This is a genomic window from Paenibacillus sp. Soil724D2 (assembly GCF_001427935.1).
GTDB lineage: Bacteria > Bacillota > Bacilli > Paenibacillales > NBRC-103111 > Paenibacillus_E.
In genome coordinates, this window is record NZ_LMRY01000045.1 from 115,343 (window position 1) to 173,013 (window position 57,671).

Below are 57,671 nucleotides of genomic sequence, written 5' to 3' on the forward strand. Positions count from 1 at the left end.
CCGCCGAAAAACATGGTGATGACAAACAGGATCGTAAAAAACTTTTTACCTACGAAACCAGCAACCGATAAAGGGTAGCCGGCAAAAATGGAGACAACGACGGTAACAAAAGAAAACGCGACGGAGTAAAAAAGAGCATTTACAAATCCCCGAATCATCGCATGATTCGATAAAATGACTTTATACCCTTGAACACTATAATCAGCAAGATGGAAGGAGATCCCTTTATTTAATAGTGCAGTCGGCTCCATAAACGACGCCACAACTACATAAATTAAGGGAACTACAACGATCAATACAGCAAAGAACAATAGAATGTAATTGATGGTCAGAATAAAACGGTCCAATCTAGTAGGCTTAAAATTCATACGGCATCTCCTTCTCTTTTAATAGAGGCCTTCACCTTCATTTAATTTCTTCACGACAATATTAACGAGGATAAGCAAAACGACATTAATAACGGAGTTAAATAGACCAACCGCAGAGGAATAAGCGTAATTTCCTGCTTGCAAACCAATTTTATACACATAGGTTGGAATGATCTCTGAAGTTGGAACATTCATTGCCGTTTGCATCAAATAGGCTTTCTCAAATCCAATTGCCATAATGCCGCCGGCAGCTAAGATGAATACGATTGCCATAACCGGTTTAATCGTAGGCAAGTCGATGTGTTTGATTCTTTGCAGCAGGTTAGCTCCATCAATGGTTGCAGCATTATGGAGCTCGGGGTCAACGCCGGCTAATGCAGCTACATAAATAATCGATGACCAGCCCGCTCCCTGCCAAATGCCAGATAAGATATAAAGCGTCCGAAAATAATCCGGGTCTGACATAAAATTAATAGGATGGCCAGTAATCAGGGTTAGAATCTTATTAATCGGCCCTACCGGCGATAGGAATACGAATAGCATCCCGACAACAACGACAACCGATATAAAGTTTGGCGCATATAAGACCAATTGAATCCTTTTTTTAACACCAGCTTTCCGTAATTGATTCAGCATGAGCGCTAATAAGATGGGAACCGGGAAACCAAGTATGAGTCCATAAGCACTAAGTTTCAGCGTGCTCATGAAAATAACTTCAAAATTGGGTGAGGTTAAAAACTTCGTAAAATGCTTTAATCCAACCCATTCACTGCCGAAAATCCCTTTGCTCGGACTAAAGTCTTTAAAAGCAATGACCGCCCCGTACATGGGTACGTACTTAAATATGATCGTCAGGATGAAGGCTGGTGCCATCAGTAGGTACAGAAAAGGATTTTTCCTCATATAATCGATTTTACTTATAAATGTATGACTTCTTTGTTTAACAGCTCTCATGTCAACCTTCGCAACTTCTTGCAAGATTGTCCCCCCCTAACTAAATATCCATAAAATTTTTCAATTGCACAAATCACTTCAAACGTTTGTGCTTTTTCACATGTAGATCCCATAAAAGTAAGGGCTTACATTCTTCGTCTCTTCTCTTGACCACAATTTCAATTTACACAAAATAATTAATTTAGTCAACATAATTTTTATATAATTTGTTCATTTGCAAACAAAATAAGATGCATATTCTCACTAAAAATCGAATAATTCGTTCGTTTTTATTGGTTTTCTCTTCTTTTGAACAATAAAACATAATGTACGGAGGATATAATTTCAATTTACAGATTCATTTGCACAACTTAATTTGTGCATTTGTTTACATTAATTTGCACAATTAGCGAATTTTCATCAATTTGCAAATGCACTAATTTCTGAGTTGATATTTGTTCAATTGTAACATTTTGAATTGACACTTTAATTATAATATTATACATTTACTTTAAACTAATCATCCATTGATCTGCGAACTGTAGTTGTTCGTTAAAGGAGTAAGCACATGAGTAAAGAAAAAATCACCATACAGTATATCGCGGACTCCTTAGGGCTATCCAGGAATACTGTTTCTAAAGCTCTAAATGGCAGTGAAAGTATTCCTGCAGAAACAAGAAATAAGGTATTAAAACGTGCGATTGAGTTAAATTATAAACAGTTTGCTCTTATTGATACGGACACGTTAACCACCAAAAATACGGGCAACATTGCACTCTTAACGTCAAATATGCCGAGCAATAGTCATTTTGGGGCTTCATCGCTAAGCGGACTTGAGAAAAAAATCAGTTCCGATGGTTTTAATCTCTCCATTCACATTGTTCGAGAATCGGACATTTCTTCATTAGTACTGCCTAATAATTTCGACACTAAAAAAGTGGACGGAATCGTTTGTATTGAGTTATTTGACAAGAAATACACCCAATTAATCAATTCCTTGGGGATCCCAACCATTTTTATAGATTCCACAGCGGATATCTTTTATCCCGAACTTCATGCAGATATCATTCTAATGGAAAACGAACATAGTACTTATTTAATGACAAAGAAATTAATCGATAATGGTTATTCAAATATTGGCTTTATTGGCGACTATAATCATTGTAAAAGCTTTAATGAAAGATGGTCTGGATTTAATCGGGCGTTACTAGAATCTCATTTGCAGCTTAACCACCTATTTTGCATAGTTGAAGAAGATCGATATATTGCGGATCCTAAATGGTTTGAGAACCGGTTGGATAACATGAACAACCTTCCGTCTGCCTTTGTTTGTGCGAATGATTTTATTGCCATTAACGTGATGAGGATTTTAAAAAACAAAAATGTACGAATACCGGAGGATATGGTTATCTGCGGTTTTGATAACTCTCCTGAGTCGCAGATCGTAGAACCTCATTTATCAACCGTCCATATATTCAGAGAAGAAATAGGAATTCTGGCTGCTGAAATATTGTTGTCCAGGGTTGAGAACCCTCTCAAGCCACCTCAAATTACTCATGTTCAAACGAAGCCGATATTCCGTGAATCTACGGGGAATTTAAACGAATCTAATTTATGAAACTATTAAACAATAAACCGCTGCACCCTATGAATGGTGCAGCGGTTTAAATTATTACTTCAGCTTGCTTTAGAACATTTAAAGTTGGCCGCAGATTGCAGATTCACAACAGCATTTATCGTGACAGCGTCGGATTTATACATCAATTCTTTTAATCACTCTCGCTGGATTACCACCAACAATCATGTTGTCCGGAATATCCTTGGTTACCACGGCTCCAGAAGCAATAACGACATTATTGCCAATAGTTACACCTGGATTAATAACCGCTCTTCCGCCGACCCATACATTGTTGCCAATCGTTACCGGCTTTCCATATTCCGGTCCCTTGATCCTTTCGTACGGATCTACAGGATGTGTAGCCGTATACACGTGAACTCCTGGCCCGAACATACAGTTATCGCCAATCCGAACCTCGCACACATCCAGGATAGTACAGTCAAAGTTTGTATAGAAGTTCTCGCCAACATAAATATTGTAGCCATAGTCAAATCGGATGTTTGGCTCCAAACCCAAGTTATTCCCAGTCGATCCTAACAGCTCTTTAAGTATCCGTACTCGCAGCTCTCCATCCATTTCGGTAGTCTGGTTGTACATGCGCGTCATCCGTCTGGCATATTCCCGCTCACGCGTAAGTTCAGGATCCCAAGCCATATATAGTTCGCCATCCAGCATTTTTTGTTTTTCTGTTTTCATGTTATACACCCTATCCTCTCTCATCATGAAGTGAAGTATTTTGAATTTGTAATGGTCTGGCAGATCTGGTCAGAGATCCTGAGATGATAATACCAATAAGTACAGCAATCAGTGCACGCAATAACCCAAAATGCTCTCCCAGAAAGCCCAGCGCAGGCGGACCCGCCAGAGCTGCGATATAGCCCGTCGTAGCTAAGGCTCCGACTCTTACAGCAGCACCTTGAGGTTCATCTCCTGCCGCCGACAGCCCCACCGGAAAACCAAGCGAGGCTCCAAGCCCCCATAAAACGACACCTACCGAGGCTACAAAATAATGCTGGCCCCAGATCACTAACGTTAATCCCAGAAAGGCCGCAATGGCGCATCCCGATAAGACCCACACCCTTCCATAACGATCCAGAATCCATCCGCCAGTAAATCGTCCCAGGGTCATAGCTGCTACAAACAAGCCATAGATAAAGGAAGCTGCCAGCGAGTTAACCCCATAACCATCCACCATAACCAACGGCAACCAATCATTAGCGGAACCCTCGGCAAATGCCATGCCCAAAACAATAATACCAATAAACAATGTCCGTTTTTCTTTCCATACCGTTAACTGCTGTTTAAAAGCCGAACTCTTTAGAGTTGAAGTATCCACATGCTCCTTTCCTGTATCCTCTGGCAAGTAACGATAGCAATAACATACAGCTGCGGCCATCAACAGAGCGATGATCGAGAAATGGGCCACGATCGGGAGATGAATGGCCACAGCCCCGGCGCCGGTAGCCGCTCCAACGAGTGTCCCTACACTAAAAAAACCATGAAAGGCCGGTAAAAGTGTTCGATTCAATGCCTTCTCGACAGCAGAACCTTCCACATTTAGTGCGACCTCCGCAGAACCGTAACCGCAACCAAAAATGATCAAGCCCCCTATAACGATAGGCAAATTCGTTAGGGCCGTACCGATTCCGCTAGTTACAAATCCAATCACAATCATTAAAGAGCTACCCATTATGACAGGTCGTGCACCTATTCGTGCGACAACTGAACCCGCCGCAAGCAGACCAATTAGGGCTCCCGCTGCAGCCATGAATATTATGATACCCATCTCGGCAGTAGAGATATGAAGCAAATCCCGAACAGCAGGTGTACGGGAGATCCAAGAAGCAAAGGACAGTCCCGGCAGGGCAAATAGCAGAAACAAGATATTACGGGCTAGTCTGGGATTCTTGTAGAAAAGAGATGTCATATATTTCGCTTCACTTCCGTTTCTCTACAAGTTTCAGTGAATAGTCCAGGCTTTCCAGTGTCATTGTAATCAATCCATACATGTAATCCTCCTCCGGATACTCAAGCAGCTTCAGTTGCGGCATATGCATCTCTGGAATATACTTCAGACATTCATGCCGGATCATCTCCACATCAGCTGGCTGGACTAGACTCCCGGTCAAAGCAATCGTCTCCGGGTTCATGACTGCGATCAGACTGGATACGGCACGGCCAGCTAGAGAATGAAAAGTAGTCCTATCGTGTAATTGCCGGAACTATGGACTGAACGTCGCTGATGAACAAAAAAATACTCCCCAAGACAGTGTCGCCTTAAGGGAGTCTGTAATTGTTACTTGGCAAATTCCAATATCTTCAAAAAATTCTCCAGACACTTATTTCTTATTTATTAAAGCTTGAGCATCTCGGAGCAGGTACGTTGCAGCTTCACTTGAGACATGTTTACCTGCTTGCGCCTGCACCTCGCTCACGAAACTCTCCACATTGCCTTTATCCAATTTCTTTTGCAAGCTACTCACAATTCCGGCATTATCAATCCAGTTATTCTTGGCAAAGCGAGTGATCAGTGCCTTTAAAGCGTCAATGCTTGTCGTTGTCTGAAACGTCACTGTTACGCTAGCCGCGTTCCCAGCCAAGTCGCTCGAAGTCACCATAAATGTATGCGAGCCAAGCGGCAGTGTATAAAGCGGGATGGGCGTTCCTGTCTGGAAAGAATAAGTATCCAGCGTTACAGTAGTCCTACTGCTGTCAACCCCCGACATCCCGTCGTTCACTAAAAACATAGGCGAGATATCCCCATTATCGCTAAGGTCTCTATTTCCCACTAATCCAGAAATGCTGATTGTTGGTGCAGTTACGTCCAGGTTAAAGCTGACTGTCTTCACGACTTCTACGTTGCCGGCATTGTCTGATGAACGGTAGCTCACATTATACTTACCGTCCCGATTCGTGGTAATGGGGCCAGTATATGTTTGCCATGTTCCCCCACCATCTAGATTGTACTCCGTCAGTATTGCACCTGAACTTGACTGATTGTCGGCAATCAGGTTTACCGTAACCGGATGTAAGTACCATCCGTTCCGTCCATCTGGCTCAGACGGCGCTAGAACAGCTCTCGTTGCCGGTATGAGGCTAGTGACCGTTATATTCGCTACGGCTTTAATTGATGTTCCATCCACTTTTCCATACACCTGAAATACACCACTCTGTGCATATTGCAATGGATCAATCGCATCCCAACTAACAACTGCCGTACCTTGACTCGTGTTTTCGTAGATGACCGAAACCGTATCAGGCAGCACCGGAGCTTTGCTGATTGAGGTTGAAACAGCAACAGGCTGAACGCTTTGCACATCTTTACCGTCATAAAGGGCCTTTACTTGTTTCGCCGTCATGGCACCATCATAAATCCGGAAATCGTCTACTGTTGCGTTCAGTTGCGCTCCATTACCATATCCGGATACACCGATTTTCTTAATATCGGATGTAGCCGTTATCGAATTAAGATCCCCATCCGTATCAATCTGTTGGGAGATACCGTTCTTGTAAATCGCCGCTGACTTGGTCTCTGAATCGAAGGTGAACACTACATTTGTCCATTCGTTTAGAGGGAGGAAATCATCCGGCCTCACTTTCACAAAGAAATTACCCGTTCCATCGACCATAACCAAGCTGGAGACATCGCCGTTATAAGTGACGAAAAATCCATTAGCCGCATAATCGTTCTCCGGCTTGAACCACAGTAGTATGTTCTCATTAGCATTCATGCTTGTCGTCCGCTTGATCCAATAAGAGAGTGTAATCTTCTTCGGCTGCAAATCTCCGCTCCTGCCTAAGTCTATGTAATTTCCGCTAGTGCCGCTAAAGGTTAAAGCACCATTCTGATGTCCACTGGGTTCCCAAGCAAGCGATCCTTTCGTCGTTCCATCATGTCCGTTACCCGAAGCGTCGGTAATGCTGGTGCCATTTGCTTCATCAAATTTGTACCGTGCAACTAATGAAGGGAACGGATCCAACATGACACCCGTTACAACAATATTCGCTTTTGTTTTCAAAGTCGTAGATCCAACCACAGTACCCGCTACAGTGAAAGAATTGCCTTCTGAAGCATACCGGGCAGGATCGATAGCATCCCAAGTTACCGGAACATCAATGATGCTGGCATTTTTCAAATGAGCTGTTACGGTTTGCGGTAATTTCGGCGCCACTTTCACCTGTGTAGCAAGATTGACTTCATCTAAAGATACAATATCATCAAAAGGCGGAGCCGCGAGTGAAGCGATTTCCGCCGCACTAAGAGCACTGCTGTAAATTCGGAAGTCATCCACAATGCCATCCAAATAAGGATCGGCGAACTGAGACTTTCCAATGTAATTATTGATCGTTTTCCCTAAGCTCGATGGATTCAGAGTAATGTTCGCGTTGATTCCAACCTGTACTCCGTCGACATAGAGAATCCCGGTTGTTCCGGAAAGGGTAAACGCCACATGTTTCCATACGCCCGTAGGTAAAACCGGTGCATTGATAACCTGTTCTTGTCCCGACCCATTCCCGGTCGTTGTGATGCCAAACTTCATGCCCCCTCCGCCTACTTTCGGCGACAGATGCATATACGTATTCGTTCCGCTTCCGAAGTCGAATATTCTTGAATAATTACCCAACTTATTTGCCTTCACCCAAGTCGAAATCGTAATATCATGTACGCGACTTAGGATGCTCGCAGGCATTTTCACGTAACTATCCGTGCCGTTTAATTGCAATCCGTTGTCTTGCTTACCTTGAACCCATGTTGCCGAGCCCTTTAAAGTTCCATCCATACCATTGCCTGTTGTATCGGAGGCTGTTGTTCCACTTGTCTCGTTAAACAAATATTGTAAGATGACCGGAGGCAAAGGCGGCGCAGGCGCTACCGTAACTGTAACTGTATCTTCGGAAGATAACTCCGAGTCGTTTACTTGCAGCTTGAATACATAATCCCCAGCAGCAGATACGGTTACATTCGTATTCAGTGCAGAAGCGTCAGCAAACGTTGCTGTACCTGGTCCGTTCACTAAGCTCCATGCAGCTGTTAACGTGCCGCCAGGAAGATCATCGTCACTAGCGGTTCCTTTTAAGCTAATATCATCCGGCAAAGTAATTGAACTATCAGCACCAGCATTCGCGATCGGAGCTGTATTCGCATCCTTTATTCCTTCTTGCAGCTCAACTGTATAAGCTGCCGCCGCTCCAGCATTAATCGTAAGCGTTGCTTTAGAGCCATAAGCATTCAATTTTCCTTGATGCACACCATCAACTAAGATATCATAGGTCGCTTTTTTAAGTCCCGTGAATGTGATTCTTGTTTGATGCTGCGTTGTACCGGGCGTTACGTTTTTCATACTCAGCTGAACATAGTTCTTGCTCTTCGCGATTGTGGCATTCATAAACTGATCTCGATCCAACTCTAAGTTAAGCTTTTCGGTGATCAGATTTATACGCTTGAACACACCGTCTTTTGGCGTAATGACGTAGTTCGAGCCGCTTTCCGTTACATCTGCGCCATATCCCGTTAATCCGAAAATCGGATCAATGGCTACATCGCTGCTCAGAATCTTGATCGCTCCGAATAACCCTAAATCGGACTCACCCGTCATCCCTCTCCATCCGTTAAAAAGAGGTCCTCCATCTAGACCCATTGCGCCGTAGTTTCCTTTTTCCGCTTGATACGTCCATGAAGACGCACCGATATTTGCGGGGTCTGAGCTAATTTGTCCAGAGTTAATAGCACCGATATTGGCAATTTTGGCAGCGTAAGATAAGCGCTGTTCAACCTCAGGCGCTGCGGAATGATTGCGAATCCAGTCATCCATCGTATAGCCAGCGAGTGAAGTCGAGTACTGAAAGTTCCACCAGTTCTCACCCGTAATCGTCACCGGATCCGCATAATAATACCAGATCGGCATTTGCCCGCGATCGGCTCTTGTTTTTGCAATAATTTTGCTCATCATCGTCGTATTGTTGTTCATTTTGGCTAACGTATACACCGCTTCTTCGCCGGTATTGTCATAGCTGTACTCAGAGCCATACGGATACGTCGTGTTTTTAAAATTGTTATACTTGGTAGCCATCTTAGCGATGAGATCATTCGCCTCAGCCGTGAACCCCTCGTCCTGCAGGGCTTTGATAATGTCAGGTGTCGTCAACTCTCCCATAAGACCTGTCTCCCAGTTGTACGCAACCGGACCATCATATAAGGCTTTGAAAATATTATATGTCCGCAGAAGATACTCTTCTTTCGTGTGCTTATATGCGACAAGATCAGGATACATCTTGGCAATCTTATACATGCTGAAGTACGTATTATAAATATGAGGGTAAGCGTAGCCACGATACGTCGGCGTTGTGTTTGGCTGATTCATTAAGAAATCCGGAACCAGATAATCCTCATGATGTCCGTTCATTAGATTGGTCCAAATGGCCGTCTCCAGATAGTCATCGACCGCTTTTACTTCCGAGGCAATCGGGACCTGCGAGTTCTTTTCGGCCAAAAATTGTCCATGCGTTAATCCCCAGTCATCGCCCCATCCCCAATAACCATTGAATCGGTTTCTAGTCGTTTTATTTTGCATCATCCAATCGTCAAAAACCTTATCTCTAATGGTTCCCGGATCATTGTATTGCGTCTTTTCTACCATAAAAGTGGAATGTCTCTGCAGTGCGGCATCAATAGGCTCAATCGCATAAAATTGCAGGACGGTTTTTTCCCCGTTTCCATATTCAACGGTAAGATCATTCTGTCCCAGATGACCCAGTGTGAGCTCGTAAATCTTATGATTGGCAGGGGCCGTATTCAGAAAAGTGATCGTTGACTCAGAAGGATATTGTGCGGTAACGGAAGTGATGTCTTTGAACGTATGCAAATCGATCTTGGCCTTCATATTGGTTGCAAAAATCATCCCTGGCACCACGGTGACATCAACGAGGCCCTCGTCGTAGAGCTTGGCTTTCACATCGTTATCGTCAACTGTTTTAAAAAACTTAAAAGCATAAGATTTACTCTCACTCGGAGCAAGAATCAGGCTTGTATTCGGGAGGTACCCCTTGTTGGTACTCTTGATCACGTTAGAATGGATATAGTAGACATTCAGTCCTTCCACCCAGCCTGCCGAATCATTCGTCCAGTTGCTGCCCGGATGCTCCTCACGCTTCCAGCGGTCTTGATATTCAAAGCCGGCGCCGGTCGCTGCATCAGGAACCAAAAGCACGGAAGGACCGATGCCGCTTGGCCTTTGAATCGTGATATACGAGCTGTTATTACCAACAAACGAATGATTCAAAACTCTAGTTTCATAAATACGGTCATTCGGCGCCTGCCATAGTTCATTAAACGGCAAAGGGAGGCCAAGGTCCCCAATCTCTAGAGTCTGGTTGCTCGTATTTTCAATAGCAATCGTCCATTTGACATAGTCATCCACTAAAGCATACTTTTCAATAACCTTAAAATTCCGGATCCCCTCAGGGTTTGAAGCGTTCTCATACGTAACTGTAATTTCATTCCCACTCTTCGATATCGTTCTACCGTCATCTGACTTGCTTGTCCAAGCCTTCGTCCATTCCCCGTTTCCAAGCTTGTATGTAAACATCAGTTCCCCGAGCCATTGATGGTCGGGCGTATTCTGGTTTGGAGCATTCGTTGGATTCATCACATATTCCGTAGGGAATACATCCCCTTTTAGCTGCAATGAGGTGATTTCACCATGGGTTCCTGTCTGTATGTCAAAAATATCATTGGATAGACTGTCCGCGAGAGATTCAGAAGAAGCCACTGAAGATAGGAGACACAACAACATGATGGTAAAACAAAGAGATATCGGCAGCACTAGTAGCTTCTTTAATCCAACCCTATACCTATCCGACCTCCGAGATTCCGTTACTTCCATCCTTGTTACCTCCAATTTACATGTAGTTGTGTTTTTAACCTTTTATCCCTGTAGTAGCAATCCCTTGATAAAATACCGCTGGTTACGTCAACACCTCCCACTGGTAAGAAACGACAACATCCCGAACCAATCGAATATATGCAGACCAAAAGGGCATCCGTGATGCGTACATCCCTCAAAGGAAATGGTCTGGAGATTGATCGTCATGTACTCGGTCCCCTTTTTTATAAATATCATCATTATGGTAAGCGCTTTAATAGTTATTCTACATGGTGTAATATGGGAATTATATAGGGATTTACAACCACATTTTTAAAAATTACAACCTTTGCCATGGAGCGTGAATGAATGAATACATCCCAATTTTCTCGCTCCCCGTGCCTTATTTTATCGATTGCGGACGCACTTTTTTCCATGTTGACAAGCAGCATATTAGTAGAAACCAGGTCGGTGTATTTGATTTAATGGTAGTGACCAAAGGGACTTTACATATTGGGGAAGGTGTAACGCCAATGGACTATTTGCTCCAATTTCGTATAGACTAAGAAAAACCCGAGGCTGTGACTCAGGTCCTTGTCTAAACCAATACGTATCAATTTTATTAATACCATCATTTCCGGAAGCTGCATTAATAAGAATATCGGTTGTGGTGCAAAGATCTAATTCATGATAACGTAATTGATAACGAAGTCATGGGATGGAGTAACTTATTTTGAGATATAGTCGAAATGATGAGCGAGCGAGGATTAAAGATTTCTCATACGACGATCATGAGATGGGCCCATGAATTTGGACCATCGTGAAATATTTTCTAAAAAAAAGAAACCGTTCCTTCCGCAAATGGTAGATCGTACTCCCATTTTAGTTAAGAACGGTCTCTTATAATTATTTCGCTACTCAACCTTTACAATTTGCCATTGCTGATAATATCCGGGGCCTGCTGTTCAATCCATGATCTCTAAAGTGATCTTATAAACATAGATGCCCTTTTCGATTTTATATTCATCGTGAATATTTTTGGTCCAACCGTTGTCTCCGCCAAGACCTGCATGTTTGTAATCGATATGAAGGAAAACGGAATCGGATGTGCCAAGCTCATCTTCATAGGCGGCATTGTCGTATTGTCCGATTCTGCATGGATGAATATCAAAATGGAAGTAACCCGCCGAGGTAACTTTTACCTTGCGGTCATCCGCGGATACATATAAATAACGGACATCTTCCTTGCCCCCGCATTCAACCGGCACGGGAACATTGAATTTCATGATGAGAGTCCGCCCCCTTCCGTGCAAAGGGATACTTGTTATTGGTGTACACTGGTTTACCGTATCCGGAAAGCTCCCAGTTGGAAGGAACCAGGATATCATTCCAACGGGACACGTCATATTCAGGATTTTGGTTGCACCATATTCCTATAATATAAGGAGAAAGTCCCCCTATTTATGAGCAATTTTTATTTTCATTCCGGAAGCAATGATAAAACAGCAGGCTGATCATAAAAATTCCGTGAGCCAGTTATGCTCACGGAATTTAGATTTCACAAAACTTAATCGTTTTTGTTGATTACTTTTTCAACGCCGCACCGACCGTTTTTTCGTATTGGTCAACTTGCCACTTGACAACTTCGTCGTAGCCCAAACCTTTAGCTTTCTTAATCAATTGCTGTTTCAGGCTGTTAAACTCGTTATCATCCTTCGCGAACATCAACTTCCAGGAGTATTCCTTGACGACTTTGCCCACTTCGCTATCCTTCTGCTTGATGTCAGCCGGTCGATCCGCCGCCGCTACGTCGCTGGAGTACGCAGGTGCCACGGCAACATTGTTGTGCTTGACGACATAATCTTTCACCGTCAGCGCACCCATAGCGTCCCGCCAACTCTTCGTGACCGGATCCGGATTATGATTTAAATACGAGGTCCACATCGTGTAATCATACGGTTCCCCAGTTTCCGGATTGTTCATAGACTTGGAGAGCGTCGAGTTATTGATTTGGTTAGTTCCGTCCTTGTACAGCCCGCCGCCGTATTCATCAGGCATATTGACGGTGTTCACGATCGCTTTGTATCCGAAATCGGTCAGGGTCGGCTTTCCATCCTTGATATCCCAAATCAAGCCCTTCGGTCCATAATTGGATTCCATGATCCCCTCCGGCGTATATAGCCAGTCAAGGAATTGCATCACACGCTCCGGATACTTCGTTTTCGCGCCAATGGTCCAATAGTACTTGGCGCCCTCTGGTTTAAACCCGGCGGATGACTGTTTCTCATCGCCGAATGGTACGAATCCGAAACCTTTTCCTGCGGACGTGTGGTCCGGGATGTTAAAACCGCTGCTTACCCAAGGAAATTGAGCGAAAAGAATTTGCCCGTCCTTGTACTTATTGGACACATCGGCGAACTTCTGCGTCAAAGAGTCTGGATCAAGCAGTCCCATCTTATTGGCATCAAAGAAGAATTTCACGCCTTTCATGTAATAACCGTTGTCATCGAGAATGCCTTGCCATTTCGCTTCATCGGCCTTCGTCAGGATCAAATCAGTTTCGTTGAATCCGTCCGATACCCCATAGCCGTATAATGCGGCTATAGAACCCACGTTCATTGAACCGGACCCGTCCCAGTCCGACCACAGCGAAAATCCGTACGTAGGCTTGCCGGTATCGCTCTTCGGACTGAGCTGCTGCATTTGCTTGAGGACGGGCAGATAGTCGTCCAACGTTTTGATTTGCGGACTGCCCAGCTTCTGGTACAAGTCCCAGCGGATCTGGGGACCGAACGTCATATCGGCGCCTTCGCTCGGGCCGCTGCCGTTGCCCACCTCATTCGCGACCGAGTAGATCGCCGTGCCGCCGCCGAATTGCTTGCTGTGGGCTTCAAGCGATTGACCGGCATATTTTTGAATGTCTTGGCCGTATTTATCAAGCAGCCCGTTTTTCTTCCAATCCAACAGCAGGCCAGCTTTGATCGCATCTTTGGTGTTGATTGCGACCTGGATATCGCCTACATCGCCCGAGGCCAACAACGTAGCCTCTTTTCCCTGGCCGCCGCCGATAATGTTTAATTTGATATTAAATTTGTCCTTGATCACCTTCGCAAACCAACCCGGTTGATCCCCGGAAAAGTTAGCCACGTTCGAGAATACCTTTAGTGTGACTTCCGGCTGCTTCGAAGGATCGGTGCTTGCGCTCGATTGCGTCGATGAATCACTATTTACCGCGGTTTTGCCGCTGCCGCCGCTACATGCGGACAATAATACAAGCACGGCGCTCATCGAGACCGCGGCCGCTATCCATTTTCTTCCTCTAATCATTTATTTGTTAACCTCCTTGTCATGTACCTGCATAGTCGTACTTTTTCATTGCGATTAAGAAATGGATCCTGAAGTCCCCTTGACAAATACAATACGAGCAAACACTGTCCCGCCTCACCTCCTTTGCAGAGTTCCAAATTCAGCCCTTTACGGCTCCGATCAAGATGCCTTTGACAAAGTATCGTTGGAAGAAAGGATAGACGAGCAATATCGGGATGACGACAACCATAGAAACCGTCGTCCGAATCGAAGTGGCCGTCTGCATATTGGCCAGATCCGCATTGATAGCACCGCTGGATTTTATCAGATTTGCCAGCGATGTCGCTGCGTTTAAATAGCGATACAGGAGAAATTGCAGCGTAAACAGCTTCGGGTCCGTGACCAGGAACAACGTGTCCTGGAACGAGTTCCACTGACCGATGGCCGTGAAGATGGCGATCGTGGCAAGAATCGGTGTGATCAAAGGCATGACGATCTTCAAGAAGATCGTGAAATAGCCGGCTCCGTCGATTTGCGCCGATTCCTGCAGGGAGATCGGCGTCGACTCGATGAACGTTTTGACAAGGATGATATTGAACGGAGCAACGATCCCCGGTATGATATAGACCAGGAAATTGTTTACCAGGCCAAGCTTGAGCATGATAAGGAACCATGGAATCAACCCGGCATTAAAATACATGGTCACGATAAGGAACCTGTACCAGAATTTACGTCCCCACATTACGTTTTTCGTAAACAAGTATCCGAGAAATCCCGATACAACCACGGTCAACAATGTGCCAATCAAAGTGCGTCCTATAGATACGAGCGCGGCTGTACCCAGTCCGGGAATCTTGAATACTTCAATATAGTTGTTTATATGAATCCCTCGCGGGTAAAACATCACGAGGCCTCTGCTGCTCAAGTCGTTGTTGCTAATCGTATTGATGAACAAATAATAGAACGGAAAAAAACAAGCCAGAGTGAAAAGCGCAAACCCCGTATAATTCAGGATGTCAAATATCGTAATCTTTCCCATCTTTCCCATGTCGACACTCCTCTCTTCTCACAATGACTTAGATGACGCCTTCGCCGCGAACCAGCTTCGACAGGCCATTGGCTACAAACAGCAAGAACAAGCTAATAACCGATTTCAGAATGCTGACCGCCGTCGCGAACCCGAAGTTGGAATTCACCACCCCGATGTTGTATACGTACAGATCAAGCACCTCGATATGATTCATGTTTATCGCGTTCGAGAACACAAAATATTGCTCAAGCCCATTATTGATAAAGTTCGCGATTCCCAATATGAGAAGCACGAAGAATGTCGGTATAATCCCGGGAACCGTCACGTGCCATATCAACTGGAAACGGCTTGCTCCATCCACTCTCGCCGCCTCATACAATTCCGGATCAATCCCAGTAATCGCAGCAATGTACAAGATCGCTCCCCAACCGAGTCCCTTCCATATGCCCCACAAGGTCATGGCCAACCAGGTATGACTGTCCGATGCCAGCAAGCTCAGCGGCCGTTCTATTAGATCCATTCTCATCAGCAAATTGTTCAAGAAGCCGTTGTCGACAGAAAACAACATAAATGCGAAGGAGTACACCAATACCCAACTGATAAAGTTCGGCAGCGTCGTAAGCGTCTGCACGATTTTCTTAAACGGCGCGTTCTTTATTTCCGTCAGGAGAATCGCGAAGATGACCGGCAGAACCGAAGTCAGAATGCCAAGCGAGCTGAACACCAACGTGTTTCGCAGGACCCTGAGGATTTCCTGGACCTGAGCCGGATTCGACACCAACTTGGTAAACCAGCTCAAGCCTACAAACTCGGTCTGGGACAGCGGAATTCCGGGCCTGTAGTCGTAAAATGCATAGACCCAGCCGTACAGCGGCAAATATGAGAACAAAAAGACAAGAACAAGAAAAGGAAGAGCCATAAGAAATAATTTATACTTATCTTTAAATTGGAAGCGCTTTCTCGGAACTGGTGCATAGGCGTGTTCGGACAAGTTTGCGTTCATGTTTCTCCCCCCGCTATTAAATAATGTTTTCTTTCATTTGCTCACTTTTACTTAGATTTTCAAATCGGCTATCTTAGGAGGTCTAGAACTCCTATTGGTATGACATTTCCTCATCAACTCCCTCTCAGCGATGGAACCTGCTTCAGTTTTTGCTCCACAGATTCATTATGCGGGCACACTCTCAACCTCTTTGTTTTCGATTATAACGAAATCGCTTTCATCATAATACCTAATAAATTCCACTTAAAATCCAGCCATAATTAGTGTTTTTCCGTGCGTGAAAATATTGAATCATGCCGATAGAGTTTTTCTCAAATATCCTTACCGTTTGGCTAACAAACTCTTGTATTAGAATCTGTAAACGACCTTCCTCCATCTTTTGTTTGAAGTTGAATGAACCGTCAATGGTTAATCACTTTTCCTAATTGCGGCAAAAAAGCGTTCCAACAGGAACGTAAATCCCCCGCCGGAACGCCTTGCCATATTACTGGGCCGTACCTGTGACGCTCGTGCCGCTTTTTACAATTGTGTACTTAACGATTGCGCCGCTCCAGAAGTGGAACGTCAAAGTCACCGTTCCATCAGTCGTTTCATTGAAGAAATTCGAGGTCAGCGTGATTTGATGCCGCAGCGGCCAGCTTCTCCGCTTCGCTTAACCTGCCTTCCGCAATCATACGGCGAATGTCCGGAAGATAGGCCAGCGCATCCGGATTGTTCCGGTCCATGGGCCCTCCGTACCAGACGGAATCTTCGTTCAACTGCACGCGCTCGCGGACGGTATCTCCGAACACCATCCCGCCAAGACGGCCATTGCCAATTGGGAGCGCCTCATTCCAATCGGAAGCTGGCTTCCGGTACCACAAGCTCATCGCGTTCATTCCGATGTCTCCTCTCGTATCACTGAACCCCGGTCTGCGGAAGGAAACGGAAGCGGCTCAAGCCGATATCCCCGCCCAAACACAGATAAACAGTGCGAACTCCCGACGCTTCGTCCGCCTTGCAGGCAATCGTCTCCCACAATGGCCGCCATCCCGTCTCAGGAACGGTGCACGTTCCGATAAGCGGGCCATCCAACCCATCCAGTCTAAGCTCAATGCTACCGCCTCCCTCACCGGTCGTACAACGGGCTTCGAAGCCGCCGATCCCTCCGCGGAAATCGGCATCGTCAAAGCGCAGCCAGCCTGCCTCGCCCGATAACCGGATGCAGCTCCCGCCTTCCCGGCATTCGTCTAGGTAGACACCTTCGTACTCGTCGTAGTTCACTGCCGGAGTCTCCTTGGTCAAATCGCGCGGAGGCACGGTATCTCCGTCTACCGCCAGCTTCTTCTGCACACGGATTTCTCCCGACGAGCCCCCGATCATGAGCATATAAGTACCAGACTCGATGCAATAAGCGTCTCTGGTCACATCCCAGAACGCCAGCTCGGAAACCGGCACCGTAAAGCGGACGGTCTGTTTCTCTCCGGGAGCCAGTTGGATGCGCCGGAAGCCCTTCAGCTCTTTGAGCGGCCTCTGCACGCGGGACGAATCGGCGCGCACATACAGCTGGACGACTTCGTCTCCGGCCCTATCGCCCGAATTTTCGACCCGCACACTGACCGAGATGTCCCTGCGTGAACCGGCACGCTCAAGACTCACGCTCAGCTCATCGTAACGGAAGGTCGCATACGACAACCCGTAACCGAACGGATACAACGGCTCTCCATCAAAATATTGATAGGTGCGCTTCCCTTTTCGAATATCATAATCCATGATATCGGGCAGTTGCTCTACGGAGCGGTACCAGGTCATATTGAGCCGTCCAGCCGGGTTGTAATCGCCAAACAATACGTCCGCCAAGGCGTTCCCTAGCTCTTGGCCGGCATGTGAGGAATACAAGACGGCCGGAATGTGTTTATCGACCCAGTTCAGGGCAAACGGGTAGCTCCCGATGACGACGACAATCGTGTTGGGATTTACCTTGTATACCTCCCGAATCAACCTCTCTTGGGAAGCGGCTAGCGTCAAGTCCGGGCGGTCGATCTCTTCCTTCCCGTTGATAAGCGGGTGGTTCCCGACGATAACAATCGCCGCATCCGACGCTTCAGCCGCCGCAACAGCCTCCTTCAGACCGTCCTCGACAACCTCCTTGCGCAAAGCCCCGCCTTCATCGCCGGGCAGCGACACAGGGCTCCCGTTCCAGCTCGCGAGAGCCATCGTCCCATCCTGCCCCTCGGCAGGATGAAACACCTCTTTGACGAACCAGCCCCAAATGTCTTCAGCCGAAGCGGTCACGGTCGTATCGTCGGTCGTCACATATTTGCCGTTCGAGAGCGCCTTCAGCGTGACGCTGCCGAAGCCCCAGTCCGTATGCAAGAACGTCTCGGCAGAATATGCAGCTGTTCGGTCCGCCTTCAATGCGCCGTTCTCGTCCGGTGAAACCCCTACATATTTTCCCGTTACGGCGGAACGAAGGCGCACTCGGTCGCACCCGTCGGCGAAGACGACGGAACCTTTGTTCATTTTGGCCCGAATGCCTTGCAGCGGAGTGACCTTATACGGATGGCTGCCGGAATACCAATCGCGGCATACCGCATCTCCGAGCGGCCCGATCACGGCGACTCGCTGTACGGCATCCCGGTCGAGGGGAAGCAATTGATGCTTGTTCTTGAGCAGCACGATGGATTCACGGGCCGCTTCCAGGGAGAGAGCCGCATGCTCCGGCTTGCAAACCGTGTCATCCGGCATGCCGGCATACGGATTTCGCTCGTCCGGATCGAATTCGCCAAGCAGGAAGCGCACCCGGAACGTGTTTGTCAAAGCCCGGTCCAGGTCGCCCTCCTCCAGCAACCCCTCGGCGAGCGCCTCACGCATGGCGGCGCAGGTAATCTCGGCATCGTCCGTAATGCTGTCGATGCCGTTCTTGATCGACGCCACGACAGCTTCTTTATACGTCTCGAAATAATGATGATCCTTCACGAGCCCGATCAGATCTCCCGCATCGCTGACGATAAAGCCGTTCATCTCCCACTCGCCTTTGACAACCCGGAGCACATCGGGATGGAGAATGGCGGGCGTCCCGTTGATCGAGTTGTATGCAGTCATCATCGACAGAGCCCCCCCGTCGCGGAAGGCCGGCTCAAACGCTTTCAAATAATATTCCCGCATATTGCGCGGGTCGATGCTGGCGGAGCAGTGCCCCCGATCCTTCTCGTTGTTGTTGCCAAGAAAATGCTTCAAGGTTGCAATCGCTTTGCGGTAAAAGGGATGCGGTCCCTGAATGCCCTTGACGAGCGCGGACGTGAGCTCACCCGTCAAGTGCGGGTCTTCCCCGTACGCCTCCTCTGTCCGGCCCCATCGCGGGTCCCGCTCCATATCGACAGTCGGCGCCCAAAGCGTCAGGCCGTTGTTCGCGGGGTCCCGCTGATAAAACACTCTGGCCTCGTCGCCGATAACGGAACCGATCCGCTCCAGCAGCTCCGGGTTCCAAGTGCAGGCAAGGCCGATCGATTGCGGAAAGGAGGTCGCCTCCCCGAGCCAAGCGATGCCATGGGTAGCTTCGGTACCGTGCTTGTATGGTTTCACCCCCAGTCTCTCGACTGCGGGTTGATATTGGCACATGAGCCCAATTTTCTCCTCGAGGGAGAACCGGGACACCAGATCGGCAACGCGGTCTTGGATTGCCAGATCATGATTCTGAAACGGTAAAGCTACTCCCTTAGCATTTGTCATCGTCGCCAAACCCCCATTTTAAGGTATTTAGAAATCGTCTTAGCTCAATCTGCCATGGTTGCCGTGTCATTGAAATGGCCCAATTGCTCGGGCCCCTAACATGTCCTTTTGCTTTGTTGTAAACCGGCAGAGACCTTCCAATCCCCGCTGATCTTCGGGCAACGGGAGAACCTGCTTTAATAACGGCCGATCGCAAGGAGACGTTTCCAGCCTTCCGCAAGATTGTTGTGGGCCCAATTCCAGTGGTCTTTGTTTTCATATTCCCGGAAGGTACATTCAATCCACAAGATCAGATCCAGATAAAAATCGTACATCACTCTGCGCCGCTGCTGGTTTTGGGTTGCGACGGCCATCCCATAGCCCCTTGAGAACCCAACGGATCGGTTGAAGCGGCCGAAATAAACCTCCATCAGCGGGTCGCCCCAAAGCGCTCTTTCGAAATCGATCAGCCCTGTTATTTTCCCATTCTCGACAAACACATTTCCATCCCATAAATCCCAATGCACCAGACGGGGCTGAACGACTTCCCGCAAAGCATCCAGATGCCGTTCGATTTCCGATTCCATAACCGCATTGCCCGCAGGCAGCTCGACTCCGGCATCTCTGCCATCAGCCAGCACGCCCCGGATCATCTGTTGAAACGCTTCCGCCCAGGAGTCATTCCACGATTCTTGCTGCAGAAAATATCCGAATTTCTCCCCTTGCACTTCATTGATCAAGCGGCTATAGACGCCAAGCTCAAATTCGATCGCGTCCTTCTCTTCCTGGGAAAGCGTCTCCTTAATTTTGTTGTAAGGAACCCCCGAAAGCCGCTCCATAATAAAATACTCCGCATGAATCAAGGTGCATGTATCGTCGTATGTGAGCACCTTGGGCACAGGCAGCGTACCGCTGTTGTCAAACAAGCATAGCGCCTCGACTTCCGTGCGCATCAAGTTTGCCTCATAGCGCATCATTTTGGTTCCCTTGAACGGCGCCACTTTTAGGATAACATCGCGTTCGTCACTTGTGGTGATCGCGTATGCGCTGTTTGCCCATCCATCCGTTAACTCTTTCATTTCGAGGACCCGGCTTCCGAAGGTTTGGTGAATAATTCGTTCCATATCACTGCCTATCAGCTTGGGTTTAATATTACTTTCCATATTATTTATCCAATCCTTCCATGAATTGAAAATAATTGACCACCCAAACAAACCTATTCGATATGAATTACCGGCTCATAATCGAACCAATCAAAGAGTGCAGGCGTACTCTGTTCTGTTTTGCAAACGGCATACATCGCAATGATTACTCCTGTAAAGCCGCCCGCTACCTCCGTTGAGAGCAGATGCGTTTCTCCCGAGCCCAACTCAAGGACATCGGATTGATTTGGCTGAATGGAGAAAACAAACCATTCCGGCTGAGCCTCAATCTTCAGCACGACCGGGCCTGTTGTGCAATCGTACGTCTGCTCCGTTCTCAATGATCCCACGGTCCGCCGGAATACGATCACCTTGCGTCCTTCCTTGAACTTTACGGTAAGATCATAATGATACTTATCGTTCATAAATACGGTAAGTCCGGCTTCCTCACCTTCACTTTTCGGTTCGAAATCGAGTAGGGCGGCTATGTTGCATGACAAATGGCGCAGACGCCGGCCCACAAAGGCGGGGGCGCCGGCATCGTCGAGCGACACCATATTCCCTCGCAGCACCAAATGTCCCGGACTTTCGTGGAGCGACCAACTTTCCGGAGTCGGATTCCGCAGAAACACCCAGTCAAAGCCTAGCGTTGTATCGTCAAAATCATCTCTGATTGCCTTATGCGGCCACCGGACTTCCTGCAGCTGCGGAGCCTCCATAACGGACTCGATACGCCCGCCGTTACCGATAATCGGCCAGCCGTCATCCGTCCATGACACGGGCCCCAAAAAAGTTTCTCTGCCCAGATGATGCCGCATCGGATAAGAAACAGGCCTGATTCCCAAGAAAACCGCCCACCAGCTGCCGTCATGCGCCTGTACCAGATCCGCATGCCCGGTTGCGTGTATGCTGCTCTTCAAGCTTCTATGAGACAAAATCGGATTATGGGGACACGGTACAAACGGTCCATAGGGGGCGCTGCTTCTCGCTATCGTCGCCATATGGCCGTATTCCGTTCCGCCTTCGGCGATCAGCAAATAGTAAAATCCGTTGATTTTGTAAAGATGAGGAGCTTCTGGGTACGCTCCGCCCGTTCCCCTCCAGATCAGACGGCTCTCTGTCAGCATGCTTCCGGTCAATATATCAATCTCGCATTGATAAATGCCGTAGCCTTCATTGCCGTCGCAAGTGGATTGAAAGTATACACTGCCGTCTTCATCGAATAATAGGGAAGGATCAATGCCCTTCTGTGCGACAGGTATTGGATCGGACCAAGGACCGTCCGGCTGATTGCTGCGAACAAAAAAGTTGCCGACCCCGCTCACATTCGTCGTTACCATATAAAACCAGCCGTCGTGATGGCGGATCGTCGGGGCGTAGATTCCTCCCGAGAGCCAAGTGTTTCCCAATGGCAACTGCTGCTCGGTTGTGAGACAATGTCCGATCTGGCGCCAATTGACAAGATCCTTGCTGTGAAATAAGGGGACTCCAGGAAAATATGCAAAAGAGCTTGTCACCAGGTAATAATCATCCCCGTTCCGGCAGATGCTCGGATCGGGATAAAAGCCGGGAATGACCGGATTCGTATACGGCATTTGGATTCTTCTCCTTGTTTGTGGGTCTGATGTAAAAGCGTATTCATCATTATTTATATAAAAAAATGAAGTTCTGAGATACCTGTGAAATTGATGTACTTTTCATAGAATAATTAGATATTACAGCTAAGGTCACATCTGCATCATTCTCTCCCGATGTTCGGCGTCGATTTCCCATATTCTCCCGCCAGCTCTTCGTCAGCGCACTCCGATTGTCGTTCTTTCCGGCTTTGCATTGTCCCCACCCTTTAAAGAGATAAAGAGCAGGACTTCACAGTCGCTGCTCTTCCATTCCTTCCGTTCTTCAGGGATTTACAAACTGCCACTGCAAGTTGGTACTGGGATCGCTGCTCCACTGCTTCAAGTCGGAGCCGTTAGCCGTATTACCGCCGCCATCCAAATAAAGACCGGTTGAAGCATTCTTGATCCTGTAATTGCCTCCGTATGCTTCCAAATTCCATCGCTGGTTGTAGCTGTCGCTGCTGCTCCACTGCCCGCAAATGGAGCCGTTAGCGGTACGGTACATACCGTCAAGATACAAACCTGTTGCAACATTTTTTATTTTGTAATAGCTTCCGTAGAATTCCATCACCCATTGCTGGTTGCTGCTGGCGCCGGTACTCCATTGGCCTGCATTTGAACCATCTGCGGTACGGCCCATGCCGTCAATATACAAACCTGTGGTCACGTTCTTCATTTTAGAAGTGTTCATGACACTCATGATCGCATCAATAATTCCTTGCTGTGTGACCGTATAGGTAGATCTGTTAAACAATCCAAAACCATAATTTCCATTCCAACCATTATCCCAAATAATCGGTACCGAACCGTATTTCCTGGCTGTTGCGCTTACCGCTTTTGCAAATGCCGCACGATACGTGTTATTCGTTGAATCATAGGCCGTTTTATCTATGGAACCGAATTCACCGACGACCACAGGATATCCTTGGGTTACGAATTTATCATACGTAGACTTCAGTTGCGAATCCAAATAATCTTCCTGTCCCCAAGTTGATTTTTTAGAAGGGTTGGTCGCTGTTGCTCCATATTGGGTGATGGTGCCGGATTCCTCACCGCAGAAGTCCCAAGGCGAGTAATAATGAACGGATATCATGATTCTTTTTTCAGAACTTGGAATCGCAGTTGATCTATAATTGTCTGTAGGAAGCACAAAGCCATAATTGCCTACTATATAATCAATGCTGGTATTCCAGCCGGGAATCAGAAGCCATCTTGCGCTATTGTTTCCTCCGGTTTGTCTTACGGTATCTACAAAGATTTGATTATAAGCATTAAGATTTGAATAGTATGTGGTGTTAGGCGTTTCCCACGTCCCATCAAATTCTTCGTTCATGGATTCAAAGATCAAATGCTCATCATAATTGACAAACGTACTAGCAATCTGCTGCCAGACTTTTTGATATTTGGCCCTGATCGTTGTTTGATCGTTTGAATTGACTAGCAGCCAAGAACCGGGGACTGAATTGTACCCGTCTCCATGAATGTTAATAATGACATACAAGCCTTCGTTGTAGGCATAGTCCACGACTGTTTTCACTCTGTTCAGCCATGCAGAATCAATCGTATAATTCGGTGCACTCCCTATCTTATTCAAATACGAAACAGGAATACGGATTGTTTTAAATCCTGCTGCTTTTACCCTTTGAACGAACGCCTGCGTGACATTAGGAGTGCTTTCGCTGGGTGTACCGTTGGAACTGAGTTCAAGCTGGTTTCCCAGATTCCAGCCCGCCCCCATTTCAAAAACAATTTGCGAAGCATTCAATTGCGTGAAATCGGCTGTTTCTGCAGATGCTGACGGAATCCGACCGGAAATGACAGTTGTAAACACCAATACCATGGCTAACAAAAAGATCCTGAAAGACTTTACTTTTGACGACATAAATAACACCTCCGTCTTCTTATTTTTGGTTCTTTTTAAACCAGTTCAACCAAAGAACTTCCAACCGGTAACAACCTTGTTCATCACCTCCTTTTCCATTAAGGTTCACTTTCAGCGAATGGCAAACGGGCTGTTCTGAACGATGGATAGCCATTCGCGGGCAATGAGTTCATGTCCGACCGCCGTCGGGTGAACGCCGTCCCATATCCAATAAGCGGCATCCATGCCGGACGAGGTCTTGTCGAACGCCTCTTGTAATGGAACGAATATCGCATCGTATTCCTCGGCCAACTGGCGAACGATACGACCGTAGTCATCGATCCGTTTTCGCCACTCCTCCCATTTTTCCTCCGTACACCCGACTTTCAATATAAATGGCTCGCACAAAACTAAGCCTGCGGAAGGAAGCATCTCCTTCGTTTCCGCCAGCAAATGCCGGTACGCTCTTTCGAAACGGTCGCCGCCCGAACAACCCGACATAATCCGCCAAACGTCGTTAACGCCGATCAGGATGCTGATCAGATCCGGCTTTAAGCTGATCGCGTCATCGTCCCAGCGGGCGTATAAATCCGAAACCCGGTTTCCGCTGACACCCCTGTTGATGAAATGCGGTTGGTTGTGGGCCAATTCGAAGCCGAGCTTGCTGGCAATGATAAAAGCATAGCCGTGTCCCAAAATGTGATTGGGATCCTCGTTGCGGTCCCGGTTGCCATCGGTTATGGAATCGCCTTGAAACAGAATCGTTTGTCGTGTTGGATTCATGATTGATTTTCCTTTCATTCTCGGATAAGGTTCTATTTCCCTAACCTAGCAGCCAGTTTCGGCAAGCTCTACAATCTCTACGGCGTATGGCTCCATGTCAAGCTCCGGTCCGATCTGTCTCTTGCTGAGAAGACTTGGATAAGCTTGACCGAGTGTTACAGTTTGCCGCTTCCGAGAAAGATTCAAAATGAACAAGTATCGCTTCTCTTTCTTCTTGCGAACCGAGATCTGAACGCCCTCCGGCAGATCGGGGTACAGTCCTGTGCCCGCATCCGAAGCGACCTCCCGGAAAAGGTCTATATAAAAGCTCTCCTCGGCAATCGTCCCCAAATAATAGACCTTGCCGCTTCCAAGAGAATGAACTGCAGCGGCCGGTTTGCCGGCGAAGAAGTCGTCTTCGTACCAAGCGATCGGTTCCGCGCCGGAAAGCTCCAAAATATCGCACCATTGCATGCATGTGTAAGTCTTTCCATTCTTCGCCCGAATGGTGTGGACGTCTTTGCCGATCGGGTCGTATTCCGACACGTACACTCCGGCCGCTTCGGCCAGAGGCCCGGGCAGCTGCTCCATCCGGCAAACGTTGTTCATGTTTTTAACGCCGGTGCGATTCGTTACAATCAAGGTAGCCCCATTTCGGACACATTCCTCCAAATGGCCTGCCACGCGCTCATCCAGCAAATAGAGAGAGGGGGCGACGATTAGCCGATATCCGCTTAAATCGGCTGTCGTATTCACCACATCGGTCTGAACGCCCAGCTTCGTCAGTGCGCGGTGATACAGCTTCAGATTGTCGAAATAATCCATTCCCTCCGCCTGTGGCTGAATCTGAAGCGCATTGTATTGATCGTGCGAATGGAGAATAGCCGCTTCGCCATGCACCTCCGATCCGGTCAGCAGTGGAGAGAGGCGGTTCACTTCCCCGCACAGCTTGCTATACTCCTCGAACCGGCGGCCCGGAACGTTACTGTGATCGATCAAGCCATGCCAGAATTGCTCGGCGCCTACGGTAGCGCTCCTCCACCGGAAATGCACGAGTGCATCGGCACCGCGCGATATGCACTGCCAGGCGAACGCCCGAATAAACCCCGGCTGCGGCGTTCGCCACATCGGGAACCAACAGCCGGGCGGGCCGCTGATCGTTTCCATGATCCAGAAGTTGCCCCTCTTAATCCCCCGGGTTAAGTCCAGCGTCAACGCCCCGCCGTATCCGTTCGTATCCGACTTTTCCGGACTTGTGTTCGGATAATAGTCAAGGGAGGCAAAGTCCAGCGAGTCGCAGAGTTTGTAATAGTCGAGGGACATCGGGTAGCTCCAAATATTATGGGTTACGAAATGACCTGGACACCGCTTCCGCAAAAGATTCACTTGCAACTGCTGGAATTCAACGACGGAATCCGTTTCGAACCTTTTCCAGTCCAGTAGATAAGACGGGTTTTTGAAGGAGGTACCGCCCAGCGGGGGCTTGATTTGCGACCAGCTGCTGTACTCCCCGCTCCAGACGACGGTGCCCCAAGCGCGGTTAAGATCCTCCAAAGTACCATACTTGTCCGATAGCCACTTCTGGAACTGTTCGCTGCAATTGTCGCAATGGCACTCGTTCAGAGCAAATTCGTTATCGATCTGCCAGCCGGTTACAGCCGGATGCTTCGCATAGTGCGAGGCAAGCTTGTCCACGATTTTCTCCGAATAAAGGCGCATGGAGGGACTGTTATAGCAACGGTGTCCACGTATCCCGGGATATCGGGGATGCAGCAAGGCATCAACGGGAAGCACGTCAGGATACCGCTCCACCAGCCAATTCGGCGGCGTGTTTGTCGGAGTTCCAATCACGACTTCGATGCCGCGTTGATGGAAAACGTCTATCGCGTCGTCCAGCCATGCGAAATCGAACCGCCCTTCCTCCGGCTCCATACGTGACCAAGCAAATTCAGCTAACCGAACCAGACGGACTCCCGTCTGCCGCATCAGATCCGCATCCTGATCCCACATGGCGCGCTCCCAATGCTCCGGATAATAATCTACACCCATTTTCATCATAAGCTGTCCTCCACTGATTGCTAAGCTAAGCAATGTTTCATTGTAAACCGTTGTTCCCGATTTCCGCACAAATCCTTATTTCGGCAGCAAGGAAGCTCCGCCGCAGCGCACGGGCGTTGGGCAGGACTCCCTTTTTCCCCAATCCATTCCGGCTTCTACGATGCTGTGCCCGTAATGCTCGTGCCGTTCTTCGTAATCGTGTACTCGATGATGGCGCCGCTCCAGAAGTGGAACTTCAGAATCACCGTACCATCGTTCACTTCTTTGAAGAAGCTTTCTGTAAGTGCGATTTCATTTGTAGCATAAGAAGGTTTGAATGTCCGGGCGAACTCTTTGTACGAAGTCCAGTTATTCGGACCTGCGTTGCCCCCTGCAGCGTACACAGCCTCCATCGTGGCAAGACGGTCGCCGTTGAAGGCAGTCGGAATCGCAAAGCTGTTGGTTGTGCCTTCCACGTTTTGCAGCACCGGCGTGTCATTGTACAAGACATGGAACGTCCAATCTGCGCCCTTGTTAAATTGGGCTTTCAATACGGCTACCTCGCCAAGTGAGGCCGATTCAGTCAGCTTGGCGATAAAACTTGCTTTGAGGGTCAGCTCTTCGCCGTTCAACTCATAATCTTTGCCTATTTTCAACTTATTGTCTCCGGCCAAGATACCGGTCAAAATATTGCCGTTCAAGTTCACATGGACTACGGCGTCTTGGGCCGGCGTACCTTTCCTGACAAAGATCAGATCGGATTCGCCAGTAGAAGAGCGGCCTTTCAAGCTGGCCATAATCTGATTGTAAAGCTCCGGATCGTCCCACTGAAGCGTTCTGCGGTCAAACCGCCCGCCGTTGTCCCACAGCATAAGGGCAAGTTTGTTCTCTATGGATTTAGAGGTGAAATACTCGATAAACTTCAACATCTCGCCATGCTCGGGCACACCTTCACTGATCGGCGTTTTCCAAGGTACAGCATCCCAGCCGAGCAGTCCGAATTCGCCAATGACAACAGGAATTCCTTTCGATACGAACGAAGTCGTTACATTGTTAATCATTGTATCGATATCTTTAATCGTGTCAGCCTCAAGCCTCGGGTAGCCCGCAATGTTTACGCTGAACGGCCAGAAGCCGTAAAAGTGAACCGTCACGATCAAATTCGGATCGTTCAGATCGGCAATCGTGCTTGAAAGCGAATCCACGTGCTCTTGCGAGTGATTCGTATTTAACGTCGGCAGCACGAGCGGACGAACGTCATTATTGCCTCCCGACGCTCTTACAATATGAACGAAGGATTTGTTGAGCTCATCAAGAAACGCGTGTTGCGTCGTCACATCAACGTTCTCAAAAAACGGTTCGTTGACGCTCTCGAACATCAGTTTGTCGGAATGATTCTTGAAGCGGTCGGCGACTTGCGTCCATATCGCATTATATTTGGCCAATGCTTCGTCGTGATTCGTCGGCATCTTGCTGGCCCACATCCAGTTGTCGTGATGAATGTTGATCATGACATACAGTCCCTCTTCCAGCGACCAGTCGACGACTTGCTGAACCCGGTCCATCCAGGCCGGATTGATCGTATAATCCGGTGCGCCTTCCATCCGCCCGCTCCATGTAATCGGAATACGGATGCTTTTGAAGCCCTGCTTCCTAATTTCCTTAATGAATTCTTTGGTTACGCGAGGGTTGCCCCAAGCCGTCTCATCATTTTTTGTCGGATCAGTTGTATCAAATGAATCAAATGTATTACCCAGGTTCCATCCGGGCTGCATTGCGCTGACATAAGACTGAATTTGGGTTTCTTTCGGGGAAGCAGCGGCCGAACTGACGGGTGAAAACAACGCCAGCAACAGGGCAACGATCATTGCGACCGACAGATATGATCTTTTTGTGCGCATAGAAATTCTCCTTTGGTTTCATGTATTTGGATTGATTCTGTAGATGTTTTGCTTGCCGCATATTTACTGATGCATCCCTGAATATCCTCCTCTGCTTGGAATAATTGGCACTGCTGTCTTTCGAGGAAATCAATTCCCCGAGACACTTGTGACTGCGCTTCGATGTTGTGTTTTTCATGCAACTCCTCATTGAACGCTTTATGTAAGCGGTGACATTTTTATTTTAACGATATGGCGTTTGTAATAATACTTCATAAAATCATCTAAAAATCATGTGGAAATTCAATATTTTGGATGCTGTCCTGTAAAATAACGCTTCACAACGGTATACGCCATTCGGATCGTTCGCCGACCACGGGTCAACGCCGGGGGAACGGTTCCGTAATAGCGCCGGCATGAGATAAGGGACCGACTCCATGGCGGCCCCCTCTCAATCGGATCGGTTCAACAAGCCGACGTTACTTAATGCCGCTGTCGGCTTTCAGCTTGACTTTGTCAGCTTTTACTCATTCCAAAGCTTCACACGCTCTTTCACCAGCCTGGTGAATTCCTGATTCAGCTTGTTAACGCCGGCTTTTTCCAGATCCTTCATGAAGTTGTCCCATACGGCGTCGAATTGGTCCGGCTTCACCAAAATCGCTTCCGGGATGCGTTTCTTCATAATGTCTTCGCACTTCTGGAAGAGGACGTTCACTTCGGAGCCGCTTTCCATGTTGATGTTCCACGCCGCGCCCCACGGTCTAACCGGGAATTCCTTCTCGGACGGCCACAGATCCTTGAAGTTCTTGATTTTGTAAGCAGCCAATGTCTCTTTGTCCGCTTGGGTGTATTCCTTCTCGATTTGTTCAGGGAAGACAGTGGTGTAATAGTTGCCCGTTGGGTCCTTCACGCCGTCACCGTAGCTCGGTCCCATTCGGTACATTTCAATACCGGTAGTTTGCTTAAATTTTTTGTTATCATTGATCTTCATCTTCAAAATGTCGTCCAGGATGACGTGCTTGCCGTTCTCCACCTTGTAATGCTTGCCTTCAATCCCCCAGTTGACCAACACTTGCCCTTCATCAGACGCCAGAAAATCCAAGAACTTGATGATGCGAACCGGGTCTTTGGCGCTCTTCGTAATCGAGATGCCGGTACCAGCCAAGTATCCGGTATCCTGGAAATCAGATCTCTTGTAGGTTTCATTCAAGGTAACCGGGAAGTGGGCGTAGGTTTGATCGAACTTGCCGTCTTTCTTCAGCAATGCTTCTTCATTGGCGTAGTCCCAATCCGCATCGATGAGTCCCAGAACGCGGCCGCTGGCAACCTTCGCCTTGTACTGGTCATACTTCTGCACGAAGCTCTCCGGGTCAAGCAAGCCGATGTCGTTCATATGGTTCAGCCATCGGAAGTATTCCTTCTCCTCAGGACGCAAGTAGTGGAACTTCGCCTCATAGGTTTTCGGATCAATGTAAAATTCGCCTTCATCCGGCGCGCCTGTCGTGGCAACGGCGGGGTTGGTGGTGGTAATCAAAATTTGCCATTCCCCTGCGTTCAGGGACAAGGGGATGATCGGCTTGCCGTCAGCTGTAGTCGGGTGCTTGTCTTTGTAGGCTTTGAGAGCGTTCTCGAAATCCTTCACCGTCTTGATTGGCGGGTAGCCAAGCTCCTTCACCACGGCATGCTGCAGCTCGAAGCCGGCGCCTGCCTTGAAGTACTGGTTGTTTACCCCAGCTGTCGGCAGGACATAAATGCCATGGTCTTCATTGCTCCAGCGCAGACGCTTCATGTAATCGCCATACAGCTTCTTAAGGTTCGGCGCATACTGGTCAATGAGCGGCGCCAGATCGATCAAAGCGCCGGCGTCCTTCAGCTTGCCCGCACTGCCCTTGGCAGCAACCATATCCGGATAGTCGTTGCTTGCCACCATCAGGGAAAACAAATCATCATTGCCGCCTACCGGGAATTGCGCCTTGATGGAGATGCCGGTTTTTTGCGTAATGAGTTTGCCGACTTCGCTCTGCATGTCGTCCCAGAGCGGATTGTTGTCGCCAGCAGCGAAACGGATCGTCTTGGGGGTAAGAGCTTCTTTGGACGATTCGGATACCGATGGCTTTGACGACGCCGCAGGACTGCTTGCGCCATCGGAATTCGGCTTGCTGCAGCCGGTGGCCGCCAACAAGGCGACGACCATCAGAACGCTTGCCACTTTCGTTGAGTTGACTTTCATGAAATACTGCCTCCCTTTTTTTAGATGATGAGTGAGGTAATGATTGTATTGAACAGGTTCCCCTGAGCCTACCGATGTCAATTAACTCTTGACCGCTCCCAACGTTATGCCTTTCACGAAGTACTTTTGCAGGAACGGATATACCAAAAGGATCGGAGCGGTGACGACCATGGTGATGGCCATCTGGATCGATTCCGGCGAAACCGCCGCCAAGGACTGCTGCTTGTTCGGGTCGTAGATATTGCGGCCGTTGTCCGTCGTGAGCAGAACCTTGCGGAGCTCGTATTGCAAGGTCGTATACTCCGGCTTTTGACCGTTGTACAGATAAGTGTCGAACCAAGAGTTCCAATGGTTGACAGCGATGAACAGCGCGATGGTAGCCAGCACTGGCTGGCACAAGGGAAGAATGACTCTCCAGAAGATTGTCCAGTCGTTCGCGCCGTCCATCTTCGCGGATTCCAGCAAGGCATAAGGCAGACCGTTAATGTAGGAGCGAACGATGAGAACGTTCCATACGCTCAAGATGCCAGGGATAATATAAACCCAGAATGTGCCTAGCAAGTGCAAGTCGCGAATCAGCATATAGCCGGGAATCAAGCCGCCGGAGATGTACAGGGTCATCACGAAGATGGCGGTGAACAACCGCCTCGCCTGAAACTCCGTCTTGCTCAGTACGTAAGCGACCATGGAGGCGGACAAGACGCCGACCACTGTACCCAAGACCGTTCGGATGGTCGAGTTGCGAAATCCGGTCAGCAGGCCCTCATATTGAAAAATCGTCTCGTAATTCCGGGTAGTTAACACTCGCGGCCATACGTGGATGCCGCCTTTGACGGTATCCGCGGAGTCGTTGAAGGAAATGGCCAACACGTTGATGAACGGATATAAGGTTGCAATCCCGATCATGATCAGGATGACATACAGGGAGATGTCGAATAAGCGGTCGGCTGTTTTTTTCTGCACAAGCCCTTGCACTGTGATTCCTCCTAAATGATCGTTTCTTTGGTGATTTTTTTATAGATGGCATTGGCCGTAAACACCAGGAAAATACTGACAACGGAATTGAACATCCCGATTGCGGTGCCGTAGGAATAACGGGACATCTGGATACCGTATTTCAAAGCGTAAATATCAAGCACCTCGGAGTAATCATTGACTAGCGGATTCCCTAGCAAGAACTGCTTCTCGAAGCCGATGCTGATCAGGTTGCCGATGGACAGAATCAGCAGTACCATGAAGGTGGGGCGGATTCCCGGCAGCGTAATGTACCACATCCGGCGGAACCTTCCCGCGCCGTCCACAGTCGCCGCTTCGTACAACTCCGGGCTAATCCCGGCCATGGCCGCAAGATAGATGATGGAATTCCAGCCGGTTTCCTTCCACATATCTGCCGATGTGACGATTCCCCAGAACCAGGTGGGCTTCGCCATGAACTGGATCGGATAGTCCGTAATGTGAAGCATCATCAGCAGTTGGTTCACCGCACCTCCGTCGGTGGAGAGCATCTTGCTGACCAAGCCGGCGACAACCACCCATGAAACAAAGTGGGGCAAATACGAAACCGTCTGAATGGTCCGCTTGAACAACTGTCCCCGCAATTCGTTGATCAGCAGTGCAAAGATAATGGGAACGGTAAACCCGACAATAAGCCCCATAATGCTCATTGCAAGCGTATTCCGCAAAACCAGATAGAACCGTTCGTCCGCGAACAATTCGTGGAAGTTGCTCAATCCCACCCACTTCTGTTGCAAAATATTCTTGCCAGGCTTATAGTTCTGGAATGCCATCAACCAGCCCCATAATGGAACGTAGTTGAATATAAGCAACCAGATGATGAAAGGCAATGACATGAAATACAAGTATTTCTGATCCAGCATGGTGTGAATGAAGCTTTTCTTTCGTTTTACCGCCGGAAGATTAATGACAGTTTTTGTTGATAGCGGTTGCAGCCCGGCTCCTCCTCCTTCTCTCTCTCTCTCTCTCTCTCTCTCTCTCTCTCTCTTGATCTTATTTTAACGCACCCGGCCTGACGCCAAAACCCACGAAATTCAACTATAAATCATATTAAAATAAGCGTTTTCAAAGGATTCAAAAAAGAAGGAGGCAAATGGCCCTCCTCCCGGAACATTTATGGCTATTCGTGCGAAGGGAGCGCCTTTGAACGAAGATGGGGACGCTGTATCCTATCAAAAATCAACATGCAGAACATGGCTGCACGGTTTCACCCCGAAGTGGTTTTGGTCAGTTTCATCTTATATCGGGACGGCGATTCGCCTATATACTTTTTGAATTTCAAATGGAAATAATCGGCGCTGGCGTACCCGACACGCGTCGCTACCTGGTGCACCTTGAGCCCGCCGGCCAGCAAATGTTTGGCGTTCCGGATTCGGACTTTGTCCAAATAGTTGTGAAAGGTGTCGCCCGTGAAGCTTTTGAACATCTTCCCCAAGTACCCGCTATTGTAATTGAATAACCCGGCGAGTGTCTCAAGCTTTAAGTTCTCAGCGTAATGACGCTCCACGAAATCAAGAATTTGCTTGATGGCAGACTCGCTGCTGAACGTGCTTATACGCTCCGTCAGTCCGAGCAACCTGTCCTCAAGCATCTGACGCAACGACCGAAGATCAGGCTGCTCATAAATTTCTGCGACTACCGAAAGGGCATCTTGTGTGGCGGTGAAAGCGGTATCACTTGTCTTCGACAGCTTGGTCAGTGCGAGCGATATCCATTGCGAGAAGGCTGTTTTCATCGCTTGCTCCGCGCCGTCGTACGCGGCGATCGACTGCCCCCCTTCATCCAGAATGCGCCGAACGGAGTCCTTACTGCCGATATCGAGCGCATAAAATAGCTTATCCGCCAAAGCGTTTAAATCGGGTCCAGTCGGCTCGTCGGCTCTTGCGCCGTTAGCGGCAAGGTTTAGCGGCGGACGCTTAAGGATGACCCTCCGTTCTCCGCGGAACAGGAACTCTTCCTTCAGCAGCCGGACAGCCTGCGAATAGGATAGACCGATGTCGCCGAGCTGATGCACCGGGTCTCCCGCCGCTGCGGAGAAGCCGCCGTTCAGTCCCAGAAGCGATTCCTCCAAATCCAGATACATCGAATTGGCCTGTAGCTTATTCGGCACCCTCTCATTCAGCAGAACGCCTACAAAGGGCTCTGCGGCGAATACAATGCCTGTACCCGACGACTCAAAACGCTCTGCCAGCTTTCTCCTGACTTCCGTCCGATCGTTGACATGACTGCCAAGCGGCGGATGCAGCTTCAAGAGCATTACCCGATACGAACACCAATCGAGCTCCGGCTCCTTCGGCTGTTCCATCGCCGTACGGTGACCCTCCTCATCATACATTAGCAGCGATACGATCTGATCCTCGAGCTGCTGCGCCGACGTCTGTTCCTTTATTTGCAGCGATCCGGAAGCCTCTTTCAGCACTCCGCCGATCCTGTCAAGCTCATTTTGTAATTCATCCGTATCTACTGGCTTGAGCAAATAGGCGTTCACTCCCCATGAAATCGCGCGCTTGGCGTACGAGAAATCGGCATGGCCGCTTAAAATGATAAATTGGCATTCCTTATCTACCTTGCGAATTTCTTCGATAACCTGCAGCCCGTCCACCCCAGGCATACGGACATCCATGACCATAAGGTCGGGCTTCAGCTCCTGGTGCCGGAGCATCGCTTCCCGGCCGTTGCCCGCCTCCCCGATCACCTCGAAGCCGTGCCGCTGCCAGTCGATAATCGCCTTCAAGCCTTGGCGTATCGCTTTTTCATCGTCTACGAGAATAACTTTATACATGTGAATCTCCTCCAATCGGTATCATGAAATGAATTTCCGTCCCTTCATTTTCCCGGCTGACGATGCGGAGTCCGTATTGCTCTCCATAAGTAAGGATAAGCCGCTGATGCACGTTGCGCAGGCCAATGCGATGATTCTTTCCATCTTCGGGGTCGTCCAGCGAGTAGATTAGCGCATTCAACCTTGCTTCCGGAATTCCGGCGCCATCGTCGGCAACAGTCACATACAAGGCGTCATCCTTAAGCTCCGTACGAATCCGTACGAAGCCCGCCTCTTCTTTATTCTCGATCCCGTGAATCACGGCGTTCTCCACCAGGGGCTGCACGACGAGCGGCAGAATCTGGATTTCGCTTGATGCCGGGTCGAGCTCAAGCTCGTAGACAAGGCGGTCATCGTAACGGAATCGTTGTATGGCCAAGTAACATCGGACCATATCCAGCTCTTCACCAAGTGTAATCGTACCGCCTCCGATCTCGAGGCTCTTGCGCATCAGTTTCCCAAGCACCCTGACGATGTCGGCAATATCCGCACTCCCCCGCAAATGAATCTTCATCCGTAGCGACTCAAGGGCGTTGAACAAGAAATGGGGATTGATCTGGCTGGCCATCATTTTCAGTTTGATTTCTTTCTGCTTGAGCTCCAGCTGCGCTTTTTGCCGGTTCGATTCGGTCACTTCCTCCATCAACTCGCGGATATTGCCGACCATATAATTGAATTGCCGTGACAGCTGCCCGATTTCGTCGTCACCATCAATCACTGAGCTGGCATGCAAATCGCCTAAAGCCACCTTATTGATTTGCTTGCTCAAGCGAAAGATACGCTTCGACAACAGGGAGGAAAAAATATAGATGAACACCAAGGCGATTAACAAGCTCATGATGATAATGAATAGTCCGAACATGCTGATCCGGTTCGCTCCCTTAACGATGCTTTGCACCGAAAACACGGATATGATTTTCAAGCCATTACTACTCACGTCCGGAATGAGGGACTCTATAATCAGCTTCGACGTTTCCCCGTTGTAATCGATTTGGTACGTGCCACTCGGTTTATCCAGCATTTCCTGGGTGATGTGAAAGTCGCGAATATGCTTGCCCACGAGGTCCGTGTTTTTGGCAGCATCGATATATCCGTTCCCATCGATGACCATCGTATCGAACTGCTCTTGCCTCAGAATTCCGTTCAGCTGCGTTGGGCTGATATCGATGACGAGCACGCAGGTCGTTCTGTAATTCGGAAAATAGACGCGACGCACGAGGCTCAGGTAAGCACTATCGCCTTTCGTTTCGTCTCTGATATAATACCATCCGATTTTATCCGAGTTCTTTATCGTCGCCTTGTACCATTCCGAATTCGCAATCGACGGCTCTGGCTGTAAATAGTACCAGTTATTCAGCAGCGTCGGATTATCCACGTACAACCGGATGTTGGTGATTTCTTTATACAGCCGCACGTATTGCTCGAACTCCCGATATTCTCTATAGGCCTCTACAACCGAATAGTTCGATTCGTAACGCTTATTGACGAGAACTTCCAATCGCGGGTCCGTCGCCAACTTATTAGAAATCTCGATCGACAGTTTCAATATCTCGCCGATGCGTGTCTTCACCTTCTCCACGTCGTTCGACGTTTGCTGGACCGCATCGTTAAGTGCCGTCTGGCGAAGCGATTGAGTCAGCAAAGCGCCCACGATCCCGACCGGAATAAAGACGACAAGGATGAATGAAATGATCAACTTCTTTTTCATGTGAATGTTGTTCGTTTTGTCTATCCACTTCATAAGCACCTTGCCCCCCCTTTTTTTGATAGCGTTTTCAATTATGTGAAATATATGATTTTATGCTTCTGCTATGGGGCTATATAATTATAAAAAAACTTTCGAAAGCATCCCACCCAGTAGATTCATCGAAATTTCATGTCAAAATTAGATATTTTTATCCTAACACAAAAAAATCGATGTTGCATTTTGGCCCGCAGAGACCCGGAACAGCATCTGGTTCCTTTGAGTATAAAGATGGCTTAATTTTGCGCCACATGGTTAACCCACTCCCATTCCGGAAGCCCCACAAAAAACTGCCGCACATGGAATCCACATGCGGCAACCTTCCTTCTATTCCTTGCAAATGAAGCGCCGAGCTGCAGTCGTCCCTCGAGACGATGGACGTCATCCGCCCTTGAAGGATTCCACGCTTGCCTACAAGTTCTGCTTAGGGGAACGGCCCAGCCCCAGATCTAGCCCCCCTGTATATGTTCAGTTAAAAAGAATGGAGCGTCAACCTGACAACATATGGCTTTTCATGCTCTTCACATTTCCCAAATGATAACCGGATAAAATTATATGCACCGTTGTTCCAAACATTGAAATCATGAACACCATTCTCTAGAAGGACCTGGTAATAATCACCTACAAAATCACCCGCAGTGTCCGTGAGCCCCTCAACCGATTTGGCATAGCTGCCATTTGCTACTCCGTCTGAATCGCCACAGGTGGTATATAGCAAATGAAGATTATGGACGCATGATGTGAGACTGACTCCAAGAGTTATGCCATCACTCGACGTAGGAGCGTTTGAAAAAGCTCCGACATAAGCGAACAAATCTATCATGCCTGGCGCGAGCACAGTCTTATCCAACCCGTTGTTCCAGGGACTCTCTGTGCCGGTGATTCGCGTCGAATCATGTCGGTAACCGCCGAGGATCAGATTCAAGACTTGCATTCCCCCCATCGAAAGCCCGGCGATCGCTCTGCGCGTGCGGTTATATATGATTCCCTCATGTGAAGTGACTGTTATATCTGCGTAGGTCTTGTAGTTTGATTCTATAAATGGAATCAGATCATATCTCAACTCATAATCGAAGTAATAGAATCCCAGCATATTGGTTCCTTCGGAATTGAAGGAGCTATCCGTCCAGTCGTACGCGCTTCTTCCGTTGGGAAATACGACGATCAGCGGATCGATATCGCCGTTTATAATAAGATTGTCAAGTATATTGCAAATGATAAATCGTCCGTCAACCTTACCGTTACTACTTAACCATTCATATTGATCCCCACCTACTCCATGAAGCAAATACAATACATTATATCTAACAGTAGTGTCGTTTGGGTCATAACCCGCAGGCAAGTAGACGTTGCATTTCTTCAATATGGCATCTCCCGCAACGGTTTCTCTTCCTGCTTCACTGATATCGATGCTCCGATCCGTTACAAGCTGTCGAGACAAATGAATATAGTTGCCTACCTTATAGGAAACCTCCTGAACCGTTCCTTGAAGCTCTTCATTAACTGACATAAGATATTTGGAAGGCACTGCCGTCACATTCATGCTTTTCATGGTTCATTATTGTCCCTTCGGATGTATATTTTTTCCACCCCAAAACAAAGCTGCCGCACATGAAATCCACGTGCGGACAGCCTTCCTTCTATTCCTTGCTGGCGTTATTGCACCTGTTGAGCATCCAAAATCCTAATGATGATAACCGCCGCTTCTGCGCGGGTGCTGAAAGCCTTCGGCTTCAGTGTACCGTCTTCGTAGCCGTTCAGCACACCCTTGGTTGTCAAAGCCGCAAGCAGTCCTTGGGCCCAGGCGGAGACGTCGCCGCTGTCCTTATACTCCAAACCGCTGGTAGCAGATGCCAAATGTGCGGCACGAGCCAGGATTGCGGCCATTTGTTCCCGGGTGATGTTGTCATACGGGCCGAAGGTTCCGTCCTCATAGCCGACTACAATCCCTAGGGCGGATGCTATTGCAATTGCATCCTTCGCCCAGTGGCTGCCGGTATCAGAGAACCCAGCTCCGCCTGTTGCCGTCAGGTGGAAAGCTCTGACGATCATGGATACGAACTCGGCTCTTGTTACAGCTGCTTCAGGCCGGAATGAACCGTCTTGGTAACCGTCGATCACACCGGCCTTCACAAGGGCTTGGATCCCTGCTTCGGCCCAGTGTCCTTTAATATCGGTCAAGGCCGGAACCTCGACATGTGCTGACTTTTCTGCCGCCAATACCGCAAACTTGGTGAAGTGCGTCACACTGCCGGAAACGGTGCCTTTCTTCCGGTCGACCTTAATGTCGTCCAGTTTGACCCACTTGTCAGTTTCTTCATTGTACCAGTACAATGCCACCTCATGTTCATCATCCAACAAGCCAGTCTTGAACGGCAGGGTAATCGTGACTGGTTTCTGGAACGCTCCTTCCACGTCCTTAGTAATCTCGTACACATCTCCAGCCAGCTTCAAATGCGGGTCGTTATTCAGCTTCGAAGGATCACTCAGCTTTTTGACGACCACGATAACGTCTTTGCCAATGGCTCCGGCCGGTAAATCAATGGTCACCCCATTTTGTTCGACCTTGCCGCCCTTTTGGACGTCCACTTTAAAGAATTCGTCCGGTGTGGGGCTCGAGGTAGAACCGGTCTGGGACGGTGCAAGCTTCGGCTCAAACGTCAGAACGCCGAATCTCGAGGTATTCTGATAGGATTGACCTGTCGGGTCGTTCCATGAAAATACGCTTTCCCGGCTTCCGCTGTCCTGAGCATTATTGACTTGGAGGTCGAATCCGATCATGGTTCCTGCAGCAGGAGTGATCGTATCCAGCGCGATTGCCGTTTCTACAACGTAGCCTCCATCAATGAGATTAGTGGCCGATGTATAGTTGTCTTGGGTTGCATGACCTCCAACGGTCTTCACGTTCTTGAAGTTGATTCGGTATTGGCCGTCGTCGATTTGGTAGCTATCCGTTTTTCCGTTGTTTTGGTCAACGAAGATTTCAATCGAATCCTGCTCCCATGGGTTCGCGTTAGCATCGTTCAATTTGCTATCTTGCACGACGGCATAAACATAAAGGTTATGTTCATCCCACATCGTACGGATTTGAGCTTTGGCGACTGCGTTGTTATGTTGTTCTACCATGACGTTGGTGGAATAAACCGGTGCGTTCGCCCACGTGCTGTCCAGTTCACCGTCGATGGTGGGGGTTCCGTAAACAGCTTTTCCCGCCTTGGTAGCATCAATATAAGTCAAGACCCCGTAACCTGCTGTATCGCTGTCTTGGACGTTCCGTGGATCGCTCCAGGACACGATGACGCCGTTGCTGCCATGCTCCGTACCATCATTAGTTCCCATGTCGGTCACTCTTACGTCAAACTTCATTTGCTTGCCTAAGGTGCCTGCCAATGGGATCGATGCTTGCACTACATAACCGTCGGTGGTTTCCGTAATATGAGCATCATTTCGTGCGAATGTATACTTCTGGATTCCATTGTTATCTACGAAGAGATCGATTTTATCCGTTGCGGTTTTGGTACTGTCTTTGACTGCTACACGGGCATATAGGTTATGGTCATCCCACAACGTTTTCACTTGAGCCTGCAGCGTACCTGCTTGTTGGGTCTTGATTGTCGGAATCGTATTCCAAACCGAATCTAAAGCGTTTACAGGTGTGCCTTGAGCTGTGAGTGCTGTTTCTGGAGTGATGGGAAGATGAGTAGGCGTTACCGTCTTTACTGCCTCGATCATTCCCCAATACGCGTATTTCGCTTGATGCTTCACGTCAAACGGAAGTGGGGCATCTTTACGGATGATATTATTGAAGTTGTCCAGCCAGGTATGATCGTCTGCAATCCCCCATAGCGTAACATTGCTGATCCATCCGTCAGGATTATATGCTGGAGTGTTCGGGTCGGCATGTTTGCCCTCGTTGTCCAGTCGAACCAGCTCTTGGAACAATTGTTTGTAGCGGTACCCTTGTTTAATAAGCATGTTCTCGTCAAAGCTGGTTGTTGAGCTACCCGTATATACGGAAACGTCAAGCTCTGTGATCTGATTGTCGAATCCGGCTTCTCCGAATTTCCGGATGGAATCGGAAATTTGTTCGATAGAGGGGCCGCCGATGCTGATGTGCGTTTGATGGCCTACACCGTCAATCGGAATTCCCTCTTTTCTCAGCTTCGTTACCAAATTAAACAAGAAATCGCGTTTGACCGGATCCTGCGTACTATAATCGTTGATATACAGCTTAGAGTTCGGGAACTCTTGCCGAGCAACTGTGAAAGCTGTTCGGATGAAGTCCAGGCCAGTCAGATTATACCACTCGCTCTTCCGCATGCCGTCCGCCTGTCCCGGATCAATGACTTCGTTTACAACATCGATGGCATTGATCGGTACTTCCATGTCAGTGAAGTGACGCGCAACGGCTTGGATATAAGTCGTGAGACGCTCCAGCACCAGCTGTTTATTCTCAGGTGTTGCTGCAAGCGGCTGGCCTTGGGCGTCCTTAAACATCCATTCCGCAGCTTGCGAATGCCAAGCAAGAGTATGCAACCGGAAATTCATATTGTGATCCTTGGCATACTGTGCAGTCTTGTCTGCTTCCGTCCAGTTCCATTGCCCTTCTGTCGGTTCCAGAGAGCCCGGCTTTGTGGCGTTCTCGGCGACGATGGAACTGTAGTGATAATCCAGAAGTGTGTGGACATCGGAAGTAAGCTGGTCGCCAGCCACCGCAGCACCGATCTTGAAGTTGTCCGCATAGACGTCCTTCAAATGATCAATATCCGTTTGAATCGGCTTTGGTCCGGCTACTTGGCCCACATTGGACAAATCGAAATCGTCCATATAGAAGGATCTTGCATCACTATACTGGTCGGCCACTTCCACGTATGCATTCAAAACAGTCGGAGTGCTTGTTAATGTGAACGTGCCGGTCAACTGTATCCATTGATCAGATGTCACCGTCACGTTGGATGAAACATTGGCATAAGAACTGTCACCGCTTTGTACTGAGAGCCGCAATACAGTGGGAGACTGCCCCGAAGCCATTTTTACCCATGCGGACAAATTGTATTTGTTGCCCGCAGACATGTCCCCAAGGACGTTAAGCAATGGTCCGTCATATTGCTTTGTTACCGTGGTCAGTAAGCTTTTGGAGCCGCCTGTGGTGTGATTGTCAGCCGTCGATATATCGATATTGCTTGGGCCGTTTCTGCGTACCCAGTTCCCTTGCCCGTCCTCAAAGATGGATTGGATCCCGATTTGGTCAATCGGCGTGACGTCCGTTAGCGATACTTCATCGATATAGAGATCCTCCGTCGTGGTGGAATTATTCGACTCAACCCATATTTTGAACCCCGTGGTATCGCTCGGGAGCTGGTACCCCTTCCATTCAAAGGTGGTCCATTCTGTGGAACTAACCGATTTATCCCCTACCAGCCAAGGATATTGGTTAGTCAGCGAGACGGCGGCGACATTAGAAGCGATATGAAAGGTGTCGGTTCCTGCTCCGAGTTTAAGCTTCAGCGATAAATCGTACCTATGGCCGGGTTTCGTCAACGAAGTCAAATCCAAGAACGGGCTGCTGCTACTTGCAGCACGGTTCGTCATCGCCAAGGACTTGGATCCTTCGGAATATGTTGTTGACGATATGGCAACGCTTCCGTCCCCTTTCCAAGGCACCTTTTCCCAGCCGCCTGTTTGGCCATCTTCAAAGCTTTGGGACAAAACCACCGATCCGCTGGCTGCTGCCTCCAAAGGCGCTAGCAGCTGGGGGGCGATCATCCCAAACAGCAGCACGATTGCCATCCATACATTCATTTTCTTTCTCACAAGCATCCTCCTCTTTCTTGCAATCGCTTACAATCTATTCCAATTTCATTTTACAACTTAGGTAATTGGCTTCACATACTCAAAATAAAGAATAATCCCCCCTCAATTATGGCGTAGAATGTATTAAACATTAGTCCTCTTACTAATAAAAAGAAATCGTCCCAAAAGGTCATAAATTGACCTACGGGACGACCCTTTGTCGATGACTTACTGCTCTGACTTGCCTAATTCCAACAGCCGGCTGACCGTCACAAGCTCATAGCCATGGCCTTGGCCCCCGGAGCGGCGATGACGCTCCAGATCCAAAATTGCTTATCCGATTACACGCCAGAATGCTTGTTTAGGCTGAAATTCCCAATCGAACAGAAACGGCCAATTCTTTCGGCCGCGAACTGGGAAGTTGTCCAACCAGGTATAGTTGTCAGCCGCTCCCCAGAACGTTACCGACGTAATGGCATCCTGATATTCCTTAAAAAGCCCGAAGATTTCCTCGTACCGTTGCTGCTGCAGCTCCACCATTTGCTCGGTGGGCACCGTCAGATCGGTCCGTCTATCGTCAAAGTGGAACATGGAAAGATCCAACTCAGTGATGTGAAGCTCCAGATCGAGGGATGAGTAAAGCTCGATTGCTTGCCGGATTTCTTCCAGGGAAGGACCATGGATGTTCCAATGTCCCTGCATGCCGATTCCGTGGATCGGAACCCCCTTCTCCTTCAAGGAACGGACGAGATTATAAATCTTATCCCGCTTGACCGGCTCCGTCTCGTTGTAGTCGTTATAGAACAGAAGCGCATTCGGATCGGCTTCATGTGCTGCCTCGAAGGCATAGCGGATATAATCCTCACCGAGAATCTCCAGCCATTTGGTACCTCGCATCACCAGTTCCGCCTTATCTTCGATCGCCTCATTGACCACGTCCCACGCATAAACTTTCCCCTTGTAACGACTAGCTACCGTACGGATATGCTCCTGCATCCGTAAGAGAACCAGTTCTCTGCTGGCTGGACCGCCGGAAGGGCTTTCAAACACCCAATCAGAGGTTTGATTATGCCAGACCATCGTATGCCCCCGGACGGCTATCCTGTTCTGCCAAGCAAAATCCATTATTTCATCCGCCGCTTCAAACGTATACCGATCTTCCTCAGGATGGATCTCCTCGAACTTCATCTGGTTCTCCGCGGTAATACTGTTATAATGCCGAGCGATGAAATCCCCCTCGGATCGGATGGTCTTCGTGCTAACGGCGGCCCCGATTCTGAATATTCCGTTAAAAGCCTCGTGCAAATTCGGTACCTTGTTATTCATGGATTGGCAAGCCTCCTCATCATATCCTGTTTAAACAGGCCATCTATGTTATATGATATAGAATCTGAATACACTTACCATTCACAGATTAAAGGTCTCTCCCCCCTATTCTTAAAAAGCATTAAAAATTGGATGCGATGTTTCCAGTAACACTCATATGAGAAAAACGGCTTTCGCGGTCTTCAGGTGAGAGTTTTTATAAATGTTGATGCAAAGTAAGCTACAACACGCGAGACGCATATGCTTTTGCTTTTGCTTTTGCTTTGCTCTTGCTTTTGCTTGTCCGTGTGTTGTTGCACTTTGTACAACATTTGGCAAGCTAATCCGCTATTTTCACGCGATTGTTGCAAAAAATACAACAATTCTGATCCAAAGTGGTCCATTAGAGTGAGTTAAAGCTAAATTGTTGTACAACATACAACATCCTGAGCTTTTCAAGAAAAAGCCAAAGAAATTGTTGTACGTTATACAACTTGTAAATCTAATTTCCCTATTTCTCTCAAAAATCAGAACCAGAGACAAAAATCAAAATATAGAAAAACCAAACACAGAAAACCGAAGTCACTTATGAAGCATCATGTCACTATCCTTAATTTCACTCAGCATTAGCACCTTGCGCAACAATTTTTGTGCGCTAGCGTCCGGTTGCAACAGATCCGACGACCTTGCGCACAATTTTTGTGCGCTGGCGTCCGGTCGCGACAGATCCGACGACCTTGCGCACAATTTTTGTACGCTAGCATCCGGTGGCGACCGATCCGACGACCTTGCGCACAATTTTTGTGCGCTAGCGTCCAGTGGCGACCGATCCGACGACCTTGCGCACAATTTTTGTGCGCTAGCGTCCGGTGGCGACCGATCCGACGACCTTGCGCACAATTTTTGTGCGCTAGCGTCCRGTGGCGACCGATCCGACGACCTTGCGCACAATTTTTGTGCGCTNCGACCTTGCGCACAATTTTTGTGCGCTAGCGTCCAGTGGCGACCGATCCGACGACCTTGCGCACAATTTTTGTGCGCTAGCGTCCGGTCGTGACAGATCCGACGACATTGCGCACAATTTTTGTTCGCTAGTATTCCTTCTCTCCATACTACCAAATTTACCAAGTAAATTAGAAAGGGAGTATCCTCATGATCTACCTCGAAACTTATACTTTGCTATTATGCCAAGGATAAACGACCCCGTCGTCCATCTAGGACGAGCGCGCTACCCTGAAAATTAAAAATTTTCATTCATCAGTGGTGCCGCAACGCGGCATGGAAGTCTTATCTACGCAAATAGACGTGTATCTCTTAGAAAAGAAATACACGTCCTTCGTAGAAACGGCACAGACTGTAGGATTCACTCCCTGTTCTTTTAGGCTTTTCTTAATTGTCTATACGCGGCGGGCTTGTCGGACACACGTTTTTCAAACTCTTTGAGGAAATGATGATAGTTAGCGTACCCGATCTGCTCCGCGATCACGCGAATCGTTTCATCCGATTCACACAGCATTCGCTTCGCCTCATGAATGCGCAGATCATGAATATACTCAATCATGCCTACGCCGCACCTCTTCATGAACGCTTGGCCTAAGTAAACCGGGTTCATAAAGAACCGTTCTCCGATATCTTTAATCGTTAGCGTTTCCCGATAATGTTCTTGGATATAACGCTCAATAACCCGAAGGGGATGGCCCGAGAATTTGTCTTTATGCTGCTTCAACTGGCTCAAATACTGCTGCATATATACCTGCAGGGATTCCTCCACTTCTTTTAAGGAACGATGCTCCCTTCTCAAAAAATCGCGAACACGAGGCAGTGCCTCTGAATCGATGCCCATTTCCCGCATGACGGCAGCGCTCTTCAGAACAATGCGGATGACCAACAAATGGACGACTTCCCGAGCCGTTTTGTTAGCAGACAGCATCACAAACATTTGTTTAATCAGCTCGCCAATCCGTTTCACCTGAAGCGCCTCGATCGCAATGTGAATGTCGTCTACGATAGAAACCGCATGGAGGTCATAGCTAATTTGCCTGAGATGAATCGTTTCGTAATCGAGTGGACCCCCTGATACATGAAAGAAATGATGCACGGATGCCTCTAGAGCACCTGTATACGAATCTGCAATATGTCGGAGGGAGTCCACCCGTGGTCCTATCGAAAGACAGCATTCGATACCGTGCTGACGAAGATCTTCATATACATGTTGAGCCCACTCCTTGATATCAGGGACAGACGGCATGACAAGCCCCTCCTGATTCCCAAATAAATCAATGGGATAAACTTTCTGCGACTGTAAGTACCTCGCATCCAGTTCATGCTCTGTGCCGCTCAACCATTCGAAATGGATATACCTCCATCCCTGATCTCCTAGTACCAAAGGATTCAGTATCTCACCTACGTTCTCGTCCGTTGCCGAAATTTCTCCCCGAATTATCTGAGCAAGCATAGTCGGTACAAGACGATTAGCAACAAGGTCATTTCGTACCTTTTGCTGTTCTCGGTGCTGCAGCTCCTGAATAACAAGTTGAATGATAGCATCCCATTCCCTATCTAAAGCTGGTTTAAGCAAATAATGCTTAACCCCGTACCTCAGGGCAGATCGAGCGTATTCAAAATCGTTGTACCCGCTTAAAATAATGAATACCGGATCACTGCCTGCTTTTTGCACCCTTTCAATCAATTCTAAACCGTCAATCACCGGCATCCGAATATCTGTTACCACGAGATCGGGCTTGCAGGCTTCAATACAGGCCAATGCTTCTTCGCCATTCTCGCACATTCCCACAATTTCAAAGCCAAGCTCTTCCCACTCCATCATGAGCCTTATCCCTTCCAAGGCAAAAGGCTCGTCATCAGCAAAAATAACTTTATACATGTCCAATAGCCTCCTCCTGGTTCTTGATGAGACTCAAAGGGATTTGAATCGTAACGCTTGTCTTTTCGAAGGGGATACTTTCAATATGGAAGAGAGAACGTTCTGCGTAAAACAGATTTAAGCGGCGGTACACGTTGCGAAGTCCGATGTTCTTGCCGTTGTCTTCTCCCTTAAATAGACTCTGAACAATCTCATCCAGCTTCGCACTGTTCATACCGATTCCGTTATCTTCGACCTTCATGAGCAAGTTCATTCCTGCTCTCTCTACAGATATTCGAATCCTGCGATTCCCTTTAACCGATTGAAGACCATGTTTGCAAGAGTTCTCTACGAGCGATTGAATACTCATCTTTGGGATCCGATACGCGAGAACAGATTCGTCAACGGACAATTCATAGTGAAACCGATCTTGGAATCGGAATTTCTCGATCTGGAGGTACATTTCGGTAAAGCTTAACTCTTCTTCTACGGTTACCAAGTCCTCTTTCCAGCTTAGCAGCCTTCTCAGAATTTGGGACAAGTTTTGTATGATTTCCGTCACATGCTCATAGCGATATTTCTTACAGACTACGAGAATCGCGTTTAACGTATTGAACAGGAAATGAGGATCTACCTGACTTTGCAAATATTTCAGCTCTGCCTGCACGCGTTCGAGCTCCAAATCTTTTTTTTGAATTTCGAGTTTGTATACGTCATTGATTAAATTGCGTATTTTCCCTGTCATCAGATTAAAGCTGCGAAGAAGATTGCCGATCTCATCTTTCCCTTCATACATCGTGATGGGTTCAAACCTCTCGTTTTTCACCAATTGCATATGTTTGGAGAGCTTTCGTACCCGGAAATTAAAGGAATGCATAATGATATAAATCAATATCGTCGGAATAATCGTAGAGATGAGTGTCAGCCATATAAAAAAGTGGATAACCCCTTTCCTCTCCTCCGCGATTCGACTTCCCTCCGGAATCCCGATCAGCCGCCAGTTAAGCATGTAACTGGCGGTACTGAGAGGACTGACGAAGCTATTCCCAGGTAAGCCTGCCAGCTGATTATCGCTAGATACAGGCAGGATCTGCAACAGAGGGTCAACACCTTTAAATGTACCTGCTGATTCCAAAACAAGCTGATTTTCCTCATCCACGAGCTTGATTTGCAAGTAATCGTGTTCTTTATCAAACAGCTCCAGCAGCTTATCCATCCGAATATCGATGCGCAGATATTTGGAGAATGCCATAAGGTCAGGGAAATTGTCCAGCTTCCGACTAATGCTGACATATACCAATTTCTCCTCGGGATTCATGGGATTCGTATCCAAATAAGCGGTCACTGTCACCTTATCTTTCTTTTCGTTCATCTTCTGGTACCATTTACTCTGCAGATCACTGGGCTTAAGCACAAAGTAACTTCCACCATTGGATAGCGTTGGGTTAGAGGTATACACGCCAATCCAAGATATATATGGGTAAATATTCGGATACTGACCCAATTTATCTCGGAGGTAACGATCGTATTCTTCGTAATAGGCGACATTATCAGAGTACGTATATTCAAGCATTTCATTAAAGACACGGTCAGCGGATACGGCGTTGCCAATCACGACACCTTCGTTTACCATTTGCATGATTTCACTTCCGACCCGATTCAGGGAAATTCGCAAGTTGTCCATCTCTCTACGTTCCGTGTTTTTGCTATCCTGCATGTAAAATAAACCGTTTATACACAAAATGGGAAGCAGCACACACATCAAGTAAATGATCAGAAACTTGAATTTCAGCGGAATATCATTAACTATACTTAACAGCTTCCATCTCCGGCTCATATGCGATCTCCTTGTCAGTTGTAGGTCATCCCTTTTTGTAGGCAGAGGGTAACAGGCCGGTAAGTGCCTTGAACTTGGTTACGAACTGTTCAGAATCTGAGTAGCCGACACGATTAGCGACATCGGATATTTTCAGTTCTTCACGACGAAGTAATTTTTTGGCCTCGTCAATTCGTACGACATGTAAATATTCATTGAAGGTGAGGCCAACTTGTTTCTTAAACCTTTGGCCAAAGTAGGCTGGATTCAGCCGAAAATGCTCTGCGACATGCTGGAGTTGCAGCTTTTCGCTGTAATGCGATTTGACGTAGTCTTCCGCTGCGGATATGACCGCATCTTGCCCTATGCCTTTCTTCTGGCCAATCCACTCTGCAGCTTGCAGGAATTCCCGCATGACCTTGCGTTCCAAGAGGCCAAGATCCGTTGGCACGTATGAAATGAACCAATCCGGGGCCCACACATGCTCACCTCCAGATTGGGTAACAACCTTAAAAATTTCGAGCTTAATGTTGCCTAAATAAGCGCTCAGCCAAGATCCGGAGACGGACTGCCTCGAAAGAGCGATGAATAAATGGTGCACGTGGGCTCGTACCGTTTCTGGACACCCACTACCGACGGCAGCTAGGATGGATTCCGTCATTCCAACAAAGGCAGGCAGTGTCTCCGCTGACCACTCTCCTTGATAGATGTAAATCCCTTCCGCTCCAGAAGGGAACTTGCACATTTCGGCCAAAAGTCCCTCACGGAATGCTTCTTTTAACGCATGCGGCCCCTTGTGTTCGCCGCTTACCGAAAACGAGAGCTCTCTACCCCCGTTATTTCGTATACTGGCAATTAGCTCTGTAATCATTGCGGGAGAAAGATCGCGCTCCTCTGGCCCCGAGACCAGTAAGAATCCATGCCGTTCTTTGCCTACCCCAAATGGAAGTAAAGTCGTCGCTTGAGGAAGCTTGATCCTATCCACAATAACCTGTATCAGGTCCGATTGGACATAAGCCTGAACGTCAGGTTCAAGTAAGATGCAGCGGAAGCTTGAACATTCATGAAGATCTAACAAGGCATTCGCTTGCTCAATCCATTTCTGCCTGATTTCTCCCTGCAATAACCTTGAAATCGTTTCCAATCGTAAGCAACCCAAGGCAGCGCTTTCGTACTGGCTGTGAGCTTCACGCTCCTGGATCGTATTCGCGACCGCTTCAACCGCAGCTATAAGCTCCGCTTCAATTAAAGGCTTCATCAAATAATTGGCCACACCATGTCGCATAGCTCTTTTGGCATATTCGAAATCCGCGTATCCGCTCAAAATAATAAATTTCATTTCAGGATACAGGCAGGAAGCTTGTTCAATCAATTCCAAACCATCTATGACAGGCATTCGAACATCCGTCAGCACCAAATGAGGCAGGGTCGACGCCATCATGGCTAATGCGTCTTCGCCATCCGGCGCTTCCCCGCATATTTCAAAGCCTAGCTTATTCCAATCAATCATTGACCGCAATCCCTCTAGCATGTAGGGCTCGTCATCGGCAAACATGACCCTTAACATGGGAAACACCTCATTTCAGGGAGTAGATATGTCTATTATAAAGGAAAGGATCGGCCTAAACAAAGCAAAAACCGTCCCAGCTCCGAGCTGAAACGGAAAATGATTATCATCATGGTTTATTCCTTCTTACTCTTTGACGCTTCCAAGGTTCATGCCGACGATAAAATACTTTTGCAGGAAAGGATACACGAATAGAATCGGAACCGCCGCCACAATCGTGATCGCCGAACGTATGGAAGCAGGCGTAACCATGGCCTTCGTTTGATTTGTGTTTGCCCCTGACATCAGACCGGGATCATTGTTGCTGCTCATCGTTGATCCAAGCAGCTTCATCATTTCGTACTGAAGTGTACTCAGCTTCAAATCAGACGAAGCATACAGGAATGTATCGAACCAGGAATTCCAAGAGCCAACTGCAATAAACAAGGCGATGGTCGCTAGTACAGGCGTACACAGCGGGAATATGATGCGTATAAATATGGTGAAATCACCGGCCCCGTCCATTTTCGCAGACTCAACCAAGCCTGATGGAAGCGTTCGAATATACGTCCGAATGACAATGAGATTAAATGCATTCACCATTCCTGGGAGCACATACACCCAGAAGTTATTCAGAAGCCCCAGGCTTTTGATCAGAAAGTAGTTAGGAATAAGTCCTGCATTAAAATACATCGTCAACACAAAAATTAAACCGATGATTTTACGAAAAATATAGTGGGGCTGTGCTAGTGTATACGCTAACATGGTGGTAAGGAATACACCTATTACCGTCGCTGTAATCGTACGAGCGACTGAAATCCACGCCGCATGGTAAATCGTACCGGAAAGGAAAATCGCCTTATAATTTTGCAATGACCATGAACGAGGCCATATATAGATGCCTCCCCGAAGCGCATCATTGCCCTCATTGAATGAAATCGTTAGTGTATGAAGGAACGGATATAAGGTTACTATAGCAAGAACGAGCATGAAGATGCCGTTAATCGTATGGAACAGAATCGGCTCCATCCGAATTCTGCGCGCAGTCGTTGTTCTCATCGTCATCTCTCCTTTATATCAACCGCTCTTCACCAAGGCGCTTGGCGGTAGAATTTGCAATTAGAATAAGGATTATGCTTACAACTGTTTTGAAAATACCTGCCGCAGTGGCCAGCGAATAGTTGCCTTGAGCAATCCCGTACTTTAGAACGAAAATATCAATCGTTTGCGACCAGTCGACGACCAATCCATTGCCGAGCAGGTACTGAATTTCAAAGCCTGCATCCAGAATATGTCCGATGTTCATGATTAATAGAATGATAAATGTCGACTTGATCCCAGGCAGTGTGACGTAAAGGATCTTCTGGTAACGGTTTGCACCGTCGATCCCAGCAGACTCATACAGCGACGGATCGATCGAGGTGATAGCTGCAAGGTAAATGATGGTATTCCATCCCACCTCTTTCCACACATTAGACAAGCCCACAATCCCCCAAAAATATTTGCCCTCACTAAGCCACATCACAGGTTCATTAATAAGGTGCAGCTTCATCAACAACTGATTAATGATACCATCGTCGACGGATAGCGAAGTTGCTACAATACCCGCAGCAATGATCCATGACAGAAAATGAGGCAGATAAGAAATCGTTTGGATGGATCGTTTCCAGAAACGAACTTTAATTTCATTCAGTAATAGAGCTAAAATAATGGCTGTTGCAAAGCTAAGAACCAAATTGATCATACTCATAGCAAGCGTGTTGCGAAGCACGGTCAAGAACGTATCATCTTGAAAGAGAAATTTAAACTGCTTCAACCCCACCCACTGCTGTTTGGAAAATTTCAAAGCCGGACGATAATTCTGGAACGCCATCAACCAGCCCCAAATCGGTACATAATTGAAAATCAGAATATAAATCACGATGGGAAACGACATCAGCATTAACTGCTTCTGATTTTTGAGCGTCTTCCAACTTAAACCGACGCCGATTTCCGGATCAATTTTTTGCTTTTTCGTTGGTCTTTTGGACAGTATGGTCTCGGCCATCGACATTCCCTCCTAGGAAGTAAAGCGGAGAAGACCCTGAGTCTCCCCCACTCTACTACATGTTCTATTTTTTATTTGCTGCCCCAATTCTGAATACGCCAGTTAATTTGTTCATTAATACGATCTTCGTAGGCTTTGAAATTACTTTTGGAAATCTGTTCCACATATTCCTTCCATACACCTTCAAAGTCATCCGGTTTGGCCATAATAGCTTTCGGCAAATATTTTATGGCAAGGTCGTTCAGCTTCGTATTGGCCACTTTGGCTGGTGAACCATCCACCAGATCAATGCTCCACGCTGGGTAGTATACGGGATTTTCTACAGGTGATTTGAAGAACTCTGCCCATGTCTTATGGTTGTATGCCTTCAGCACTTCCTGATCCTGCGGCTTCAAGCTGTCAAAGAACTCCTGTGGCTGTGATCCCGGATCTGTTGCATTTCCGTCACTATACGTCCCTTGCATCTTAGGCAGGCCACCAAAGAACCCATCCGCTTTATTCGCTAGCTTCCATGTATTATCGTCTGCTTTCGCGCGCTGTTCAGGCGTACGGTAGAACTTACCATCCTTTACCTCATAATCCTCGCCTTGAATACCCCATTGGAGTGTCTTCTGCCAATCTTCGGTCATTAGTGAGTCAAGGAATTTGATGATTTGAACCGGATCCTTGGCTTTCGTCGAAATCCCGAATCCGCGGTTGATGTTCAAAACTGGACGGTCACGATAGTACTCTTTGGCACCTGGATATAAGAGCGGGAACCCTACGTATGTGCTGCCGAATTTACCTTGTGATTTCAAAGAATTTTCTCCATCGCCAAAGTTCCAGTGCTGGTCGAACATCCCAATGACGCGGCCACTGGCAATTTTAGCTAAGTACTGATCGTAGTTCTGTACCAGTGCCTCTCTATCCATCAAGCCTTGCGCATTGATCTCATTCAGCTTCTTGTAATAGGTCTTGGCAATATCCTTGTCCGCAAAAATTTGCGCTTTCCCGTTTTCGACGATAACACCACCGTCATTTGGGTGACCAGCTAAATGCTCAGGCGGATTAAGCAGCGGGAAGTTTCTCCAGTCGAAGCTCAACGTCTCAAACCCGATCATATCTGGATGTTTCGCTTTATATTTCGCAATGATATCGAAATAATCGTCCAACGTTTTAGGAGTTGGATAACCCAATTCCTTCAGGACATCCTTTTGCAGGTAAAAGCCAGGTCCTTCATACGTAGTATCGTTAACTTGACCACTGAATACACCGTAAGCTGGCAGAACATAAAGGTGACCGCTTGCAGGATCCTTGGCCTGATTCAACACGGAGGCATAGTGCTTTTTCAGATTCGGTGCGTACTTGTCAATCAGGTCCTCGAGGGGAATAAAAGCACCGGCCGCAATTAGTTTATCATCCCCGGACATAATATCCGCATAATCACCACCGGCAATCATAACGCCCATCTTCTGCTGCAGGTCACCGACCAGAAACTCCATTTTTAGGCTAACGCCAGTTTTATCTTTAATCATCTTGTAGATCTTGTTGTCAGGAGTCGGCTGTTGGCCAGGGCCACCAATGAACACAGATAATGTAACTGGCTTGATCGCGTCGTTTTTCGTTGCTGCCGGACTTGTCTGACTACCGCTAGGTGATGCGGTGCTATTCGCAGCATCACCATCCTTCGAGTTGCTGCAGGCTGATAGTGTCAGTCCTAGTGCCAGAACGGGTACCAATGCTGCTAAAGCGTGCCGTTTTACTTGTTTAACCATTTTCTAGTCCTCCCTTATTGTCTCCATGAAGATGCATGATCCTTTTAGGCCAAACACTTATTTACTTACACTATTTATTATACCTCTCAAGAATACGCTTACAATTCACAGAATATAGGTCTTACCCCTACGAATTACAGTCATGTAAATCTAATGTTCGACTAAATAAGTCAACCCATCTACGGCTGTTTACTTCAAGCAAGGTTGTCCTTCCGCACCTAAACAAGGATCCGCCTCCACACATTTTGAGCCTATTTAAATCAGTCGTCAAGAAGCTTTTCCTTTCTTACCCGTTCCATTACATTCTGGGCAAAAGAACTTCGGTTCCTCACCGTCCTCATCTCCCCATGTACATTCATACACAATGAAATCAGGAACCTGGTCTATGCACCCACATTCTAGACTCACATAATCAATAAAAACTTTTGGATCATTCATTCCGAGCCAATCTTCTAGCGTACCTTTCATCCTTTTGGCTGGCTCATCCAGCAGCTTCTGCTCTTTATTTTTTTGTCTTTCATAAGCTTGCATTCCCCATTTTTTCTCAAGTTCTCGTTCCCGCTCTTCGTCATAATAATATATTCGCCCGTAATCTGCATACCTAATAACCACAAGATGCATCCTTTGCTTGCAACAAGGTCACCCCAGGGGGGCGCTGTCAGGACCCTGAAAAGCAGGAATTGTTCAAATAAACATTTGAAGCAGTTAAAAAAATTGATCCAACGCGAATTGATCGAATCTTGTTCCAAGATGAGTCGATGATTCGTGACAATCAGGCGTTAGCTCATACCTGGTTTCCTAAAGGACAGCAAAAGAAAATCCCCACATTCGGCAAGCATCAAGGCGTAAAACTGATCGGTATACTTGATTATGAAAGCGGCGAAGTGTTTTGTATAGTAGAGGAACAGTATGATGCCGGTGTGTTTCTGCGCTTCCTGGAACAAGCTGTTGATCGCTATCCTGGAGAAAAGATTGTTATTAATACTTGCAAAGACGTCATAACCCGCAGTCTGACCACCTGCGTCGTAGACTACGCTCGTGACGGTGTCGAAGGTCGATCCGCTTGAACGATGGTCGACGGTTCTCTCATTTGCGAAGTTGACGCGATACTGGCCGTCGTCGTTCGATTGTGATCCTGATCCACGAAAATCTCAATGGAATCTTGTTCCCAAGGGTTTTGCGAATCTGCTGCTCCAAGATAAGTTGCGCTTAAAGTTTCTGAAATCGGAGAAAAAAGAGAACATCGTGAGCGTTTCCGCTCACCTCGGATTGATTGGTGGGTTTTGGTGCAACTATTGAAACTATAAAAAGATAGCCGTCTTATTGTTGGTTGACTATGCTGTCAAACCAAACAATTTTTTGATTAATTCAACTGCAGAGAGGACAGACGAATGATTGCATTCGACCTGTCCTTTCCTTATCATGTGCATGACTTCGATTCCCGCGATAGTTTTTTCGGCAGTTTTGAAAGACTTAAATCCCAACATTGGTTTTATGATTTTCTTTATGAATCGATGATCTTGTTCAATAATATTGTTGAGATATTTCTGTTGTCGAAGTAACGTTTCTTGATTCATAACTTTCTCGTCCTTCAATTGCTGGACTGCGGCAGGGTACGCTGGGTTTTTGTCGGCAGTGATCACGCGTGGCGATTGATTGTGTGGTGAAGTCAACATCTACGCGGTCAATGACGACCTTCAATCGGAACCTTGAGATCCCGTCCATGCTGACATCATGATCCAACAACTCGTCTTGGACCCCATTCTTGGATTGTAGAATCCCCAGGCATATTCCCCACTCTTCATGATGAGTTAACCGTAAATAGACGTAATCTTTCGTATCATAATAGAGTATAAGCCCCGCCATCTGTTGAAAATGATCGGGAACGAATTCTAGACACGTCTCCGCTTCACAGCGGAAAGTTTGCTGCCGGCGGGCTACTAGGCTTTGCCTGTGCATTGAGATCAGCGATTCCATCCCCCGCAGCCTGAGATAACCAGGCCTATCATTCAGGCTTAACCAAGACGGATCGGCGGGAATCCGCAGCGTGCTCCAATGAACGTTCAGCTCCAGCCCGTCAAAATCATCTTTCTCAGGCTCAGGCCCGAAAGGATAAGGTTGCAAATCCGGCGCTTGGACATGAAGCAGCGGGTAACGGCTTCCTCCGGCGAGCCGCAGCCAACCATCTTCGGTCCATTCGCAGCGCTGAATTGCAGTTTCCCTGCCGAGGTTGCAGTATTTATCCTTGACGGGACGAGCGCATAAGTGAACCATATACCATTCCCCCGCAGGCGTATTCACGAGGCTGGCATGCCCAGACTTTTGCAAGGTGAGATCAGCTCTTCCCGCAGAGGTCAGAATCGGATTCTGCGGATCTACTTCATAAGGCCCCTGAATATTACGGGAGCGAGCCATTGTGGCGGCATGGTTGTACTGCGTTCCTCCTTCTGCAGTCAACAAATAATAATAGCCGTTGTATTTATAAAGGTGAGGACCCTCAGTCAGCTTCAATTCCGTTCCTTTGAAAATGTTTGTGATCGGGTCGATCAGTTTTTGCTCCTCAACTGAATATTCTTGCAGTACGATGCCTGCGAATCTGTTATGCCCTTTGCGAAAGTCCCAAAGCATATTGACGAGCCACTTGCGTCCATCATCGTCATGAAATAAAGACGGATCGAATCCACTGCTGTTCAGGTAAATAGGCTCCGACCAAGGCCCACTAATATCTGTAGCTGTTACCAAATAGTTATGGGTATCCTTGAAAGCTCCAATTCTGCTTTTTACATCCGTGTAGATCAAATAATAAACACCGTTATGATAGCTTAAACATGGCGCCCAGATTCCACCGGAATCCAAGTTGCCCTCCATATTTAATTGAGACTTTCTTGTTAGCGGGTGACGAAGCAGCCTCCAATGTACAAGATCCTTTGAATGATGAATTTGAACGCCGGGAAACCATTCAAACGTGGACGTGGCAATTTAGTAATTATCATCTACCCTAAGAATAGAAGGATCTGGATTGAATCCGGGCAAAATTGGGTTCGTAATATGGGTCATCTTATCATTCCTCTCCTAATTGTTCTGCACAGCCAATGCTTTTGTACCTGCTTCCAAAACAGCGAGAATACGATCCACATCATAAACACTCCCTGCCCAGGTTCCACCGCTGACAGACTGTAAGGCAGCCCATAAACGAGTATCTGCAGGTAGATTTTCGTCTGCGGCAAGCTCCGGGTGAGGGTCGCGGGCAGCAAGCACACGGGCTCCTTCTTCAGGGGGCAGCAATTCGCCACCATCGCCTAGAAAATGGATGCTGCCTTCCAAACGATTTCGGTCAACTACGATGTCGATTGTATCACCATCCCGTAGTTTACCAATCGGACCGCCAGCTAGCGCTTCAGGTCCAACATGACCAATGCAGGCACCTGTGGATACGCCCGAAAACCGGGCATCGGTAATTAGGGATACGTATTTGCCGAACGGCAAATGCTTTAATGCTGAGGTTAATTGATAGGTCTCCTCCATCCCGGTACCCAATGGTCCGCGCCCGATCAACACCATAATATCTCCAGCTTGAATGCCGCCTTTCTTGATTGCCGAGATAGCCGTTTTCTCCGAGGTAAACACCTT

At 47.7% G+C, this 57,671-nt stretch carries 38 protein-coding genes and 5 pseudogenes (2 of these 43 running past the window's edge); 3 read left to right on the plus strand and 40 right to left on the minus strand.

Going from position 1 to position 57,671, the window contains the following annotated elements; translation table 11 throughout:
• Together ASG85_RS27420 and ASG85_RS27425 are read right to left on the minus strand one after the other, a co-directional pair.
• Nucleotides 1–368, minus strand: partial view of a carbohydrate ABC transporter permease gene (locus tag ASG85_RS27420; RefSeq protein WP_060648352.1) — the beginning only. Its footprint begins 514 nt before the window's first position; the window shows 368 of its 882 coding nt (coding positions 1–368); its start codon is at nt 366–368; its stop codon lies off the left edge, out of view.
• An 18-nt stretch (nt 369–386) separates the two neighbouring features.
• Complete coding sequence (locus ASG85_RS27425) at nt 387–1,322, minus strand: ABC transporter permease (protein WP_060648601.1); 936 nt, start codon at nt 1,320–1,322, stop codon at nt 387–389.
• A gap of 547 nt (nt 1,323–1,869) precedes the next feature.
• On the opposite strand from ASG85_RS27425, the gene ASG85_RS27430 reads away from it, so the two are divergent.
• Complete coding sequence (locus ASG85_RS27430) at nt 1,870–2,919, plus strand: LacI family DNA-binding transcriptional regulator (RefSeq protein ID WP_060648353.1); 1,050 nt, start codon at nt 1,870–1,872, stop codon at nt 2,917–2,919.
• Between the two features lie 135 nt (nt 2,920–3,054).
• Here the strand turns inward: ASG85_RS27430 and ASG85_RS27435 are convergent, their stop codons facing one another.
• The 5 genes and pseudogenes from ASG85_RS27435 to ASG85_RS27450 all read right to left on the minus strand — a co-directional run.
• Nucleotides 3,055–3,615 carry a sugar O-acetyltransferase gene (locus tag ASG85_RS27435; RefSeq protein WP_060648354.1) on the minus strand — a complete coding sequence of 187 codons (561 nt, stop codon included), beginning with the start codon at nt 3,613–3,615 and terminating at the stop codon, nt 3,055–3,057.
• A gap of 10 nt (nt 3,616–3,625) precedes the next feature.
• Nucleotides 3,626–4,846: an MFS transporter gene (locus tag ASG85_RS27440; protein WP_060648355.1), complete on the minus strand. Its 1,221-nt coding sequence runs from the start codon at nt 4,844–4,846 to the stop codon at nt 3,626–3,628.
• Nucleotides 4,847–4,856: 10 nt separating this feature from the next.
• Complete coding sequence (locus tag ASG85_RS27445) at nt 4,857–5,048, minus strand: hypothetical protein (protein WP_060648356.1); 192 nt, start codon at nt 5,046–5,048, stop codon at nt 4,857–4,859.
• Nucleotides 5,049–5,258: 210 nt separating this feature from the next.
• Nucleotides 5,259–6,902 (minus strand): OmpL47-type beta-barrel domain-containing protein, encoded by a 1,644-nt coding sequence (locus tag ASG85_RS39445; protein ID WP_235550248.1) that lies wholly within the window; start codon nt 6,900–6,902, stop codon nt 5,259–5,261.
• Nucleotides 6,903–6,911: 9 nt separating this feature from the next.
• Nucleotides 6,912–10,712: pseudogene (locus ASG85_RS27450) on the minus strand (DUF5695 domain-containing protein); the annotation flags it as partial.
• A 434-nt stretch (nt 10,713–11,146) separates the two neighbouring features.
• On the opposite strand from ASG85_RS27450, the gene ASG85_RS27455 reads away from it, so the two are divergent.
• Nucleotides 11,147–11,347 (plus strand): hypothetical protein, encoded by a 201-nt coding sequence (locus ASG85_RS27455; protein WP_060648358.1) that lies wholly within the window; start codon nt 11,147–11,149, stop codon nt 11,345–11,347.
• Nucleotides 11,348–11,746: 399 nt separating this feature from the next.
• Here ASG85_RS27455 and ASG85_RS27460 read toward each other — a convergent pair whose 3' ends face one another.
• The 29 genes and pseudogenes from ASG85_RS27460 to ASG85_RS37315 form a co-directional block, all read right to left on the minus strand.
• A complete protein-coding gene (locus ASG85_RS27460; RefSeq protein ID WP_057305751.1) occupies nt 11,747–12,067 on the minus strand; it encodes a hypothetical protein in 321 nt (106 codons plus the stop codon).
• A gap of 298 nt (nt 12,068–12,365) precedes the next feature.
• Nucleotides 12,366–14,108 (minus strand): hypothetical protein, encoded by a 1,743-nt coding sequence (locus tag ASG85_RS27465; protein ID WP_057305752.1) that lies wholly within the window; start codon nt 14,106–14,108, stop codon nt 12,366–12,368.
• 139 nt (nt 14,109–14,247) lie between these two features.
• A complete protein-coding gene (locus ASG85_RS27470; protein ID WP_057305753.1) occupies nt 14,248–15,135 on the minus strand; it encodes a carbohydrate ABC transporter permease in 888 nt (295 codons plus the stop codon).
• A gap of 28 nt (nt 15,136–15,163) precedes the next feature.
• Entirely contained in the window at nt 15,164–16,120 is a 957-nt protein-coding gene (locus ASG85_RS27475; RefSeq protein WP_057305754.1) for an ABC transporter permease, read from the minus strand.
• A gap of 484 nt (nt 16,121–16,604) precedes the next feature.
• On the minus strand, nt 16,605–16,694 hold the full coding sequence (locus ASG85_RS39455) for a hypothetical protein (RefSeq protein WP_235549365.1): 90 nt from the start codon (nt 16,692–16,694) through the stop codon (nt 16,605–16,607).
• Nucleotides 16,695–16,749: 55 nt separating this feature from the next.
• Nucleotides 16,750–16,998: pseudogene (locus ASG85_RS27480) on the minus strand (glycoside hydrolase N-terminal domain-containing protein); the annotation flags it as partial.
• Nucleotides 16,999–17,017: 19 nt separating this feature from the next.
• Nucleotides 17,018–19,831 carry a glycoside hydrolase family 3 protein gene (locus ASG85_RS27485; protein ID WP_060648359.1) on the minus strand — a complete coding sequence of 938 codons (2,814 nt, stop codon included), beginning with the start codon at nt 19,829–19,831 and terminating at the stop codon, nt 17,018–17,020.
• 176 nt (nt 19,832–20,007) lie between these two features.
• Nucleotides 20,008–20,973 (minus strand): aminoglycoside phosphotransferase family protein, encoded by a 966-nt coding sequence (locus ASG85_RS27490; RefSeq protein WP_057305757.1) that lies wholly within the window; start codon nt 20,971–20,973, stop codon nt 20,008–20,010.
• Nucleotides 20,974–21,026: 53 nt separating this feature from the next.
• Nucleotides 21,027–22,547, minus strand: a complete 1,521-nt coding sequence (locus ASG85_RS27495) for a glycoside hydrolase family 43 protein (RefSeq protein ID WP_057305758.1) — start codon at nt 22,545–22,547, stop codon at nt 21,027–21,029.
• A 304-nt stretch (nt 22,548–22,851) separates the two neighbouring features.
• Complete coding sequence (locus tag ASG85_RS27500; RefSeq protein ID WP_057305759.1) at nt 22,852–24,450, minus strand: cellulase family glycosylhydrolase; 1,599 nt, start codon at nt 24,448–24,450, stop codon at nt 22,852–22,854.
• 111 nt (nt 24,451–24,561) lie between these two features.
• The gene (locus ASG85_RS27505; protein ID WP_057305760.1) at nt 24,562–25,212 is read right to left on the minus strand and encodes an SGNH/GDSL hydrolase family protein; all 651 of its coding nucleotides are present in this window, start codon (nt 25,210–25,212) and stop codon (nt 24,562–24,564) included.
• Nucleotides 25,213–25,257: 45 nt separating this feature from the next.
• Nucleotides 25,258–27,318 carry a beta-galactosidase gene (locus ASG85_RS27510; RefSeq protein ID WP_321166609.1) on the minus strand — a complete coding sequence of 687 codons (2,061 nt, stop codon included), beginning with the start codon at nt 27,316–27,318 and terminating at the stop codon, nt 25,258–25,260.
• A gap of 86 nt (nt 27,319–27,404) precedes the next feature.
• The gene (locus tag ASG85_RS27515) at nt 27,405–29,129 is read right to left on the minus strand and encodes a cellulase family glycosylhydrolase (protein ID WP_060648360.1); all 1,725 of its coding nucleotides are present in this window, start codon (nt 29,127–29,129) and stop codon (nt 27,405–27,407) included.
• Between the two features lie 259 nt (nt 29,130–29,388).
• Nucleotides 29,389–29,547 (minus strand): hypothetical protein, encoded by a 159-nt coding sequence (locus ASG85_RS38250; RefSeq protein WP_156396858.1) that lies wholly within the window; start codon nt 29,545–29,547, stop codon nt 29,389–29,391.
• An 84-nt stretch (nt 29,548–29,631) separates the two neighbouring features.
• Complete coding sequence (locus tag ASG85_RS27520; protein ID WP_060648361.1) at nt 29,632–31,338, minus strand: ABC transporter substrate-binding protein; 1,707 nt, start codon at nt 31,336–31,338, stop codon at nt 29,632–29,634.
• 81 nt (nt 31,339–31,419) lie between these two features.
• Nucleotides 31,420–32,244, minus strand: coding sequence for a carbohydrate ABC transporter permease (locus ASG85_RS27525; protein ID WP_082588281.1), 825 nt, complete (start codon nt 32,242–32,244; stop codon nt 31,420–31,422).
• An 80-nt stretch (nt 32,245–32,324) separates the two neighbouring features.
• The gene (locus tag ASG85_RS27530) at nt 32,325–33,215 is read right to left on the minus strand and encodes an ABC transporter permease (RefSeq protein ID WP_082588250.1); all 891 of its coding nucleotides are present in this window, start codon (nt 33,213–33,215) and stop codon (nt 32,325–32,327) included.
• 344 nt (nt 33,216–33,559) lie between these two features.
• On the minus strand, nt 33,560–35,134 hold the full coding sequence (locus tag ASG85_RS27535; protein WP_060648364.1) for a response regulator transcription factor: 1,575 nt from the start codon (nt 35,132–35,134) through the stop codon (nt 33,560–33,562).
• Nucleotides 35,127–36,914 (minus strand): sensor histidine kinase, encoded by a 1,788-nt coding sequence (locus ASG85_RS27540; RefSeq protein ID WP_060648365.1) that lies wholly within the window; start codon nt 36,912–36,914, stop codon nt 35,127–35,129. The genes ASG85_RS27535 and ASG85_RS27540 overlap by 8 nt, the downstream gene beginning before the upstream one ends.
• A 475-nt stretch (nt 36,915–37,389) precedes the next feature.
• The gene (locus ASG85_RS27545) at nt 37,390–38,469 is read right to left on the minus strand and encodes an alpha/beta hydrolase (protein ID WP_060648366.1); all 1,080 of its coding nucleotides are present in this window, start codon (nt 38,467–38,469) and stop codon (nt 37,390–37,392) included.
• 104 nt (nt 38,470–38,573) lie between these two features.
• Nucleotides 38,574–42,731 (minus strand): endo-1,4-beta-xylanase, encoded by a 4,158-nt coding sequence (locus ASG85_RS27550; protein WP_060648367.1) that lies wholly within the window; start codon nt 42,729–42,731, stop codon nt 38,574–38,576.
• A 312-nt stretch (nt 42,732–43,043) separates the two neighbouring features.
• On the minus strand, nt 43,044–44,036 hold the full coding sequence (locus tag ASG85_RS27555; protein WP_060648368.1) for an endo-1,4-beta-xylanase: 993 nt from the start codon (nt 44,034–44,036) through the stop codon (nt 43,044–43,046).
• A gap of 1,357 nt (nt 44,037–45,393) precedes the next feature.
• Entirely contained in the window at nt 45,394–46,899 is a 1,506-nt protein-coding gene (locus ASG85_RS27560; protein WP_057305770.1) for a response regulator, read from the minus strand.
• Nucleotides 46,892–48,715, minus strand: a complete 1,824-nt coding sequence (locus ASG85_RS27565; RefSeq protein ID WP_057305771.1) for a sensor histidine kinase — start codon at nt 48,713–48,715, stop codon at nt 46,892–46,894. The genes ASG85_RS27560 and ASG85_RS27565 overlap by 8 nt, the downstream gene beginning before the upstream one ends.
• Before the next feature lie 25 nt (nt 48,716–48,740).
• The gene (locus tag ASG85_RS27570; protein ID WP_060648369.1) at nt 48,741–50,261 is read right to left on the minus strand and encodes a response regulator transcription factor; all 1,521 of its coding nucleotides are present in this window, start codon (nt 50,259–50,261) and stop codon (nt 48,741–48,743) included.
• 126 nt (nt 50,262–50,387) lie between these two features.
• Nucleotides 50,388–51,299, minus strand: a complete 912-nt coding sequence (locus ASG85_RS27575; RefSeq protein ID WP_060648370.1) for a carbohydrate ABC transporter permease — start codon at nt 51,297–51,299, stop codon at nt 50,388–50,390.
• A 13-nt stretch (nt 51,300–51,312) separates the two neighbouring features.
• Complete coding sequence (locus tag ASG85_RS27580) at nt 51,313–52,287, minus strand: ABC transporter permease (RefSeq protein ID WP_060648371.1); 975 nt, start codon at nt 52,285–52,287, stop codon at nt 51,313–51,315.
• A 71-nt stretch (nt 52,288–52,358) separates the two neighbouring features.
• Nucleotides 52,359–54,041 (minus strand): ABC transporter substrate-binding protein, encoded by a 1,683-nt coding sequence (locus tag ASG85_RS27585; protein WP_057305775.1) that lies wholly within the window; start codon nt 54,039–54,041, stop codon nt 52,359–52,361.
• Nucleotides 54,042–54,308: 267 nt separating this feature from the next.
• Nucleotides 54,309–54,653, minus strand: a complete 345-nt coding sequence (locus ASG85_RS37315; protein WP_060648372.1) for a hypothetical protein — start codon at nt 54,651–54,653, stop codon at nt 54,309–54,311.
• Between the two features lie 80 nt (nt 54,654–54,733).
• Between ASG85_RS37315 and ASG85_RS27595 the strand changes: the two are divergent.
• Nucleotides 54,734–55,021 (plus strand): annotated as a pseudogene (locus ASG85_RS27595) (transposase); the annotation flags it as partial.
• A gap of 50 nt (nt 55,022–55,071) precedes the next feature.
• Here the strand turns inward: ASG85_RS27595 and ASG85_RS40000 are convergent.
• The 4 genes and pseudogenes from ASG85_RS40000 to ASG85_RS27610 all read right to left on the minus strand — a co-directional run.
• Nucleotides 55,072–55,365 (minus strand): sugar-binding protein, encoded by a 294-nt coding sequence (locus tag ASG85_RS40000; RefSeq protein ID WP_200957474.1) that lies wholly within the window; start codon nt 55,363–55,365, stop codon nt 55,072–55,074.
• A gap of 10 nt (nt 55,366–55,375) precedes the next feature.
• A pseudogene (locus tag ASG85_RS39460) lies at nt 55,376–55,690 on the minus strand (DDE-type integrase/transposase/recombinase); the annotation flags it as partial.
• Nucleotides 55,691–55,706: 16 nt separating this feature from the next.
• A pseudogene (locus tag ASG85_RS27605) lies at nt 55,707–57,098 on the minus strand (glycoside hydrolase family 43 protein); the annotation flags it as partial.
• A gap of 15 nt (nt 57,099–57,113) precedes the next feature.
• Nucleotides 57,114–57,671 carry the 3' end of a YjhG/YagF family D-xylonate dehydratase gene (locus ASG85_RS27610; protein ID WP_057305779.1) on the minus strand. It continues 1,425 nt past the right edge of the window, so the window shows 558 of its 1,983 coding nt (coding positions 1,426–1,983); the start codon falls outside the window, past its right edge; its stop codon occupies nt 57,114–57,116.

Coding starts and splice junctions, on each gene's coding strand:
- ASG85_RS27425 (WP_060648601.1), bottom strand. CDS start 1,322: ATGAGAGCTGTTAAACAAAGAAGTCATACATTTATAAGTAAAATCGAT.
- ASG85_RS27575 (WP_060648370.1), bottom strand. CDS start 51,299: ATGAGAACAACGACTGCGCGCAGAATTCGGATGGAGCCGATTCTGTTC.
- ASG85_RS27475 (WP_057305754.1), bottom strand. CDS start 16,120: ATGAACGCAAACTTGTCCGAACACGCCTATGCACCAGTTCCGAGAAAG.
- ASG85_RS27530 (WP_082588250.1), bottom strand. CDS start 33,215: ATGCTGGATCAGAAATACTTGTATTTCATGTCATTGCCTTTCATCATC.
- ASG85_RS27545 (WP_060648366.1), bottom strand. CDS start 38,469: ATGAAAAGCATGAATGTGACGGCAGTGCCTTCCAAATATCTTATGTCA.
- ASG85_RS27490 (WP_057305757.1), bottom strand. CDS start 20,973: ATGGAAAGTAATATTAAACCCAAGCTGATAGGCAGTGATATGGAACGA.
- ASG85_RS27465 (WP_057305752.1), bottom strand. CDS start 14,108: ATGATTAGAGGAAGAAAATGGATAGCGGCCGCGGTCTCGATGAGCGCC.
- ASG85_RS27430 (WP_060648353.1), top strand. CDS start 1,870: ATGAGTAAAGAAAAAATCACCATACAGTATATCGCGGACTCCTTAGGG.
- ASG85_RS27565 (WP_057305771.1), bottom strand. CDS start 48,715: ATGAGCCGGAGATGGAAGCTGTTAAGTATAGTTAATGATATTCCGCTG.
- ASG85_RS27525 (WP_082588281.1), bottom strand. CDS start 32,244: ATGATCGGGATTGCAACCTTATATCCGTTCATCAACGTGTTGGCCATT.
- ASG85_RS27560 (WP_057305770.1), bottom strand. CDS start 46,899: ATGTATAAAGTTATTTTTGCTGATGACGAGCCTTTTGCCTTGGAAGGG.
- ASG85_RS27505 (WP_057305760.1), bottom strand. CDS start 25,212: ATGAATCCAACACGACAAACGATTCTGTTTCAAGGCGATTCCATAACC.
- ASG85_RS27495 (WP_057305758.1), bottom strand. CDS start 22,547: ATGCCGTATACGAATCCGGTCATTCCCGGCTTTTATCCCGATCCGAGC.
- ASG85_RS27515 (WP_060648360.1), bottom strand. CDS start 29,129: ATGCGCACAAAAAGATCATATCTGTCGGTCGCAATGATCGTTGCCCTG.
- ASG85_RS27460 (WP_057305751.1), bottom strand. CDS start 12,067: ATGAAATTCAATGTTCCCGTGCCGGTTGAATGCGGGGGCAAGGAAGAT.
- ASG85_RS27570 (WP_060648369.1), bottom strand. CDS start 50,261: ATGTTAAGGGTCATGTTTGCCGATGACGAGCCCTACATGCTAGAGGGA.
- ASG85_RS27580 (WP_060648371.1), bottom strand. CDS start 52,287: ATGGCCGAGACCATACTGTCCAAAAGACCAACGAAAAAGCAAAAAATT.
- ASG85_RS27470 (WP_057305753.1), bottom strand. CDS start 15,135: ATGGGAAAGATGGGAAAGATTACGATATTTGACATCCTGAATTATACG.
- ASG85_RS27585 (WP_057305775.1), bottom strand. CDS start 54,041: ATGGTTAAACAAGTAAAACGGCACGCTTTAGCAGCATTGGTACCCGTT.
- ASG85_RS27485 (WP_060648359.1), bottom strand. CDS start 19,831: ATGACAAATGCTAAGGGAGTAGCTTTACCGTTTCAGAATCATGATCTG.
- ASG85_RS27435 (WP_060648354.1), bottom strand. CDS start 3,615: ATGAAAACAGAAAAACAAAAAATGCTGGATGGCGAACTATATATGGCT.
- ASG85_RS27440 (WP_060648355.1), bottom strand. CDS start 4,846: ATGACATCTCTTTTCTACAAGAATCCCAGACTAGCCCGTAATATCTTG.
- ASG85_RS27520 (WP_060648361.1), bottom strand. CDS start 31,338: ATGAAAGTCAACTCAACGAAAGTGGCAAGCGTTCTGATGGTCGTCGCC.
- ASG85_RS38250 (WP_156396858.1), bottom strand. CDS start 29,547: ATGGAGTCGGTCCCTTATCTCATGCCGGCGCTATTACGGAACCGTTCC.
- ASG85_RS39445 (WP_235550248.1), bottom strand. CDS start 6,902: ATGTTGGATCCGTTCCCTTCATTAGTTGCACGGTACAAATTTGATGAA.
- ASG85_RS27540 (WP_060648365.1), bottom strand. CDS start 36,914: ATGAAGTGGATAGACAAAACGAACAACATTCACATGAAAAAGAAGTTG.
- ASG85_RS27500 (WP_057305759.1), bottom strand. CDS start 24,450: ATGTCGTCAAAAGTAAAGTCTTTCAGGATCTTTTTGTTAGCCATGGTA.
- ASG85_RS27455 (WP_060648358.1), top strand. CDS start 11,147: ATGAATGAATACATCCCAATTTTCTCGCTCCCCGTGCCTTATTTTATC.
- ASG85_RS27535 (WP_060648364.1), bottom strand. CDS start 35,134: ATGTATAAAGTTATTCTCGTAGACGATGAAAAAGCGATACGCCAAGGC.
- ASG85_RS27555 (WP_060648368.1), bottom strand. CDS start 44,036: ATGAATAACAAGGTACCGAATTTGCACGAGGCTTTTAACGGAATATTC.